Genomic DNA, 57,671 nt, shown 5'->3' on the forward strand with positions numbered 1-57,671 from the left:
CGTGTCCGAAGTCAGGATGCAGTTTGCAAATGCAAGTCCATCTGAAGGTTGCGAACCGAGTGCGTCAGCCGCATCCGCAATGCCCTTGCGAATCTGTGGCATGGGTAACTGCCGCCCGATGCGCCCGGTGGAGCAAACCAGAAAACTGTCTTCGGGGGTCTGCATCCGCTGTGCTGCCAACGCCGCCATCTCCTGTGTATTGGCCATGCCTTGCTCTCCGGTACAGGCATTTGCATTGCCACTGTTGGCCACCACTCCGTGCAGCAGCGTGCCCTTGGCCAATACGTCTTCATCAAAGCTCACCGGTGCCGCCCGTACCCGGTTGCGTGTGAAAACTCCAGCTACGGTGCAGGGAGTTGGCGAATACAGAATGCCCAGATCAAGCTGACCATTCTGCTTCAGTCGCACGTCTGCATGGATGCCGCTCGCCAGAAATCCGGGCACATCGGTCGGGCCGCTGCTGTTCTCACACTTTTCAACCTTCCACTCCTGCATATCAGTCCTTCTGTTGCTGATGGGATGGATTCCGCAACCCTTGATCAGGGCAGCAATCCATCGGTTTCTTCAAATCCGTACTTTAAATTCATAATCTGCACCGCCTGTCCACTTGCCCCCTTGAGCAAGTTGTCAATGCATGAGGTCAGGATCCACCGATTCGTGCGTGGATCCTCGCAGATCGAAAGATCCACTCGATTCGATCCCACTACTTCCGCCGTATCCGGGGTTTGACCCACCGGAAGAATCGATACAAAGGGTTTGCCGGCATAGGCCGATTCCCACACCTTCCGGGCCTGCTCCAGCGAAGCGGAGGCAACCGGGTCCACTACGATGGTCGAGGCAATGCCACGGTTCATCGGCACCAGATGAGGCGTGAACTGCACCACCGTTGCGCAGCCCAATGCGCGGCTGAGCTGCTCCTCAATTTCAGAAAGGTGCCGGTGCTTGGGGATGCCATAGGCTTTCACGCTTTCGTTGCGCTCACAAAACAGGTAGGTCTCCGCCAGTTTTTTCCCCGCTCCACTCACCCCGCTGACACTGTTCACGATGATGCTGTCCGGGTTGATCAAACCAGCCTTTGCCAATGGCAACAATGGCATCAGGATGCTCGTTGGATAACAGCCGGGAGAAGCAATCAGAGAACACTGAAAATCCGAAGCATCCGCCAGTTCGGGTAGAATGTAAACCGACTGGCTCAGCAGCTCTGGCGCCGGATGCTCGCCATAGAACTCACGATAGGTGTCTGCATTGTTCAGACGGAAATCGGCACTTAAGTCGATGATGGATTTCCCTCCGGCCAACAGTGCCGGGGCATACTCCACAGCCACTCCATGCGGCAGCGCCAGAAAAAACAATTCGACATCGGGATGCTTTGCCAGTGCTTCCACATCCGATGCAGCGATGCGAAGCGCATCCCCACGTCCCCGCAATACCGGAAATATGCTCGACGCAGGCTGACCCGCCAACTGCCGGGACGTGAGCACTTCCAGATTCACCTTGGGGTGTCGCGACAGCAGTCGCACCAATTCAGCACCGGAATATCCCGAGGCTCCAATAATTCCAACTTTCATGTTCTGACTCATAAGACGAGACTCTCAGTGGACTTTTCCCCAAAGTGCTTTGATATAAACACAAAGACCCTCTCGGGCGAAAAGCCTTCGGAGGGTCTTTGAAATTCGTTCGCGGAATGCAGATCCAATTAACGCTTGGAGAATTGGAACCGCTTGCGTGCTCCTGGGCGACCCACCTTCTTGCGTTCCTTCGCTCTGGGGTCACGCTTGATAAAGCCCGCCTTTTTCAGCGGTGAACGCAGTTCCGCATTCATCTTCTGAAGAGCACGTGCAATGCCGTGTGAAATGGCAACGGCCTGACCTGCAGGACCTCCACCCTTCACCGATACCTTCACATCGATATCTTTGAGCATGTCTACTTCCTTCAGAGGATTCAGGGCAAGATTCGACAGTTCGTCGGTGTAGCAGTAAGTTTTCAGGTCCTTGCCGTTGACGGTATGTACTCCCGTTCCGCGGGTCAGACGAACGCGGGCTGAGGCTTCCTTGCGGCGTCCCACCGCAACATAAACCTCTTCAGTCTGTTTTGTTAAAGTCGACATCGTTGGTGGTTATCGTTTTGACTAAAAGTTGAATTCCTTGGGTTCCTGAGCTCCATGCGGGTGTTCGGCACCTGCATAAACCTTCAAGCGAGTCAGCATCTGGGAAGCAAGGCGATTCTTGGGCAACATTCCCTTGACCGCATGCTGGATGATGAACTCAGGGCGTTTTTCGCGGTAGTCAGACAGCGAGCGAACTTTCGCTCCACCCATCCATCCCGAGTAGGACATGTATTCCTTCTGGATTTCCTTTTTGCCAGTGACCCGGATCTTGTCAGCATTGATCACGATGACAAAATCTCCCGTATCCACATGCGGGGTGTAAATTGCGCGATGCCTGCCTCGCAAAACATTTGCAATGCGAACCGCCAAACGCCCGAGCACCTGATCTGCTGCATCCACAACATACCATTCGCGGGTAACCGTTTCTTTCTTTGCGAGTGTTGTTTTCATTTCAGAAAAAAGGAAGATACAAAGTGTTTCCCAAAACCCTGTCAACGATTGAAAATGAATTCCTCAAAAAAAGAATCCCCTCACCCTCAGGTGAAGGGACCTTCAAAAAACAGGGTTCAGGTGAATCAGAATCCAGCCGTAAAGGAGACTCCCCACCATACACGGGTATCAGCCTCGACCAGTTCATCACCCGCATCAGGTGCGTCCGGGTCCAAGCGGGCGATGCGACCTCCAACAGCGAAACGAGCATAACGCGTGAAGCTGTAGGAGTAATCAATCATGAATCCCGCATAGTTGCTACCGACATGAAAATCCGTGGTTCCGACATAACCCGTGAACAGCAGTGCGGACTTTTGGTCGATAACGATGGCATGCCCGAGTGAACCCTCAAATGTCAGCATGTCACCATCTGTATCTGCATAAACATAGAGGGACGGATTGAGGGGACCCTTCCAAGTCAGTCCCAGAATACCTTCCGTGGCAGAGTCCTCACTGAACGGCAGGAACTGATAGTGGCTCACGCCAAGATCCACTGCAAATTTTTCGCCAAAATGAAATTCTCCCCCCGCATAGTATTCATGCATCTTCACGCGGTTGTCGTCCTTCTCCGTTGGCAGGGCGGTGCGGACACCGAAGTAGTAAGTGTCGAGGCCCGAATTGATGCGTCCTTCAGCAGAGGGTGTAAACGTATCACCCGCAATTTGAAATCCACGGAAATTGAACTCCGATTCAAATGCATAAGTGGCACTTGCCGAAAAGTCAGTATCCTGAGCGAAAGCACTGGATGCGGCGGTTAAAAGCAAAGCGGGCAAGAAGGCAATCTTCTTCATGTTCATATCGGTGGATAGGGTTCAGTGTTTCGGTCGTGATGCGAAGGACCCGAAACGAGCACTTCGATTGACTTAGATCGTTTGTTATTTTTGGTAGGTTTGTCCACTACAAAATCTGAAACTACCTGCGTTATCAATGAAATTTCCCCAGCAAATCAGCCTGATCATGGGCGCAGTCGGCGTTGCCATCGGAGCCTTTGGAGCACACGCACTTGGCCCGGCTCTCGAACAATATGGAAAAGTGGATATCTGGAATACCGGCATACAGTATTTTTGGGTCCATACCCTCGCCTCACTGGCGATATCGTTCGCACGTCCCCATACTCCCAGGGTTGCTTGCACGGTCATCATCTGGCTTGCATCGATCCTGCTCTTCTCCGGCTCCCTGTTTGCCCTGTCGCTTGGTGCCCCAAGCTGGGTGGGCGCCATCACGCCAGTTGGGGGCATTGGCTTCATCATCGGTTGGTTGCAACTGCTGTGGATGCGTGAACAAACCTGATTTCACACCCAGCGGAAAAGCTTTGCGCATACCGCTGCAAGCCTGTCTACACCTCACTCCGGATATCGTTTCAAAATCAGTGCAACCCAAAAGACCCCGAATCCTATCCGGGAGCACTGGCGTTGAATCCTTGCCATCCGACACGATTCTGTCCTACTACTTACCTACCACCTATGAGCAATACACTCGAATCTCTCAAGAAACTGACCACCGTGGTCGCTGACACTGGCGACTTCGAAACCATCCGTGAGTTCACTCCGCAGGACGCGACGACCAACCCGTCCCTGATTCTTAAAGCGATTCAGCAGGACCAGTATCGTCCCCTGTTTACGGAGACCGTCAAACGCGTCGCACACGATACTTCCGCCACAGGCGAAACGGTCATCGACCTGGCCATTGATGATGTTTTGGTGGCATTTGGCATGGAGATCCTCAAGATCGTGCCTGGACGCGTATCGACCGAGGTCGATGCACGCCTTTCGTTCGACGCAGCCGCATCCGTTCAGAAGGCCCGTGACCTCATCGCACTCTACGAAGCCAAAGGCATCGACCGCGACCGGATTCTCATCAAACTCGCCACCACATGGGAAGGCGTTGTTGCCGCCCAACAGCTGCAATCCGAAGGCATCAACTGCAACATGACCCTGTTGTTCTGCCTCGCCCAGGCAGTAGCCTGTGCCCAGGTCAATGCAAAGCTGATCTCGCCCTTTGTGGGCCGCATTCTGGATTGGCACAAAGCCAAAACCGGTGAGTCCTACACTTCAGACAAGGATCCCGGAGTGATTTCTGTGCGAGAAATTTACCACTACTACAAAAAGTTCGGGCACCCGACCGAGGTCATGGGGGCCAGCTTCCGCAATACCGGAGAAATTTTGGAACTCGCAGGCTGCGACCTGCTGACCATCAGCCCGAGCCTGCTTGAGGAACTCGCAGCATCCAATGCTCCCGTCGAAGCCAAACTCACTCGTGAGGCCGCCGAAGCCAGTGATATCGAGCGTATTTCACTCAATGAGGCCGGTTTCCGCTGGGCGTTAAATGAAGACGCCATGGCAACTGAAAAACTGGCGGAGGGCATCCGGACCTTCGGCAAGGACATGCTCAAGGTGAGAAGCATGGTTCAGGAAGTTCTGGCAGACCTTTGATCTCCACGATGCGGAACCACTCCATCGCCAAGTTTGAATGGACAAAAATAGCAATCGGGGGCGGCATGCAGGTTCATGACGCCAGTCTGCCCGCAAAAGGGTGGACAGGATCCTTTGCTTGCCCTGAGATGCACATCCGATGAAAGACTTCAAGCAGCACATTCGCACGGTTCGGGGCTGGCCCCTTCCCGAGGTCAACTTTCGCGACATCTCCACGCTCTTTGAGAATGGAGACAGTTTCGCCCAGGTCATTGAAGTCTTTGAAGCCAAGATCCGGGAGTTTCGCATCAATCGAATCGCTGGCGTGGATGCCCGTGGGTTCATTCTCGCAGGCGGACTCTCCGCCAAAACGGGGCTTCCCATGGTCATGGTGCGAAAAAAAGGGAAACTCCCCCCTACAACCATCGAAGCCTCCTACGAACTCGAATATGGCGAGGCTGCCGTGGAAATCCGAACAGATTCCTGCAAACCCGGAGACCGGGTGATGATCCTCGATGACCTGATCGCTACTGGAGGTACCCTTTCCGCTGCTTCACAACTGATCCAACAGCTCGGAGGTACGGCAGCACTGATCGCAGCCGTGATCGATCTGCCAGAACTCGGAGGTTCCGCAAAACTCAGGTCCCAGGGACTTGAGGTATTCTCGCTCTGCAGCTTTACGGAAGACGAGTGAGCTATACCCGGAGACGGCAGCTGCCGGAACCCCGGAAAATGCACCTTTGCCACCCATTGTGCAGGCAGACTGTGCAGCATTGTGAATCGTTTCAATAAGACGAACAAGTCGCGCTCGACATTCCAGGATTCGGGCAAAAAAATTGCCTGAATCAGGTAAAATCCAACAGGTGAACTCCGCTATGTTCCCTTTAACCGGATTTAGCCCGATTCAGGCATCCTTATCATTCCAACAAGATCCAAAATTTGGGTTGATGTATGTGCCGTAAGCGTCCGCAAAAAAGTGGTATTTGTCAACACCAAAACACAAGATATTGGGGTAAGATTTGAAAAATTTCCCATATATTGGGATATTGACAACCGATTGCAGTCATTTTGCGACCCAATGCAGTTGTGTCCGGATTGCACGTTGCACAACATTCTGCCCGTGCATGCATTTCCTCAAACTTTCCACCACCCACCCGATTGACGATGCTCACAAGGAATCGCTTGTATCCCGGTTCGCATTGGGGTAGGCATTGGGCAACGACACCAGCCTGTTCTTGAATCACCTGCTGCCTGACATCATGCGTATGCTTTGCATCATCGGCCTGGGATTTGCGGTTGCCGGGGGCCTCAGCCACCACCTGCCCCTTCATCCCATCGAGATTTTTGCCCATTTCCAACCCTGGGTAATGACCTTGACGCTTGCGCTTGCCCTGGTAGCAGTGCTTCGGCAATTTGCCTGGCTGGCATTGGCCTTGACCACAGCTGGCATCTATCACCTGCTGTTCATGCTGCCCTACCTGAGCTTCGATGCTCTTCAGCGGCAGCAACCCGACTCTGGGAGCTTGCCCACGCTGCGTGTGCTTCAGTTCAACATCAATGCGGACAATGCTCACTATGATGCAGTAGCAGCTGCAATTGAAGCCGCCGATGCCGATGTGATGATCATCTGTGAAGCCACTGTGCATGTGCTTGACCGGTTGGAACACCTGCATGAGCAATACCCCCATCGCATCGAAGCGGCCAGGTGGCCCCGGCAGTCCATATTGGGGGTCAGTGGTACGGTATTGTGGTCGCGCTTCCCCTTCAGCGATTCGGAAACTCTGGAACTGGCACAGGGCAACATCCAGATCTGTCGCGCCACCGCCATGGTGCATGGAACGTCCCTGCGCGTCTACGCAGCCCATTTGCTGGCTCCCCGAAGCGATACTCAGATCCTTCAACGCAATCAGGGCATGCACGAACTCGCACAACTCATCGCAAGTGATCCCGTTCCCAATACCCTTCTCATTGGAGACCTCAATCAGAGCGTCTGGGCACCGCCCACGCGCAAGCTCCTCCAATCCACCCAAATGTCATCAATCCTTCAGGGTCACATGTTTCTGACGACCTGGCCCAGCTCGACCTATCCCTTCGGTATTGCGATTGACCACATGTTCTACCGTGGTGTTCTCTCCCATCGGGCCGTCAACAGCTTGCCCGGACGTGGTTCCGACCACCGCATGCTCGTCGCCGAATTTTCCATCAACACAGCACTTCCTCATCCATCACCATGACAGCATCCCTCCCCTATCGCATCGCTACCCTGATTTTTATGGAACACGCTGACGGTCGGCAGCTGCTGTTGCAGCGCCGCAAGGCACCCAATCAGGGCCTGTGGACCCCCATCGGGGGAAAACTGGAGACGAGCGTGGGCGAGTCGCCTGTGCAATGTGCCGTGCGTGAAGTTCGCGAAGAAGCGGGAGTTCACATCCAAGAATCCGAACTGCACCTCTTTGGTTACCTCGCCGAAAAAGCGTACGAGCATGAGTGTCACTGGCTGATTTTCCTGTTCCACTGTCACCAGAAACTTCATTCCCTGCCAGAAGCAATGGATGAAGGGAGTTTTGCCTTTCATGCCAGGCAAGAGCTACACCATTTGCCCATGGCACAGCCCGACCGTGAAATCCTCTGGCCGACCTACTGGAAACACCGTGACGGCTTTACAGGCATCCGCGTGGAATACCACGATCTCAATCACAACCCTCAACCCTTTACGATCACCATCGAGTCGGGATCCCAGGCAAACCTGGCTGCTCCAGGAACTAAGCCCAGAAAAGGCCCGCAAGACAACCGGTCATGAGGCAGGCGAGGGTTCCCCCCACCAAGGCTCGGGGAGCAAGCCAGCTGAGATCAGCTCGCCGATCAGGTGCCAGCGTCGATATGCCCGCAATCTGGATACCGATCGATGCAAAGTTTGCAAAACCACACAAGGCATAGGTCATGATGACCAGACTCTTGGGATCCTGCATGACACCTTCACGCATCGCCTGTCCCATGTTCAGATAGGCGACAAATTCATTCAGCACGAGCTTTTCTCCCAACAGGCGACCCGCGTTCAGCAGCTCACTGGGATGAACCCCCATCAACCACGCAACAGGCGAAAAAACCCACGCAAACCCCCATTCCAGCGATAGCGATGCATGCGCACCCTTGCTTGTTTGTTCAATCCAGGCATCCAGTCCTGTCCATCCCCCAATACTCCAACTGAGCATGGCATTGATCATGGGAATGAATGAGGTGAACACGATCAGGATCGCTGCAATGATGAGGGCAAGCTGCAACCCCTGTGCCGTACCACGCGTGGCGGCGTCAAAAACGTTGCTGCCCAGCTCTTCCTTGCTGACGTTAAACTCCCGGGTATAGGCATCCTGCTCCGGAACCATCAGCTTGGAAAAGACGATCGCCGCGGGGGCCGAGAGAATGGAGGCCGTGATCAGATGACGGGCAAACAACACATTCTGCGTTCCATCATCACCGCCGAGAAAGGTGATGTAGGCAACCATGACTCCTCCAGCAATGGTCGCCATGCCGCCCGTCATCATCGCACACAATTCACTGCGCGTCATGTTGCTGATGTAGGGACGAACCATGAGCGGAGCCTCGGTTTGCCCCACAAACACATTAGCGGCAACGGCAAAACTCTCTGCTCCCGAGAGGCGCATCACTTTGTTCATCAACCAGGCAAAACCCCGAATCACCAGCGGCAAAATCCCGAGATAGAACAACACCGTCGAAATGGCGGAAAAGAAGATAATCGAAGGCAGCACTCGAAATGCAAAGACCGCTCCGGTGCTTTCCGCATTGTCCACAAAACTCCCAAAAATGAAACGTCCACCCTCCTGGGAAAACGCAAGCAGCTGCACCACTCCTTTTGCGATCCACTCGATCACCGCTGCAGGACCCGAAACCTTGAGAAACAGAACTGCAAGCACCAACTGCAGCAGCACTCCCCCTGCCACCAGCTTCCAATCGATGCGTCGCCGATCACTGCTCATCATCCAGGCGATCACCAGAAAAACCAATACCCCCAATACCGCCCGCAAAACATCCATCATGGGTCGCATTCCATAATGAACCTCAATGCAATTGACCAGCACTTTGTTCGCACAGAGCGAGTTTCAGCCCCTTCATCTGTTGAAGATCACCTCGCAGAAATTTTGAAGGGTTTTACCTCAGTCCGGTTTAACACGATGCATGAGCCACTTCCTTCGCACCATTCCCATCCTCTGCATCCTTTCAGCCCTTGTGATGCTGAGTGCATGCACGACAGCTCCTGCACCCACACCTGGCTCCGATCTTTCCTCCACCCCTGCTTCAACGCCTTTCAATCGAATTGATGCCTCCCAGCTGCAAAAGGGTATGGCCGTTGATAGCGTCACTGCAGTCCTGGGATCACCCACAAAAATCGAATCCTTTGAACGCGAGGGGAAAACCTTTGAAATACGGGAATACCGTCGCCGCTTCAGCCAATTTCAAGGCACCGAGGCAACCGGACTGGAACGCATTCCCTACATCGATCCCGTTACAGGAGAAGAGCGCGAGGAGTTGGCACCTGTCATGCAAAATGCAACAGTCAATCTGGTAGAGGTCACGGAACTGCTGTTGCATGAAGGAGTCTTGCTCGAGTGGAAACAAAATCTCTTCAAACTCGGAACTTCCTACCAATAACACCGCAGACGACTCGCTCCACCCAAGTATCGGACTCAAGGCAATTTCACTTGAACCTGACAGGCCAGTTCGTTAGGCAAACCCCTAACCCTCAACGCTCATGGCCTTCAAACTCACTCCAACCGAAGCGCGCGCACTCAGCCTGCTGCTACTCATCCTCCTGCTCGCGCTGATCGGCAGTATCGTGTTCTGAACCGACCCGCTCCTTCGGCTTCACTCTCCGTCGAGCTTTCCTTTCATGTCATCCCAAGGAATATCGTTGCCCGTGCGGCAGATAAGAACCGGTTCCTTTGTTTTGACCCACACCTTGTGCTCCTTGTGAAACTTGGCAGACACCACCTCGCACGACTCTGCAATGGTTTTGACAGGATAGCGACGCCCTTTCGGAGTGACATTAAAATCGTAGGCACTGCGGGTCAGACGTTCCTCCGTCACATACGGACTGTCTTCTTCCGGTATCTGCAATACCCAACCCGTAAAGTCCTTTCCTTCGAGTTCGCCAGCGGGATCCGATATCAGCACGACAAACTGTTTCTTGACCGGAGGTGGTTTTTCTTCGGTCTCCTTCTGGATGCGCACTTCCTCCTCCAGTTCGTTGATAATGGAAGCCACCTGACGCGTATCAAATTCCCGCCGCTGAAGGATCATTTTCACCAGATCGATGTCTACTTTTGCCATGGTCGCTACTATGGCACGGAATTTCCGGCATTGCCAAGTCCTTCCTTTGTCCTGGAGTGATCACTTTAGTCACGCCAGCTTCACCAGCATCAAACGCACAGGTTTCCCATCAACACAAATCTTCTATAAACGCCTCTGTCCCATTCGGCAGGAGCACTGATTCACCCACCATGCGCCCAACCAGCTGCCGCGCGATCGGACTCTGTGCGGTGATGACCGTTACCACCTTGCCGTCCACCTCAACACTCAATCCTCCGGAAGCAGTTGATAGGAAATACCAGTTCGCCGCGTCGGCCAGTTTCAAGGAAAAAAGGGCACCTGATTCAATGCGTCGACACTGTGCCATCGCATCCCGATGGGTCGTCCAAACCTGGATTGCGTTACCGACCTCAAGCACTTGCGCCCCTTGACCAGCCGCGAGATAGGAGGCTTCAAGCCCCTGAGTGTCCCATTTGGAGTCAGCTCGTGATTCTTCGTGGGTGGCGTACTCCGCTGCCTCACGTGAAGCTCCGCGAACCAGATCGAGTTGATTCATCAATTCGGCAAGCACTGCCTCAATCACTGCATGTTTATTCATTGCTGTTCCAGCCAGAGAGAATCGAAAATCCAGTGCTTACAACTTTTCCACCTGTGTGACCACAATTTTCAGTGATCCGAATCGAAAGGATTCTCTGCCAGGCTTCGCAGCTTCATGCACGACTGTCGAGCTTCCCCCCGATTCCTTGCGGCAATACATTACCATCGGGTGAATACAGTCCGGCAACATCGGCAGTCGCCTCAATCAACTCGAGCAGCCCCTGCTTCGAAAGCTCATTCTGTTTCACCATCTTTGCAGTGACATCAAGTCGTTGAACGGCTGCCTGATGTTGCACCAGATTGATCGCGACTGCAGTAGCATCCATGCCTTGAGCATCGGCACTGCAGTGCGAAACTTAAGCGAATGTTGATTCGCCATGCCTCCAACCTGCGCAAACGCAAATCCATCAAACCGCGTCGCGCGAAAGCGGATTCAACTCAGGCAAGCTCGATCAATACTTGATGGCGCAGCCGTAGGCTGCCGTTGTGTGTGGGTCTACCGTTTTTCCGGACTGATGCGCTTTCCACGCATTCCAGACGTAGCTCTCCGCTTTCTCAATGTCGGAATGCCGCACAGAACTGATGCTGTCGATAGCACCCTGATAGATGAGAGTGCCCTGCGGGTCGATCACATACATGTGGGGAGTTGTTCGGGCCGCGTAGGCCTTGCCAATCTCACCTGACGCATCCAGCACAATGTGGGTGGCGTTCGATCCCACCGATTTCGCCTTCTCATTTGCATCTTCGGGTGACTGATATCCCTGCTTGCCCTTCGCAGAAGAAACCACGGACAGCCAGACCACACCTTCTGCCGTCATTTTCTTCTGAAGGCTTGGCATGTTGCCTGAGTCGTAGTGCTTTTTGACAAACGGACATCCATGGTTAAGCCATTCGAGCACAACATATTTGCCCTTCAAATCCGAGAGCGATACAGTTTCACCGTTTGACGTTTTTCCGGTAAAATCAGGAGCAGACTCGCCGGAAACCGGAGCCGCAACCGCAGTTGTGATCATCAATGCAATCGAAGTAAAAAGTAGGATCGTTTTTTTCATGGTATTGCTGGGTGGTTAAGCATTCGTGTCAGACAGAACGAAAAAGCTTTGAAATAGATTTCAAATTCTCCAACCATCCTTTGTTCCGATTTCCACTACCGCACTGCTGCCAAAGCGCAAAATCGCCACCAACCCACGACATGAGCCAATCCATCAACGATCTTTGGAATACGCTGCAAGGCGAAGCAAAGGCCACAGTAAAACAGGAGCCTGCACTCGCGCCGTGGCTGAACTCCCGACTACTCCGTTACACGTCCCTCTCCGAAGCCATTGCAAGTAATCTCTCTGAAAAGCTGAATTTCCTGCGCGACGAGCAAAACTATCTCTACCACGTCTTTCGCCACGCGCTCGATGAAAACGAACACATTCTCGAAAGCATCTGCGAGGATATTGTGGCAAACTTTGAGCGCGACCCCGCCTGCAAGAATCACTTCAACCCTCTGCTCAACTACAAGGGATTCAAGGCGATCACCGGATACCGCATCGCCCACTCCGTGTGGAATTCCGGCCAGCGTGAACTTGCCCTGCACCTGCAAAGCCTGATCTCCGAATTCTACGGAGTCGACATTCACCCGGCAGCCAAAATCGGAAAGGGCATCCTGCTCGATCACGCAACCGGATTTGTGGCAGGAGAAACCGCCGAAATCGGTGACAACGTCTCCATCTTCCAGGGCGTGACCCTCGGAGGGACCGGAAAGGAAGAGGGTGACCGTCACCCCAAGGTAGAGTATGGTGTGCTGATTGGAGCTGGCGCCAAAATCCTGGGCAATATCCGCATCGGTCACTGCTCCAAAATCGGTGCCAACAGTGTGGTGCTGAACGATGTTCCGCCACGATCCACGGTTGTTGGAGTTCCCGGCAAAATCATCGGCACCAGCGAGGAGATCATGCCTTCCCGCAACGTGGACCACCGCATCTGCTGAGCCATTCGCTTTTCATTCCATTCTTGTTGACAATCCAACCGAACACCCAATCTACCTGTGCATATGCCTGAACCCAGCTCAGAAATCCAAGACGTCATCATTCTCGGCAGTGGATGCGCCGGCCTGACCGCTGCCATCTACACTGGCCGCGCCAACCTGCGCCCGCTGATCATCGAAGGCAGCCAACCCGGCGGACAATTGACCACCACTTCCGAAGTGGAGAATTTTCCCGGCTTTCCCGAGGGGGTCGATGGATACCTTCTCATGGACAACCTGCGCAAGCAGGCAACGCGCTTTGACGCAACCTTCACCAACGATGTTGTGGAAAAGGTGGAACTGGACGGCGATCTCAAGGTCTTAACCTCCGCCACCAAATCTTATCGCACCCGCAGTCTGATCATTGCCACTGGAGCTTCACCCCGCCTGCTCAGCATTCCCGGAGAGAAAGAAATGTATGGGGGCAAGGGTGTCACAACCTGCGCAACCTGCGATGGCGCATTTTATCGAAACATGGATGTGGCCGTCATTGGCGGGGGTGACTCCGCCTGCGAAGAGGCCCTCTTTCTGACGCGCTTTTGCTCCAAGGTTTACCTCGTTCACCGACGTGATGAGCTGCGCGCCTCCAAGATCATGGCCGACCGGGCCACCCAGCATCCCAAGATCGAAATGGTCTGGAACACCGTGCCAACAGAGGTAATTCCCGACGACGCAGGCCTGGTCTGCGGCATCCGCACCCGGGATACCGTTTCCGGAAAAACCGGAGAGATCGCGATCAAGGGTCTGTTCATCGCCATCGGACACATTCCCAACACTGCTGCGGTAGCGACGTTGTTACCGACCGACGACCTGGGTTATCTGATTCCCGAATCGGGAAGTCAGGTTCGGACCCAAATCCCGGGAGTCTACGTCGCCGGTGACTGCGCAGATCATGTGTACCGGCAGGCAATCACTGCAGCCGGAATGGGTTGTCAAGCCGCTATCGAAGCCGAGCGCTGGCTGGCCGAACAGGAATAATTCCAACCCGACGGCGAGCACCTGACATTCCATCCCACTTCTCATCATGGCTGTCCATCGCGAAACCCTCAACCCATCGACCCGTGGGCAGGGCACGTATGAACTGACACAGGAGCTGCAGCGCATCGTCGCCAGTTCTGGCATTCAGGAAGGTCTCGTGAACATTCACTGCCATCACACCAGCTGCAGTCTTGTGCTGATGGAGAATGCCGACCCCTCGGCGCGGGATGACCTGCACGCCTTCATGCATCGGCTTGTGCCTGCAGACCTGCCTTATTTCACTCACACTTACGAAGGTCCCGATGACATGCCGAGCCACATCAAGATGGCACTGACTCGCAGCAACGAAACGCTTCCAGTTGCCGGAGGACGCGTGATGCTGGGCACATGGCAGGGCCTCTTTCTCTGGGAGCACCGGGACGCCCCACAACGTCGACAGCTCACGGTTACGGTTCTGGGAGAATCTGATCGTTGAATCCCGGTCGGCATCCCAACAATCCCGGTACCCGATGAATCATCCACCCGGCAACTCACCTGCATGTCTGGCACCCGGACAGCTCAAGGAACAGGAGAAACGTCGTGTCCGCCAACAGGAACTGCGCGAACGCTACAAGGATGTGCTGCCAGAGCTGTGCGGTGGACTGCTGGAGATTGGATGCGGACATGGACACTGGCTCACGGCCTACGCCGAGCAACATCCGGAACAGTTTTGCGTCGGGGTTGACCTGATCAACCGACGCATTCAGAAATCAACCACCAAGGCCGACAAGCGAGCGCTCCATAATATCCGTTTCATCAAGGCGGAGGCCATCGAGTGGCTCGAGGTGGTTCCCGACGGCATTGGAATTGACCGGGTGATGGTGCTTTTCCCAGATCCCTGGCCCAAAAAACGTCACCACAGACGACGCCTCATTCAAGCAGAATTCCTTGAGTTGCTGGCCGGAAAAATGGCTCCGGCTGGACAACTCTTCTTTCGCACGGATCACGAACCCTACTTTGACTGGGCACGCGAGGTCATCCACGAACACCCGCAATGGAAGCTCGACAGTGAATTCCACTGGCCACTCGAACAGAGCACCTATTTTCAGGAAATCATGGGTGCACACCAGTCCCTGTGCGCTACCGTCGTTCCACTCGCATAATTGCCTCAAACCTCAATCCTCAGCACCCATTCGTCCCTGCAAGTTCCAGAAGCCGTCCCACAGATTTTCGTGCTGCAGGATTGATTCCGCAGCCCTTCGTGCTCAGGATGAAGGTTTCCGTCGCACGCACGATATCAGACAGTCCTGACACTCTCGAACCGAATTCATTCATGAGCCTGACAAACTTCGACCAACTACTCGATGCCTACGCCAATCTCGCAATCAAGGTGGGCGTCAACATCCAACCCGGACAGCGCTTGTTGATCCGGGCGCCGATCGAATCCGCCAATTTTGTTCGAAAGATGACCGAATGCGCCTATCGCGCAGGTTCACCTCTCGTTTCCGTGCTCTACAGCGACGATCAGCTCACCCTGAAGCGTTTTGAGAATGCGCCAACTGGCAGTTTTGAAACTTTCCCAGAGTGGGAGGCCGACGCGATGGTTGCCTGTGCAAAGCGCGGTGATGCCTTTATCAAGGTCGCTGCCACCGACCCCGACCTGCTCAAGGATCAAAATCAGGATGATGTGGCCAGTGCAATCCGCTCCGCTCAGCGCCACATGGCTGAATACATGCAGTATCCGATGAGCGATGCCGTACCGTGGTTGGTGATTTCAGTCCCGGTCGCGCCGTGGGCAACCAAGGTGTTTCCCGAACTGGACGAAGCATCCGCCATCGACCGTCTCTGGGAGGCGATGTTCAAAGCCTGCCGCGTCGATCAGCCCAATCCTGTCGATGCGTGGCGGCGCCACATCGCCGAACTCAAGGTGCGCTCGGATTACCTGAATGCAAAGGCCTATGACCGCCTGCACTATCGCGGAAACGGCACGGATATCGTGCTCGGACTACCCAGAGGACACATTTGGAAATCGGGTCAGAGCGTGGCCAAATCAGGAGTCACATTTGTCGCCAACCTTCCAACTGAAGAGGTGTTCACGATGGGGGACCGCAATCGTGCGGATGGGGTGGTGAAATCCTCCAAACCCCTCAGCTACAGCGGGAACATCATCGACGACTTCACGCTCCGCTTCGAGAAGGGACGCGTTGTCGAGGCCACCGCCAAAAAGGGACAGGATACGTTGCGCAAGTTGGTTGAAACCGACGAAGGTTCCGCCCGGCTTGGTGAAATTGCCCTCGTGCCGCACCGCTCACCCATTTCGGATTCGGGCATTCTGTACTACAATACGCTCTTTGATGAAAACGCTGCCAGCCACTTGGCACTGGGTCGCGCGTACCGCTTCAATCTCAAGGGCGGCAAGGAAATGTCGGATGCCGCATTTACCGAGGCAGGTGGCAACGACAGTCTGGTGCATGTCGATTTCATGATTGGGAATGAGACGCTGGATATCGACGGCATCCTGATGGATGGTGCGGTGGAACCCGTGATGCGTGCAGGCGCCTGGGCATTCTGAATTTTTTCTAATAACGCCCAGAAGCATTTGAAATCAGAACGCTCTTGCGTTCGTTTGCGTAACTGAAACATCACATCGCCGGGTCACGGCATTTGTTAACTCGAAATCCACTACCATATGAAACTTACCCTTATCAAACCCTCTGCCCTCTTGATCGCAGTTGCTGCATTTGCGATTTCCGCTGCCACTGCAAGTGCTTGCGAAGCCAGTAAGGTCGCCAAGGCTGAAGGTTGCTCGGCAGCCAAGGTAACCGAAGTTGCCAAAGCTGAAAAATGCGCCTCAACTAAAGTAGCAAAAGCCGGTGACTGCGCGTCAACTGATGTTGCCAAGGCAAGTGCTTGCGCAAAGACTGAGGTAGCCAAGGCTGGAGATTGTGCAAAAGCGTGCGCAAAGACCGAAGTAGCGAAGGCTGAAGACTGCGCAAAAGCCTGTGCATCCACTGAAGTTGCGAAGGCCAGTGATTGTGCAAAGTCCGAAGTTGCCAAGGCTGAAAAAGCAAAGCCGGCATGCTGCGGAGCCGCAGTGACTGAAGTCGCTGAAGCAGACGCAAAGAGCGCCAAGAAAGCAGGATGCTGCAGCTCGAAGAGCAAGCAGGCCAGTGATGCCTGAGTCCTGTGACGGACCACATTGATTTTTGGATCAATTCCCAAAACACCCTTCAATCCGAAGGGTGTTTTTTTGTGTTCACATCCTTCTGCTGCATCAAAGCCCCGGGAGACAGGGCAGTTCATGCCCGCGCAGACATCCATTCAACCCAGCAATAGTGGTCATCACGTGTCCGCGTATGCCCAAAGCCTGGGCAGCAGCAATATTCTCGGACTTGTCATCGATGAACAGCACACTGCTCGCTTCGTCGACCTTCAAGGTCTGCAAACAACGCTCGTAGATACGGTGCTCCGGTTTCACCATTCCCCAGTCACAGGAAAAACAGTACGTGTCAAAACAGGTGTAGCCGCGATCCATCAGCATCGCAACAGAGGGCTTTTCCGTGTTCGACAGGACAGCGGTACGAATGCCGTTCTGTTGCAGAATCTGTGCGATGTGAAGCACTTCCGGTCGTTCCTCATAGCTGTGCTCAAAGGCCTGCCGCCAGAGACTTCCTCCAAAAGACTCCAGACTCATCGACGTTGGTGCACCAGCCCGGTGCCAGAATTCCAATTCCTCAAGCTCTCCCTTCTGAAAGGCCACCATCGCATTCCCCTCAAATGCATCCGGTGCAATGCCCGGGATGTGCTGACGGACATGGTTCAAAATGCCTTCGACCGGATTTTCAATAATGACTCCACCCCAATCAAACAATACCGTCTGGACAGGAGTGGATGAGGATGTGCGGGCTTGATGCATGACAACAAATCCCGATCAGATTCAAAACAGACTGGAAGCACAAGGTCATATTCGCTAGAGTTCCCACAATCCGTGAATCGCGATGCAAGCTCGCCCTGACAGTGATGAAAAACTGTCCATCCGGGAGAACGATTTCAACCTACACCATCATGTTGCTTCAACTCAGCGGCGTCACCCTGAAGCGGGGGATCACTATTCTCAACAACATCCACTGGGCTATGGAGTCCGGTCAAAACTGGGTGGTACTCGGCAGTAATGGATCTGGGAAAACTTCTTTGCTCAATGTGCTGCTGGGCTTTGAGCAACCCACATCCGGACGCTTCATGCTGTTGGGTAAACCCTTCGGAACCACTCCCTGGCACGACATTCGCAAACAGGTTGGTGTCGTCAGCATGACACTCAGCCAGCGGATTCAGGCCGATCAGCTCGCCCAGAATGTGGTCATCGCCGGAAAACAGGCACAACTGAACACGTGGACTTCGGTTTTGGAAAAGGAACTCGATGAGGCGAGGCGTTGGCTCTATCTGGTGGGCATCGAACACCTGGCCGAACGGCCATGGGGTGTGCTCTCCCAGGGAGAACGTCAGCGCCTGATGATCGCGCGTGCACTGATCGCACAACCCAAACTGCTCATCCTCGATGAACCCTGTGCTGGTCTGGATCCCGTCGCCCGCGAAACTTTTCTCGATTTCATGCAGGATACGCTGACAGCCGAATTTCGCATTCCCACGGTTCTGATCACGCACCATGTCGAGGAGATCATGCCGATGTTTACTCACGTGCTGCTGATGAAATCCGGGCAGGTCCTCGACCGCGGATCCAAAACACAGGTTCTGACAAGCCAAAAACTGTCCAATACCTTTGGTGCCAATGTCACATTGCGAAACCATCACCATCGCTACACGCTGGAATTTCCATTCACGCGCAGTGACTCCTCCACCAGTTCAACCCATTCTCCATCGAGCGATCCAGGATCCGGCAGACCACTCAATGCCTGAACGGAGTCAGTCCGCCGCTTCAATGAGCGTAAAAGACTGGCAGCCTTCAGATTTGCCATTGACCAGAATCTCCAGCAAATGCTCTCCGCTGTAGTAGGTGCGCGTCGTCACCGGAGCAAAGGAGTGACTGCGCTGAAAGGAAACCACTCCGCCAGGTTCAAGCTCGCAGGTTGTTCCTTTGAACACCTTGGCACGTCGCTCACCATTGGCCTTCACATAGTGAATGGCATAGTCGATCACGAGTCTCTGGGAAACCGCTGCAATCGACTGTATCGTGGTCTCAAAGCGTAGCTTCTGCCCCATGGACACCGGATTCGGTTCCACCCGAATCGCAGTCATTTCGATTTTCGCGGGGTGAAAACCGAGTACCGCGAGCGCCCGTGCATTTCCCTTTTTTACCAGCGTGCGAAGGGCATGCCGGATCAATCGCTGACGCTGGATATCCGCATCCACCCACCAACGCTCCGCAATTCGACAGACCAGCTCAGGGTGATCCTTTGCGATGTCATTGAGATGATTGGCCACAGATCGTCGCACGTATTCACTCGGGTCATCCTTGAGGGATTCCAGAAAGGGAAGCATCGGTGATGGGTCGGCAATGAAGCGCTTGAGCTGCAACCCCCACGGCAGACGGGGGCGCGCGCCTTCGCTGACCAATCGCCGCACATGAGGGGATGGATCCTTCACCCAGCGTTGCAGGATGCGAAGGGTCTGCAACGGGAAAGCATCCAGGAAGGGGCGGATGCCAAACTCCGAGGTCAGACGTGAGGTCATTGCTTTGAGCAGATCCAAGGACACTTCCAGGTGGTCGAGTCCGTTGCGGCCCACATATTCCTGAAGTGCCATCACTGCCCAGCCCGTGATTCCCTCCACTTCGCCCCCGTTGACTTCCGCATCAAGCGGTGGTCCCAAACTTGCACCTATTCCCCGGGCAGCCACTTCAAAGTCCTCGGGCAGGGTGGCTTCCATTGCAACGACAATTTGCATGCAGCGATCCTTCAGTTCACGCTGTTCGATCTGATCACAGGCAATGCTGACAAATCGCTCCCTTTCAAATCCAGGAAAGTGACGCGCAAATTGCACGGACATTGATTCAATCAGCTCAGGGTGGATGTTGTTCTTGAAAGGTTCGGCCATGGTTTTCCGTCGATACAAACGCTATTTATAGTGAAATAATGTTCATGCACAACTGAATTTTTGATGCCCCATGACAACTGTGCCGACAGAGACAAGATCGCAGCTCCATCCCATCAGAGTCCGCTCGGATCAATGACAAGTTTCCACTCCGGTTCCTTTAGGGTTCCCGTGAGTTGCATTTCAAACATATGGGCAAAGGGACGAAGTATCAGAGCCAATCCCGCCACCACAGGGAACTTGACCTCCCCCAACGGGTAAGCTTTCAGCCTGAAATCGAGGCTTCCGTCCTCCAGATCAACCACTCCCTTCGACCGCACCCGGCTTGAAGGACCCGTCAACTCCAGATCCTCAAAAATGATGCGCTTGCCTTCCACCCGCAGCGGTGAGCTTGCTTCTTTCAACGAAAACGAACCCACGCTCAACTCCGCATTGGAAAAGGCTTTGGAAATCCCTCCAAAAAGGTGAACCCGATGGATCAACGGATCATTCAGGTCAAACTCCCCCCATGCCTGAAGTCCATCGAGTGAATCCGCTGGAGAACTTCCGGCCAGGCGAACATTCATGAAACTTCGCCCTTCCGGCACATTGCCGATCATGGTGGACCCCACACTGGATTGCGAGCTTTCAGCAGGTTCGCCATTCACCGCTGCAATCCCTTGGGCAGCAATTTCTTCAGATCCATTCTGTTCCAGCTCAGCCTCTTCCTGCAGGCCTTCCACCTTACTTAGGGCAGCCCGAAAATCGAAGTCCCGCAAATCCACGGCAAAATCAACTTGCCGAACCCCTCCTTCTTCATATCCGACAAAGAATGCATTGCCCCGCCCTCCCGCAAAGCGAAGGTCCACCGGATGGATTTCCACCCGATCCTGCTGCTTGTGGACAAATGCATCTGCACCATCAATCTCAAATCCGTAAAACCATGTCGGACGCCGAACCTGCACCCGAAGCTTCAGGGAATCCAGATGCCGATATTCCGGGAATGCCTCTTTGACCAACACTCCGTGCAGCCACACATCGGCAACGGTATCGGGGCGGGTATTTTCCACCAGTGGCTGCAGATCATCTCCCACCAGCGGAGCCACTCGATGCAGGGGCAGATTGGTGTAGAGGTCGAGATGCTCGGAAAGCATATTGCTATCGAGCGGATCATAAACGATGCTCACATCGCCCGAGGCAACTCCATCCGGAGTCTTGACCACGAGATCCAGCAACTGAAGATAGCGAGCAACGGAGTTGAGTCGTACCTGGCCCCGCTCAATATCCAGTCCTTTGTAGTCTAGGTGTTCGAACCCCAACATGCCATGGACAAAGCGTTGGCCAGGATCGGACTCCAGTCCCCAGATATCCAAATCCACCTGAACCGGATGCTCGCGAAAGTCAAAGTCCTCCCAGGCCGCACTCCACCAGGATCGGAACATCGGATTCAGATCCGTCGGAATGCCCTGTCCAAAAATGCGATAACGGTAGGGTCCGTAACCCAGCGTTTTGTCCAGGCTGCCGCTCAGGGTGTATCCTGAGCGCTGACCGACAAACTGATCGAGTACGATGCGTTGCTGCGTCCCGTCCCATCTCCCCCAGGTTCGGCCATATTCGAAGTTAACTCCCTTGGCCAGAATGGATGTACCAACCGCACGAAACTCAATCGGACTGAGGTGCTGCCACTCGCGAATTTCAAAACTGGCCCGCAGATGGGGAATATCCTCAAATCCAAATAGCGAAAATCCCTGCATGGCCTCCGTCCATGTAGCCGCCATGTGCAGGGCGTCAAAATCGCCGGATACCTGAACGCCCATCCATTCCTGTGGGATATCGTAAGCTGCCTCGATCGCTGTCGATTCTCCTGCAAACCCCATTGTTGCGGCAATCTCGCCCTGCCCCGTGCGTTCCGGCCAAATTGTAGCCTCCAGAAAATCCAACTCCTGCCCTCGGAAGGAGAGTTTTGCAGCCTGAAGACCCACTTCGTCGGGTAGTAGTGAAAAAAACCCATCCCGCAAATAGGTAAACGCGAGGGTCAATTCATCCATCTGAAGCTCCTGTTCGTAGCGCACCGACTGGATTTCTCCCCTCAATTTGTCTTCCACGACAATCGCATCCTCCCAGACGATGCGTCCTTCCAGAAATACTCCTTGAGTGTTGACACGATCCAGAATGCGGGCTGACGCCGCATATAGGCTAAGGGCAGCTGAAGGTGTTACCTGCGGATCCGGGTCAGAATCAAATGAAAGGGTCAGCAGTGCCTTTTCTGCATGTTCAAATGCATCGTACAGATAACGCAGTTCCCGCAGTTTCTGAAACACCACTTCAGTTGGAAATTCAACTGCTCCGGGTTTGGTTCGTTGATCCTGGAACCACGCAAACCGAAGGCGCAAAACATTACGAGACGCAAGCGTCAACCGTGAGAGCTTCGCCTTGAGTGATTCCAGCTCAATGCCTTCCCCGTCCACGTGAAAGCGAAGCGTGAGATCCTTGATCAACTGAAGATTTTCGGAAGCGGGTAGAAAAGGGTCGGGATAATACACCACTGCGTTCGAAAGCAAGCCCACCGCCGACTCACTCTTGCCCATTTCAAGCGTTGGCTCAGATGGAACCACAAGCAGGTTGCCAACCGTCATTAGTGGACACCTGCACTCCTCAGAATGCAGCTCAAGGTCAAGGATTTCCAAGCCTTTTCCAGGATAGTAGCGTACGCTGCCCAACTCCACGGATAGTGAAGATGGTATTTTCCGATCCAGCATATACTCCACAAACCAGCTGGGAATTTCCCAATATCCACGGTAAGTCAGCGCGAGCAACAGCAGCGTCTGCCCCCCCAGCAGCAACAGCAGCATACTTTCCAGCAGACATTTGAACCCTCTTGCACACATAACTTCAGCACACGCTTCGAGTAGAAACCAACGTTGGCTTGTCGTGACACTGGTCCCCCTCCGCCGTCTGCTCTGACTTCATTGCTGGCCAATCATTCAATTTCCCCAACTTCTTCGGGCATCGGATTTGCCGATTCCCTGGCCTGCTCCGGATTCACTTCCATCTCTGCAGGCTCCTCCGATACCGAATCTTCATCGCTCGGAGTTACAGGGGGTGCCCACTCTTCTGGCAACTCCGTGACGAACAACAGCGGATGCAATACATCCACAAGCGACTGAGGAAGTTTCACAACCAGATCCTGCTCAGCAATCCAGGCGTATTGTTCGCTTCCACTCAGGCGACGGGTGAGCCATATACTCGACGCAGGATCAGCACTCACATCACTCCAAAGTTTCATTTCAAACGCCAGTTTCATCTCAACGCCCCCATAGTGCAGTATGCCGTCTGACACGCTCGCATCGAGAAATCCATCCGCTCTAAAATGCCTTAACATCACCTGCAGTGCTGCGATCACACCCTCTGCATCTTCACCGGACAGGGGCTGAATCGCAGTTTCCTGCAAAGCCTGCACCGAGCGCAAATCCGTGACGTGACCAGTCTGGCGATTCAGAATCTCCGCAGCAGCCAGCGATTCGCCTCCGGGAAGCAGCTCAATGGAACGGTTGCGGTAGTGGAGCGGATCCAGACGCAGCCGCGACAACACCTCGTTTGCAACCAAATATACACTGTTGCTTGCGGCTAGTTTCGCATAGCTCCTCTGGGGTTGTTCTGCAGCTGCACCGATCAGCAGACGCTGGGTCTGATCCCCTTCCAGCGATACCGTCAATGAGGGTTCCGCTAAGCCATAGGTATCGAGGTCGCTGGTACTCGGATCGTCGTTCACAAACTCCAGTGCGATCAGATCGTTCAGTTCTGTAAGGATCTCAACCACCGTCGGCCCATCGGCGAGAAAGTCCACCAGATCTACTGTCGACGGACCCGCGTAGATGCGCCACTGGTCATTCTCGAGACGCAGCAAGCGCAGCGTCCTCGGTTCCTGCGATCCAGAAACAAGCTCCACCTTGGAAATGGCAGCGGGTTTCAGATTCAGAAAGTGCCGCTCTCTCAAGCTCGACTGGGAAGTGCGCCACCAGTCAATCTCAGCACGCGGGAGCAAAAAGGTGGTAGCGGCACCTTCAAAACGTGCGAGGTAAAGGGCTGGGTGAGCCTCTCCATTGACCAGATAACGACTGACCAACAGTGTCGAGTTGCGCCGGTTTCCAATGACTTCGAAACGCGCAATCGCATTGAAATGCGTGACTTCCTGCTGTTGCACACCTTCACCAGGCACCAGCGTTGAAGCATCGACCTCATGATTCACCAGGCGGTGAATGGCTCCCTGTACACGCTCCGTATTTGCCTCGGCAAAAAAGGGAGTATCCATGACCCACCCGGATTCATCCCTTGTGAAACGCCGCCGGCTGCCGTCGTCCGTGAATTCAACCAACAGGGAGCGCACTTCAAACACAGGAATCGAAAAGAGACTGCTCGAGCGCAGATCTGATAACTCTATCAGAAAGGGCTGGACCAGACTGGAACGCACGACCCAGATCTCCTGCCGATCCGGCCCCAGCAGGTAGAGCTGGTCATTGATCTCGACCGGAGCCCCAAAGGAAAAAGTGCGAACCTCGTCGCCATAGTCCAGATGCACAACTAAATGGGGGTCTTCCAGTCCAAAATCCGCAAGACTCTGCTGTCGGCTCTGAATATCACTGACCGGGAATCGCACACTCACTTCCGCCGCTTCCATCTGACTGATCATGCTGCGTACTGCAAATGCATTGGCATCCCATTGCACGGGTTCCTGGATGCGCCACCGCCCCTGTTCGAGGATGAGATGATAGGGTCGCTCCAGCGTCTGTCCGTCAACCCGGATCCCCACGACTTCTGACATTGGCCGATTCAGTATGCCCGCTTCTGCCGACCCCATCCGTGTACGCAGATCAAATGGAGATTCCTGTCGAAGCAGGAAAAAAAAGACGACGGCATTCAATACGACCAGAAGTAACGTAGTTCTCAATTTCATAACAGGACAGCACTCATCGGCGGATGACTCTCACCAACAACCCAACCAGTGCAAATGCAACTGGAAACCCGAAGAGGGCAAACAGAAGCGTCTGCAAATCCGCCTCGCTCAATGTCAGTCGATAGTTGGCGATGCGCTGAGGGGGAATGCTCAGCAGGTGATTTCGCTGGAGACACCAATTGAGAGAATTGGACATGACGACCCGATTGCCATACAGGCGAAACAGGTTGTTCGACAGCATGCTTGCATCTCCAAAGACCAGCAGTTTGCCACCTTTCAGTTTCAAGCCCAGGCTCTCACCTCCACTGCGTTCGGCCACAACACCAACCGGAACAGGTCCACGCACGTCCCGTTCATTCGAAAAGACGGGCACGCTCTCCGTGCGGAAGTCCATCTCGATCCAGCTGGTCTCCGAGGTCCCGATCAATGCAGTTCGCCGGACTCCGGCAATGCGTGGACCTGCGGGATCCATGCGCACCGGTCGGGGGCGGCTGCTGTAAACATAGAGTTGATTGTCAATCAGGGGTTGGGTGATCGCATGCTCCGCAAAGCGCCGGAGAATCAGGTTACCCGAGGAGGTCTGATAGTCGGGTCCCGGATCCATGATCACCCCATCCTCCAGCATCACTCCCCAATCGTGAAACAGCTCGTCGAGGTTGTGTTTGCGAAAGGGTTCCAGAAAAACCATCAGACTGCCGTTGGTCTTTTCAAGATACAGTCGCAACTTTTCAACGTCCACTGGGTCAAATTCTGCCTGCGGAGCGGCAATCACCAACACATCCACCCACTCGGGGATGCGATCATAACGACTCAGGTCAAGTGTCCCGATCTCGATACGGCGTTGCCTTGCATAGGTTGCCAGTTCCGACAGTCCCCGGGCGGGATCAACATCGCGGATCGCCATCTCTCCATGGCCGACCGTGAAAAAAACTCGTTTTTCGACCGGATCGCTCACATCCAGTAACGCGCCCGTGAGCATCTGCTCCCCTTGAAATAACAACTGTCCTGACCCACCGTCAGTCTGGTAGAGATCCCGGATCGGAAGCACCCTGCGGTGATCCCCCGATTCAATCAGAATCAGGTTACCTTCCTCAAATTCGAACCGCTGTTTGAGCTGTAGCAATCGCTCCCGGTCGCGGTAGAGGTCCACCACTTGCAAGGTCAAGAGATCTTTTCCAAGGCGCTTGGAGGTGTGCACGTAGGATTCAAGCAGTGCCGTCACGTCATCTTCCGCAATGGCTCCATTGGGCAATTGCAGTGCGTCGTCCATCAACAGATAGATCCCGATGGAGGCATCCATTTTTTCCAGGTGGGCAATGGATTCGGGAGACAGGGAATTGCTCAGTTTGGGCGTGATGTCCCAGCGCACACTGAACTTCAGCGCAAACAGATTGACTCCGATGATGAAGGTGATCAGCAGGAAGGAATGAATCAGGCGGTTGAGGAAGTCCAGTTTTCGGGACAACCGAAATTCGTCAAATTGATGATGTGCGGGCATGATGACGTCTCTCAGATTCTCCGCTCCACCACAAACGACGCAAGCGTCAGCAAGCCGATCATGGAACTGAAATAATACACAAATGGCCGAAGATCCAGCAGTCCCCGGGCAAACAACTCATAGTGTTCAAACGTCTGCATGTAGTCCACAAGTGACATCAGGTTCACCAGAGCGAGATTGGTGCTCCAGGGGATTTCCGCAAAGAGTCGGCCACTGATCATCACGATAAAGACACCCGTGAAAGTCAGCATTCCTGCTACCAGCTGACTGCGGGTCAGGCTGCTGCAAAGGATGCCAATCGATACAAAACAGGCCCCACTGAGCAGGATGAACAGCATGCATCCCATCGTCGAGGAACGATCCCATAGCGGGGAACCCATGCTTTCCGGCGAAAGCAGACGTTCCGCAATCCACGGAAAGGCCAGGGTAACACACCACAGCACCACATAGATGGAGTATGAAGCAATGAATTTGCTCAAGACCATCTGCATCGCCGTGATCGGAGTGGTCATCAGGGATTCCAGTGTGCCCAACCGACGCTCTTCGGCGATGCTGCGCATCGTCAGCAGTGGAATCACAAACAAATTGGGAATCCAGAACACCCGATAAAAGGAGACAATGGGAATTTCGTGTTTCACTGCCTCAGCATAATCCTTGAGAATGACCCAGAAGAACAGAATCATGGGGATCAGAAAAACCACTCCCGCAACGTAGGTGGATGACGATAACCACTGTTGCTTGATATCGTTTTTGACTAGGACCAGGGTTTTACTCACTTATGGGTGGGTGTTCGAAATGAAAGGAATCACAGTAACCCGCGCGCGGCGCGCATGTCACGGTGCCGACTATACGCGACCCATTAAACCACGATCAAATCTTTTCTTGTGCGCAGGCCGCCCCGCTGGTCGCACGGTCTTGCCATGAGTACAGCCCTCCACTTTCGCATCCTGGGTTCGAGCAGTGCAGGTAACTGCGGCCTGCTGACCACGCCTCATACCCGGATTCTCATCGATGCCGGATTTTCCGGCAGGAGAATCTGTGAAATGCTGTCCCAGCAGGGTCTCTCCATTATGGATATCGATGCAATCTTCCTTACCCATGAGCACTCGGACCACAGTCAGGGGTTTCGGGGCCTGTGCAAACAGTCCCACCTCACCTGGATCTGCAACCGTGATACGCACGGTGCGATCTCCCATCCCACCAAGGAGCGCGCACGCTGGTCGCATTTTGAAACCGGCAGTCGCTTCCTGTTCAAAGATCTCGAAGTCGAGGCCTTTTCGATTCCCCACGACGCATCAGATCCCGTCGGTTACCTGTTTTCCTGGGGAGGGCATGACTTGTTTTCACCCTACCGCTCCATTGCCTGGGTTCTGGACCTCGGCTACGTCACTACACTGGTCAGGGAAAAGATTCAGGGCGCGGATACCCTCGTCATCGAGGCAAACTACGACAACGAACTGCTGGAACTCGACTCCAAGCGCCCCTGGTCGGTCAAGCAACGCATTCAAAGCCGCCATGGACACCTGTCAAATCAGGCCGTGCTCGAGCTGCTCGCCTCCCTGCAGTCATCCCGGGTCAGAGAGGTGCACCTCGCCCACGTCAGTCGCGACTGCAATACCATTGAAGCGATCCGACGCACGCTCGCACCCCTTTTTGCCGATGCCTCACTCCCCTTCTCTCTTCAGGTATTCAACCCGAGCACGCATCAGAGTGAACCCCTGACAATGCCACATTCCCTTCTGTAGTCCGTGCGGAAATCGTGCACTGGGATGATCGGATATTTGACAGCACGGTTTCCACTCGCTAGGAGCAAATTCAGGGTGAGGGGGTTCGCCGGAAATCGATGCAGCTTTCCAAGGGTTGCGAACCGCGCCTGACAACGATTCCACACAACCGAATGCCACAAAACTACCAACACACAAAGATCGTCTTCACGCTCGGACCCGCAACCGACGATGAAGCAGTCCTCCAGAAGCTGATTTCCGAAGGAGTCAATGTCTGCCGATTCAACATGGCCCACGCCACCCATGAGGGAATCCGGGAGTCGATCAAGCGGATTCGCCGAGCCTCCCAGCACAGCGGGCGACAAATCGCCCTGCTCATGGATGTGAAGGGGCCGGAGATCCGCACTGGAGAACTCGAGTCACCGATTGATCTCAAGGAGGGAGATTCCCTCGATATTGTTCTCAACGCGGAACGCAGCTCAAAGAGCAAGATCCCACAGGTCAGTGTCAACTACCCACGGTTGATCACGGACCTGAAGGTCGGTGATGAGGTGATCGTTGACAGCGGACTGATTCGCCTGCAGGTCACGGAAAAGGAGTCCACCCACATCCGCTGCAAGGTTCTCATCCCCGGTGTGCTGGGCAATCGCCGCCACATCAATCTTCCGGGAGTGCATGTGGACCTGCCCAGTCTCACGCACAAGGACAAACGCGACATCCTCTTCGGCATCGAACAGGGTTTTGACTTCTTTGCACTTTCCTTTGTGAGGGAAGCTGAGGATATTGAGCTGCTGCGACGCTTTCTCACCGACAACGGCTCCCGCGCGCGCATCATCGCCAAAATTGAGGACCAAAGCGCGATCCGGAACCTCGAGGCCATTGTCAAGGCCAGTGATGGACTCATGGTCGCCCGCGGTGATCTCGGGGTGGAGTGTCCGTTTGAGGAATTACCAGTCATTCAGAAACGCGCGATCAAGCTCTGCATCGCAAATTTCAAACCGGCTATCGTGGCCACGCACATGCTGGAATCCATGATTTCCGCACCGATCCCCACACGCGCAGAGGTCACCGATGTCTCGAATGCTGTGCTCGAGCGGGCGGACTGCGTGATGCTCTCAGGAGAAACCACCGTCGGAAAGTATCCGGTCGAATGCATTCGGGTGCTCAACCGCATCGTGCGGCGCGCTGAACAGGAAATCCGTAGCAAGCCTGCCGACTCTGTCGTGCTGGACACTCCAGCGGAAAAGATGCTGCGTTCCGCAGCAAGTCTCGCCCAGGAAATCGAAAACAGTGGTCTCGTGGTCTTCACGCGTGGTATGCGCTACCCGCTGTTGCTCTCGGCCCTGCGCTCAAGCAAAATTCCAATCTATGCGTTCACCGATGACGAGGCACTCTACCGGCAAATGCAGTTGGTCTGGGGCATCAATCCCTTCTTTACAACGTACACCCAGGACCGGGAGGAGAGCATCCAGAATGCGCTGCATTCTCTCAAAACCAAGGGTTGGGTGAAATCAGGTGACCGCGTGGTCGTGATCACCAATGTGCTTGCCAGAACCAAAGTGGTGGAGAGCATTCAACTCCGTCGTCTCGAATAACCATGAATTTTTCCCCAGATCTTCCGACTTTCCTGCAGCTGAGCAAGCAGTGCAACCTCATCCCCGTGCACTGTGATTTCTACGGTGATACCGAAACTCCGGTCACCTGCTACGCCAAGTTGCGAGGCAATGGACCTTCCTTCATGCTGGAGTCTGTGGTCGGTGGAGAATCCATCGGCCGCTATACCTTTCTGGGTACCCAGCCCCGCATGGAAATCCGCACCTATCCGGATCACACGGAAGTGCGTCATGATGGCGGTATGACGGAATCCCACGCCCACACGGGAGATCCGCTCGCCTATCTGGAACACTATCTGGCCGGGATTCGAACCCCGTCACACCCCGCAGACGCCCCGCTGTTCACTGGTGGTGCCGTAGGCTATGTGGGCTACGAATACATTCACTTTGTGGAACCCACGGTGCCCATGCCCGAGCATCGTGAGATCGATACGCCACTGGCCTACTTTCTGATCACCGATACGGTCGTCTGCTTTGACCACGCTCGCCAGAAGCTGAGCATTTATTCCAATGCTCTGATTGACGGGGATGCCGAGGCCGCCTACCAGCGAGCCTGTGATGCGATCATGCGCGTGCACGAGCGTTTGAGCGCACCGCTGGAAAGTCCGCTCACTCCGATTCAGGCCATCTCTGGTGAAACGCTCGAACCCCAGAGCAATTTCACTCCGGAGCGCTATCGCGATGCGGTGGGCAGGATCAAGCAATACATCACTGAAGGGGATGCCTTCCAAACCGTGCTGTCCCAACGCTTCGAAGCCGAATACCCGCTCACTGCGCTCGATCTCTACCGCTCCCTTCGCAATGTCAACCCGTCACCCTACATGACGCTGCTCGAGTGTGAGGACTTTGGCATCGTCAGCGCCTCTCCCGAGGTGCATGTGAAGGTGCAGGATGGCAAGGTGGAGATTCGTCCCATCGCTGGCACCCGACCGCGCGGTGCCACCGTGAAGGAGGATTTGGCGCTCGAATCCGAGCTGCTCGCCGATACCAAGGAGAAGGCCGAACACCTCATGCTCGTGGATCTCGCGCGCAATGATATCGGCAGGGTCTGCAAAGTCGGCAGCATTGAGATTCCCCACTTCATGATCATTGAGCGCTACTCACATGTCATGCACATTGTTTCTCAGGTAGTGGGTGAACTCGACAGTGGCAAAAATGCCTTTGACCTGCTCCGGGCCACCTTTCCCGCCGGAACCATCAGCGGCGCACCCAAGGTACGCGCCATGCAGATTATCTCCGAACTGGAGCAGACTCAGCGCGGTGTGTACTCCGGCGCGCTCGGCTATTTTTCCTTTGACGGCACCCACGACTCGGCCATTGCGATTCGCACTGCCCTCCTCAAAGACAGTAAGGTCTATTTCCAGGCAGGGGCAGGCATTGTTGCGGATTCTGATCCACAGAAGGAATACGAGGAAACGGTCAACAAAGCAATGGGAATGCTCAGAGCGGTGCAACAATCCCTTGCCCTCGTTCGTTAAAACCCAACACCCACCACGTTAGGGCTTGCCCCTGGCTAGAAAACCATCTAGGTCAATAGTCGGAGTCATTGCCCGTCTTTATCATTCCTTCCGAAAACCAAATCGCAGCTGGGCAACTCATTATGTCAAGGAAACAGGAATCCTCACCCACTTTCGGTGATCCCACCAACGGCTCCTCCAAGTTGAAGGGTTCTGCATTTTCCAAAGTATCCGACCAGGAGGCCAACAAGCTTTCCAAGCGCATCCGCGTCAATCGCTCCGTCACTTCCGATGATGAAGCTGCAGATCTGCGGGACATTCCCTACTCCGAAAAGAGTTCGATCAAGCTCTACCTACAGGAAATCGGAAAGACACCACTGCTCACGCACAAGCAGGAAATTGAACTCGCCGAGCGCATTCGCAAGGGCGACAAGGAGGCACGCGACCAAATGATCGCCGCCAACCTGCGTCTGGTCGTAAAAATCGCCTACGACTACAATAACTTTGGCCTTCCGCTGCTCGACCTCATCAGCGAGGGCAACATCGGGCTGATCAAGGCAGTCGAGCGCTTTGACCCCGCCAAGGGTGGCAAGCTCAGTACGTATGCAGCCTGGTGGATCAAGCAGTCGATCAAACGCGCCCTGGCCAACCAGGGAAAGACGATCCGTCTACCAGTGCACCTTGTCGACAAGATCGCAAACATGCGAAAGATCACGATGCGCCTCTCCGAAGAATTGGGCCGCGACCCCAGCGACGACGAGATCGCCATGGAGATGGGCATTCCAGTCAACAAGGTCGCTCACCTCAAAAGCGTGAGCGTGCGCCCGGCCTCGCTCGATGCCCCCATCGGAGATGGAGACGATACCGAGTTTGGTGACATTGTCGGTGACGAAAACGCGATCAATCCCTTTGACAACCTGCGCAGCAAGTCCCTGCTCAACGACATGGCCAACATGCTGGATTCGCTCGAACCGCGCGAGGCCGAAATCATTCGCCTGCGCTACGGTCTCGACGGCGACAAACCCCGCACCCTTGAGGAGGTGGGCCAGGAGTTTAACATCACTCGTGAGCGGGTACGCCAACTGCAAAACATGGCTATCAGCCGCATGCGCAAGATCATGACGTCCAATGAGAGACAGCGCAGTGCCGAAGAGGTCAAACAGGAAGAACTTGAGCGCAAGCGCATGGAGGTGATCAAGGAGTTCTACGAAGCCAAACAGGGAGCATCGGACCAACCGATTTCCGGCTCGGACTGATCCACCACCCCACAACCGCAAATTTTTTATCACAGCTCAGGTTTCCCAACCTGGGCTGTTTTTGTTTTTGCCCACTGCGTCCAGCATTTGGTTGCGGAACCCGAGTCAAATCACTAAACCGACACACAGACGATATGAATCCAACGATCGCACAACAACTGCGGGAAGACCCCGCCCTGCAACAGTGCATGCAGCAAATGCTCAATGCCCTTGCCGCTCATCAGGAGCGCATCACGGGCATCCGACAGGCAGATCCCGAGCGCAGGCAGAGCTACGCACAGGCGTTGCAGCGCTTCCAGGATCAGCGCGGGGGCGCTCTGATTTATCCCTACATCGGTTCCGGTATCGGCAAGGGGGCACTGGTGGAACTCGAGGATGGCAGTGTGAAATACGACTTCATCTGCGGTATTGGGGTATACCAGTTTGGGCACAACCACCCCGACTTGGTCAGGGCCGCACTTTATGGAGCACTTCAGGACACGCTGATCCAGGGCAATGTGCAGCAAAACGTCAACTCACTTGAACTCACGGATCTCATGCTCGCCATGGCCAATCAGGATCAGCCCGTGTTCGACCACTGCTTCCTGAGCAGCTCCGGTGTGATGGCAGGGGAAAATGCGCTTAAGATCACCTTTCAAAAGAAATTTCCCGCCAATCGCATCTTCGCGTTCAAGCGCTGCTTCGCGGGCCGCACGCTCGCCTTTTCTCAGATCAACGACAAGGCTGTTGGTCGCGCCGGGCTGCCGGATGCGTTTCCGGTCGATCACCTGCCATACTACGATCCCGCCGATCCCGAGGGCAGCACCACCGCCACGCTCAAGGCCATGCAGACCCTCATTGAGGCCTATCCGGGCAAGCACGCAGCGCTCATGATCGAACTCGTGCAGGGTGAGGGCGGATTCTATCCCGGTGACCGTGAATTCTTTCGCAGGGTGATGGAGCTGTGCCGGCAGCACGGCATCGCCGTGCTCGTCGATGAGATCCAGACTTTTGCGCGCCTGTCCCGTCCGTTTGCATTCCAGTACTACGGCTTGCACGATCTGGTCGATGTGGTCTGGATCGGCAAGGCCTCCCAGGTGTGCGCCACCCTCTTCAAGAAGGAGTTCGCCCCCAAGCCCGGACTGCTCGGGCAAACCTACACCGCCGCCGCTTCCTGTATCGAGGGGTCCATCCAGATTCTCAAATCGCTGCGCGATGGGGGCTACTTTGGAGATGAGGGCAAGATTGAGCGGCTGTCGAACTACATTCAGAAACGTCTGGCCGACTTTGCTGCGGAAACGGGTCTGATCGAAGGTCCCTTTGGCATCGGCTCCATGATCTGTTTTACACCTCTCGGTGGAGACCAGGCCAAGGTGAACGCCTTCACGCAAACCCTGTTTGAGCGTGGCGTCATCAGTCTGACCGCAGGCAGCCACCCGACCAAGTGCCGCTTCCTGCTGCCCTATCCGGTCATCGATACCGCCGAGATCGACGCGGTCTTGGAGATCGTGTTCGCGACCCTGCAAGAGCTACAGCGAGAGACTTGAACGATACAAGATCCTTCATCACGTAGCTCCTCGTAGGGCTGGTGCGTGTCGCCAGCCGCGACGACGACGGTTCCCCCACACGAAGCCCCTTCCCTTCGATTATTCCAGCACCTCGAAAAAATCGACACCCGTCGGGTTGATGCTCAGCTCCACATCCCCCAATACGATTACCGGTAGCTTCATGTCTGAAACTGAGTCCAGCAGGGCCTCGAGTCGTTGGGTGCGAAATCCGTTCTCATCAAAGAACTGATCCGCAAACATGAAGTAAAACCAGCGTGTGGGTTCGGTTTCCAGTGCTGCCATTTTGGAGAGGTGAAAGGTGTGGAATTCCGTCGAGTTCCGCGATTCCATGAGTCCGAATCCCTCACTGTAAAGCCGAGTGATGTTGAGCCGAAAACACGGGAAAGGTTGTCCCTCGATCTCATACCCTTTTTGGATCGGGGATCTGCTCGCTGATTCATCCCCAGCGACAAATGCGTCGTGAAGTTCGGTTAGGTACTGATCATACTGCGCACGACTCACATTCGCGATGATCGCCAGATCATACGACTGCAAACGCTGTTCCACCTCGGAGAGCGACTCATCCGGCGCCAGCACGTAGGGTTCTTTTTTGATGCGAAGTTCCTGTCCGCCAGCAAGGGTAGCGGCAGATAGAATTGCGAGGAGGAGGGCAAATGTGAATCTCATGGGTTCTGATGATCGTCGGATTCGGGAGCATTCTCTTCGGGAAGATCAAAAAAATCCTGTCGTAGTCTCTTTTCTTCCTTTTCACCCGAGATAGGAAGTTGACCAACAGGATAATAACTCAACCATACCCCCCATTCCAACTGCCTCGACATCGTCTGACCGCTGTGAGCAATCGAAGAAGATGAAGCAAGGCTTTGCGTACGCGTTGTATCCGGTGGAACGATCTCGGATATCGTTTGCACAACAGTTCCTTTAAATCTTATGGTCGTCTCCAGTCGATAGGGCTGGTTGGATGTATTGGCAAACCGAACTTGGACCGAAACAGTCCCTGTCGCTGACCCACCCCAAGGAATTTCACCCGAAGATTGGGATCCGGATACCTCAAACTGCTCCGGTTTTGGCTGACTTTGTGCACTACCGTAGAACGCCAGAAGTAGCCATACAGGAAGAAGGAGGAAAGGATTGAGAGGTGTTCCGTTCATTGCTGTTTTGGTGAAGTCAAGATGAGAACACCCTGTCACTATCACGATAGTAATCAGAGGTGCTATCCATCATCAAGACGAGGAGATACCACAAATTCGGTAACCAAACCCCTCAACACTTCGGCTCCGAAACGTTGAGGGGTTGAAAGGACAAAGAGATCCAGACGTCGAACGCCAGCTACTTCACTTCGCTGACCGTATGGTCCTGGCGGAAAGTGAGGCAGTCGCCGGACTCGGCAAGCTCGACCATGATGGGTTCGCCAGCCTTGATGTCACCGGAGAGGATGGACTCTGCCAGGGCGTCTTCGACGTAGCGTTCCACGGCACGTCGCAGGGGACGTGCGCCATACTTCTCATCCCAACCCTTGTCCACGAGGAACTCGCGTGCAGCTTCGGTGATGTCGAGCTTGATGTCGCGCTGGTGCAGTCGATCCGAGACCACCTTGAGTTCGAGCGATACGATCTTGCTGATGCTCTCGCGCTCCAGCGAACGAAAGATCACGATGTCACTCAGACGATTCAGGAATTCCGGCTTAAACACTTTTTTCGTCTCGTCGAGGATCTTGTCTTTCACCTTCTCATAGCTGAAATCGAGATCATCTGCCGGGGCAAACCCCATGAAGCTGTTCTTCTGGATCAGGTGCGCCCCCACATTCGAGGTCATGATCAGGATGGTATTGCGGAAGTCCACACGACGGCCGAGGCTGTCGGTGAGGCGTCCGTCTTCGAGCACCTGCAACAACAACTGCACCACGTCGGGGTGGGCCTTTTCGATCTCGTCAAGCAGCACCACCGAGTAGGCCTTGCGGCGCACGGCTTCGGTCAGCTGACCGCCTTCCTCGTGTCCCACATAACCCGGAGGTGAACCGATCAGGCGACTGACCGAAAACTTCTCCATGTACTCCGACATGTCGATCTGGATGATCGAGTCGCGATCTCCAAACATGTATTCGGCCAAAATCTTCGCCAGATGCGTCTTGCCCACACCCGTGGGTCCCAGGAACAGGAAGGAACCAATCGGGCGGCGTGGATCCTTGAGGTCGGCACGCGAACGGCGCAGTGCCTTCGCAATCACTTGCGTTGCGGCATCCTGACCAATGATGCTCTTTTGCAGCTCAGACTCGAGTTGCAGCAGCTTTTCGCTCTCCTTCTGCCCCATACGCTTGAGCGGAATGCCCGTCCAGTCGGAAACCACGTGCAGGATGTCGTCTTCATCCACCACAATGCGTGTCTCTTCGCGGGATTTCTTCCACTCCTCGAGCTTCTGCTCGCGCTGCTGCACAAGTTTTTTCTCCTCGTCGCGGTGCTTTGCAGCCTCCTCAAACTTCTGGTGACTGATCGCCTCTTCCTTGAGCGCACAGACCTTTTCAATCTCAGCGGCCATGGCCTCCAACTCCGGTGGGCGTTTCAGTGACTCAATGCGGGAGCGTGCTCCGCTCTCGTCAAGAACGTCAATCGCCTTGTCCGGCAGGTGGCGCCCGGTGATGTAGCGATCTGACAGCTTTGCGGCAAGATAGAGCGCAGTATCGGTGAATTCCACCTTGTGGTGGTCTTCATACTTGCGCCGGATGCCTTTGAGAATTTCAAGAGTATCGGCAACATTGGGGGCTTCCACCTTCACCGGTTGGAAACGGCGGTCGAGTGCGCTGTCCTTTTCAATGTGTTTGCGGTATTCGGCAAGTGTCGTCGCACCGATGGTCTGCAATTCTCCACGACTGAGCGCGGGTTTGAAGATGTTGGAAGCATCCATGGCACCTTCTGCCGCACCTGCACCCACAATGGTGTGCAGCTCATCAATGAAGAGGATGACATTTTTGGAGCGACGGATCTCATCCATCACGGCCTTGATGCGCTCTTCAAATTGCCCGCGGTACTTCGTGCCCGCCACCATCAAGGCGAGGTCGAGTGTGATCACGCGCTTGTCGATCAGAATTTCTGGAACCACGCCATTCGCAATTTCCTGGGCGAGTCCTTCAACGATTGCGGTTTTGCCCACACCCGCCTCTCCGATCAGGATCGGGTTATTCTTTGTGCGACGGCAAAGGATCTGTATCACACGCCGAATCTCCTGCTGGCGCCCTACGACGGGATCCAGCTCATTGCGGCGTGCCATTTCGGTGAGGTCGCGACCAAAGGCCTTCAGAGCAGGTGTCTTGACTTCCTTTTTGTCCTCAGCAGGACCTCCGACAGGAGCGGACTCACCTCCCTGCGCTTCGGATTCGCCCGAAAAATTGGGATCGAGTTCGGAAAGCACTTCATTCCGGCAACGCTCAATGTCAACATCGAGGGACTTGAGCACTCGCGCGGCAACGCCTTCTCCCTCCCGCAACAGACCGAGCAGAATGTGTTCGGTACCCACATAACTGTGAGAGAGTGCTTTGGCCTCCTTGCCCGCCAGCGCAAGCACCTTCTTCACACGTGGGGTGTAGGGGATGTTGCCCGTCGGCTTGGTATCGGGACCTTTGGGGACCTGGGTTTCGACTGCGTCGCGCACGGATTCAAGTCCGAGGCCCATGCGTTGCAGGACATTCACCGCAACACCTTGTCCGAGGTTGATCAATCCCAGGAGCAAGTGCTCCGTTCCCACGTAGTTGTGGTGAAAACGATCTGCCTCCTTGCGCGCGAGCGCCAGCACCTGCTGCGCCCGGGGCGTGAAATTGTTCATTGGCTCCATAATTTAAAGTCTTATGTCGGTTCTTCGATTATTCAAGGTTGTCGGGCTTAACTCGATCCGACGACTGGGAAGATTCGCCATCCTTCGGATTCCAACCCTTGGAAAAATCAATGTTGGCAGGATCTGGCTCTGGCAGGGACTGCAGCACTGCACGCAGTTTTTCCGCGCGCATCACATCCCGCTGATCCGAGTCCAGCCGGTCACCACAGCAAAACTGAAGGTGGGCGGGCTGCACGTCCATGAACATCTGATCGATCTGCGGGCGAGAAACCTCTGGCAGCATGCCGATGTCGCTGGCAAAGCGCAGCATGGAAAGCAGGTTCATCGCCTCACCCGAGCTGAGCAGGTTGCAGTATTTCAGGATGCCATAGGCCCGGAAGATGCGGTCGATCACGAGGTTGCCCTCCTGTTCAAACAGACGGATGCGCGCCTTGTGCTCCTGCTCGACCATCGTGGTGATCACGTTGTTGAGTCGGTGAATGATTTCCAACTCCGACTCACCCAGGGTCTGTTGATTCGAAATCTGAAAAATACTTCCCGATGGGTCGGATGATTCTCCAAAACTGCCACGTGCTACGATTCCGAGTTGGTTCACCGCCCGGATCACCCGCTCCATCTGCTTGGTCATGACCAGCGCGGGCAGGTGCATCATCGCTGAGGCCCGCATCCCCGTTCCCAGGTTCGTCGGACAGGCAGTGAGATATCCAAAATGATCGCGAAAGGCATAGTCCATCCTCTTCTCCAGTTCATTGTCGATCGCGTCACTGAGTGTCCACAGCGCATCAAAGCCCTGCTTGGGTGACATCACCTGAATGCGCAGATGGTCTTCCTCATTGATCATGATGGCAGCGTCCTGATTGTCATTAATCGTGACGCCCGATCCGGTCATTCCCTCGCACAGCTCGCGGCTGATCAGGTGGCGCTCCACCAGAAACTGGCGCTCGGTTTCGTCGAGTGAACCAATGCTGAAGTGCACCGAAGGATTGAATTGCGGCGCGTCTGCAATGGCATCCCGACAGATCTCGTACACCTGCTTGCGCTGCCTTGCATCTGACCAACCCGGGAATGCAAAGCCTTCCAGGTTGCGCGCCAAGCGAATGCGCGACATCAGCAAGATGGGCCGATGCGGAATCTTGCGGCTCGCAATGACCGCCGGATCCTGGTTGAATAGTTGTTGGATGGTCATTCCTGCGTCAATACGGTCAGCTGCGCTTCCAGCTCGATGATCTGATCCCGCAGTATGGCGGCTTGTTCAAAATCTTCCTCAGCCACCGCAGTGTTGAGGCGCTGTTTCAAGAGTTCGACCTGCTGACTGAGATCGATGCGTTTGAGCGCAATCTTCGGTCGTTTTCCTCGATGTGTGGTGCCGTAGTGCATGTCTTTCACCATGGACAATACCGCCGGGGCAAAATGCGTGTAGCAGTCCGGGCATCCGAACCGGCCACGTTTTTCAAACTCCACCTGAGTCATGCCGCAGGTGGAACAGACATAATCGCCCTGTTGCTGGGGTTGGCCCGATTCCATGCCCGCCGGATTAAAAATATCGGTCAGGGAAAAGTTCCCGGGATCGATGACCTCCTTCTTCAATGGACAGTCTTCGCACATGTCGAGCTTGTACACCTTACCGTTGATGATCTGGGTAAAGTGGATCGTCGTCTTTTTGGTGCAATCTGAACATTGTTCGGGTCTGGCCATAATCAATAATACACAACGATTGTGTGATTTTGCAAATTGCAGGAATCCTGCCAATCTGCGGAAACTATAACTGCGTTCCGTCTTCGGTGACGTGTTTGCGGAAAACCTCAAGAATGCGTCCGGTGATTGGACCCGGGGTTCCATCACCAATCTTGCGACCGTCCACCTCAACCACAGGGATCACTTCCGCCGCAGTTCCCGTCAGGAACAGTTCGTCGGCGATCCAGACATCGTAGCGTGTGAGATTTTGTTCCACCACCTCGATGCCCAACTCCTGCGCGATATCCATGGCTGCCGCCCGTGTGATGCCCTTGAGCGCACCAGCCGAGGGCGGTGGAGTGAACAGTTTTCCCTTGTGGATCACAAACACATTGTCCCCGGTACACTCCGCAACGTAGCCCGCATCATCGAGCATGATGGCTTCTTCATACCCAGAGTGCTGGGCCTCAATTTTTGCGAGAATGTTGTTCACGTAGTTCAGGGACTTGACCATCGGCGGTAACATGGCCGGACTCGAACGGCGCGTGGGAACGGTGATGATCTTCAGTCCCTGCTGATAATATACCTCCGGATACAGCTGAATCTTGTCCGCAATGATGATCAGGGACGGACTCGAACAACTCTTGGGAGACAAGCCCAGCGAACCGACGCCGCGCGTGATCAGCAGCCGGATGTAGCCGTCCCGAATCCCGTTACGTCGACAGGTCTCGCACACGGCGTCGCTGATCTGTTCGCGGGTCCATGGCAGGTTCAGTAGCAGTGCCTTTGCGCTGTATTCCAAACGCTCCAGATGGGCGTCGAGTCGAAACACACAGCCCGAGTACACTCGAATCCCTTCAAAAACCCCGTCCCCATATAGGAGTCCGTGATCAAAAACGGAGATTTTCGCTTCGGATTTGGGAACAAATTTCCCATCAAGATAGATTTGAAGTTCTGCAGTCATTTCGGTGCTAAACGGTTGAAGGGAAACGTTCCCATCCAAAAGTTGCGATGCGCCTTCCCCACTGTCAAGATCGGATGTTTTAGGGGTATCCACCCCAGTAGCCATGTTCGGGAGATCATGGACCTCATGGAGGCTCACCATGCCTTGCCACTCCAATGCTTCCGAATTCTCACGAATCCGGCTACATGCCATTCCAACGCATCGCGACTGCGAGCGAAGAGCCTCAGATGCAGGGTGGAGAACTCCACACCCCCGTAGCCATGTTCGGCAGAACATGGATCTCGTGGAGGCTCAACATGCCTTGCCACTCCAACGCCTCCGAATTCTCACGAATCCGGCTACATGCCACTCCGACGCAACTGGACTGCAAGCGAAGAGCCTCAGATGCAAGGTGGAGAACTTCACACCCCCCGTAGCCATGTTCGGGAGATCATGGATCTCGTGGAGGCTCAACATGCCTTACCACTCCAATGCTTCCGAATTCTCACGAATCCGGCTACATGCCATTCCGACGCAACTGGACTGCGAGCGAAGAGAATTTTTTCCAAAACTCTCGAACTGTAACTCCCAGACGTCATTCCATTTCTGCGACAGGATGACGCAGGCATCAGCCAACGGTCCCAATATGGCACAGGTTCTGGCTCAATCTCTGCAAACTCCCGAACCTAAAAAAAAGGAACTGCGGTCGTGCAGTTCCTTTTTTCTGAAATCTCAGCGGATTCTCCATTCACCCCACACAGGAATACTGTGTCGGGTGGATTTTAAATCGATGCCCTGAATCAAGATCTGTGAAGATGTGATAATGGTCACTTCGTGTATCGAATTCAGCCACCTCTAGGATCACGCCCTTGTTGTAATGATAACTCTCGGAACTCAGGCTGTGATTTTCATGCTGGATGGCTTCTCCGATCTCGCCGACGACATCCTCCTCGATTTTGATCTTGTAGGTCATGATAGCTACCTTCCTTTCAGGTTGTGTTGGTTTTTGGTGTAACATGCGCCCGGCTTGTGAGCGCACTAAGAAGTGTATAGCGCAGTCATTGGGGGGTCAATCGGGAAATGCAGTCACGCGAGCGATTTCCCGAACCCAATCAACCTTCCCCAAATAACTGATGATGAACTACTTTTGCACTTCAATCTCCACCAGCGTTGCCCCCCATCCTGCCGCGCTGCGCGAATCCAATCCGTAGCGCACGACCCAGGGGCATTGCTTGAGCCAGGCATGCACCCGATCACGCTGTACCCCAATGCCTTTCCCGTGAATGATGCGCACTTCGCGCAGGCCTTTTTCGCGACAGGCTTCGAGGTAGGATTCCACCACGTCGATCATCTCCCTGGGCTGAAAAGGATGCAGATCGAGGATCCCGTTGATCTCAAGTTCCACGGGTTCATCTGAAAAAAACTCATCTGCCTCCGTCATGCCTCATCCCGGGTTGGCTGGCTCTCGGATTCCTCTTCTTCTTCTCCATCATCACTGTCCGCATCGTCCAGCTCAGGCAGTTCCACCATCTGCAGGGGTGTTTCGATGCGCTCCAGTGTCGGAATCGGTTTTTCCGTCCCCGCATTGAGTTTCTTGAATTTGCGAATGCGCGGCAGCAGGCGACGGTCGGTCGAGGCCAGCGTCTTGTTGAAGGCGTCGACGGTCTGGTTGAGGTGGCGACGCACTGCAACCAGATGCTCCAGCATCTTGACCACGCTCTCGTAGAGATCCCTTCCAATCTTGCTGATCTCTCCCGCCTTCTCCGCGATTTCCTGGTTTTTCCAACCATAGGCAATGGCCTTGAGCAGCGCGATCAGCGTCGTTGGCGTGGCGATGAGCACCTTGTGGTCGACACCGTATTCGATCAACGCCGGATCCTGCTCCAGCGCCGCCGAGTAGAAAACTTCGCCCGGCAGGAACAAGACCACAAACTCGGGACTCTCCTCCAAATGATCATGATAGGCTTTCTGGCCCAATCGCTTGAGGTGCTCGCGCAGCTGCTTGGCATGCAACTTCAATTTCAACTCACGCGTCGGTGCATCGGTGGTTTCGCAAGCCTCAAGGTAGGCGTTCAAAGGAGCTTTCGAATCGATCACCACCTGACGCCGGTTGGGCAGATTGATCACAACATCCGGGCGCAAGTTCACATCCTCATCCCCGATTTTCTTCTGTTCGACAAAGTCACAGTATCGCACCATGCCCGAGATTTCGATCGTGCGCCGCAGCTGCATCTCCCCCCACTGTCCCCGGATATTCGGTGCACGCAGGGCAGAGACGAGGTTGCTGGTTTCCACCCGCATCTGTTCATTGGCTTTGGTGAGGTTCATCACCAACTCCGAAACGGTGGAGATTTGCGCCACACGCCCCTTTTCCATTTCCTGAATTCGGGAATCAAACTGCTTCAGCCCATCCTGAATCGGACGCACCATCTCCGAAATCGCCTTTTCCTTGAGTTCCAGATCCCCCTTCGCTGCAACCTTCAGCTTTTCAAAGGTCGCATTGGCGAGTTCCAAAAATGCAGAATTATTGGACTGTAGGGCCTGGGAAGACAGACTCTGGAAAGTGTGCTTGAGCTTCTCTTCGGCCTTTTCCAGCAACTCAATTCGCTCCTGAAACGCCTCGCGTTCCTTGGCAAGCACCGTGTTGCGCTCGACCATCTCCTTTTCCAGCACATGCCGACCTGCCTCCGATTCCTGCAGCTGCTGGCGAAGCTGTTGGAGATCCGTCTCCATTTTTTCACACTGTAGCTCACGATCCTGCGCCCGCTGTCGTTCCAGTGCCAACTGATTCTCAAGTTCGGAGCATTGCTGGCGGGCACGCATCCAGGTGCGTGCCAATGCAATCAGAACGCCAAGCAGCCCCACCAACGCTATGCTCAGCGCAGTGGCAATGCCCAGCAAAAGATTCGTGTCCGTCAAATCAGCTCCCTTTCTTTGAATGGTTTTGGCTTTCCTTCATCTGATAGAATATGACACTAGCTACCGGGATCGCACATGCGACTCAATTCGAAATCGACCACCCATGACACTGCGCTACACGATTCCAGACTCTGCCATGAGCCTTTCCTACGCCTTCACCTGTTGCATGCGCAGCATACTGGGGTTCGCCTGCCTGGTGTTGCTCAACCCCCTGTTCGCCAAGTCGGATCAGGTTCCCGCCGAATACCGCGAGCTGCATGCCATCGTCGAAATGGAACAGACCCTCATGAAACGCATGCAGGCCGATCTGCCGGGAAACAAGCTCGATAAGGAGATTCAGCTCAGGCTGAACGAAATCGATGAGGCATACCGTTCCTACCTCGACACCTATCCCCGCAGCACATTTGGCCAAATCCTCTACGGAAAATTCCTACGCAAGGCCGACCGCTCTGAAGCCGCCTATGCCATTTTTCTCGACGTGCAGGAGGACAATCCGGATATCGCCGTCGTCAACCAACATCTCGCTCTCTTCGCGAGCGAGATCGGCGACTTCAAGGATGCTTTCCGCTACTTTGAACGCGCCATCGAACTCGAACCCAACGAGGCGCTCTACCACTACCAGTTTGGTGAATTTCTGCACAGTTTCCGACAGGCCCTGATGGTGGAGCAGGTGCTTCCGCTCTCCGAACTCGAAAACCGCATGGCCCAGAGCTTTCGTCGTGCACACGAACTCGCACCTGAAAACCGCGACTTTCACGCCCGCTGGGCAGAGTCGTTTTTTGATGTGTTCAATCCTGACTGGGAAAGCGTGCTCCCCATTTGGGATGAACTGCTCCGCACCTCCAACAATCAGTTCGAGCGCGACGTGCTGCGGCTGCAAAAAGCACGTGTCCTGCTCAAGCTGCAGCGCTACTTCGAAGCCTCGCAGCTCATCGAACCCATCGCCGACCCCGCCCTCCAGGACTCCAAGCGCGAATTGCTCGATACCATTCCCTGAACTCCACGCCTACGGCATCGGAGCCTCTTGCTCCGTCGCCGGATTCACTTCATTCCGCAGTCGGATTCTCTCACCTCCGCAGCCGGACTCTCTCACCTCCGTAGCCAGATTCTCTCACCTCCGTAGCCGGATTCTCAACTCCGTAGCCGGATTCTCTCAACTCCGTAGCCGGATTCTCTCACCTCCGTAGCCGGATTCGGGAGAATTCGGAAGCGTCAGCGTGGAAGGCGTTTTCGAACACCCACGCTGTCCATGTTCTCCCGAACATGGCTACAAGGCGAAATGGCATTGACGGTTTGATTTCCAATCAGCCGCGCTGCACTCGTGTTGCACTTGCCTGCGCCGTAGGCAACACCACCAGATCCGCAATCACCACGTGCTCCGGTTGCTCGATCACCCATTGCACCGTTCGCGCGATGTCATCTGCGGTCAGGGGCTGCAGTCCACGGTAGACTGCATCCGCCCGATCACCGTCACCTTTGAAGCGAACCAGGGAAAATTCGGTTTCCACCATGCCCGGGTGGATGGCTCCCACTCGGATGCCAAAGGCGTGCAGATCCATGCGCATGCCCTGGGTGATCGCATCCACCGCAGCCTTGGAACCACAATAGACTGCTCCATTGGGATAACTCTCCTTGGCCGCAATCGAACCGATGTTGAGAATCTGTCCCGATTTCCGCTCCACCATTCCCGGACTCACCAGGCGCGTGATCGCAAGCAAGGCCTTCACGTTGATGTCCAACATGGCATCCCAATCCTGAAGCGATCCTTCGTGAATCGGCTCAAGTCCATGCGCATTGCCAGCATTGTTGATCAGCACATCCACCGCCGCAAATTCATCCGGCAACGTCTCCAGTGCGGTCACCATCGCTTCACGGTCGCGCATGTCAAACCCACAGGTCACCACTGGGCATTTTGATGCCAACTCCGTCTCGAGCGCGCGCAGTCGATCCGACCGGCGCCCGCAAAGGATCAACCGATAACGGCCCGCATCCGCCAGACGAAGCGAGGTAGCATGCCCGATGCCAGAGGTGGCACCGGTGATCAGCACGGTCTTCATTGCGTTGGGAACCAAGGTTCGCCTCACTCAGCGCGAAGCACCAATATCCGCTCCTGAACGATCACTGGTATCATTCCAGAGGTTGCCTGGGATCCCCGCACCCTTGGCAGGGCTGCGCACAGACAAAATGTAGTCCTCTCCGACAAAAAGCGGATCCTCTTCACGGTTGTTCGACGCGACATAATTGCTGTCCACGGCACTCGCTTTGTTTTCCCAGAACAGGTTGCGGATGATCACACTGTTATAGAGCAGATTCTGAATTCCCGCCACCGGACTGTGGGCAACGATGTTGTTGATCATGCGATAATTCCCGCCCCGCAATACACCAACCGGATTGCCCACGATGGTGTTGTTTACCAGGTAGACCGAACTTCGGGTGCGCGGACCTGTCGGGATCAGGTTCTTGGGGTCGGGTTGTTTGAGATCCACTTCCACTCCCGCAACCGTGTTTTCAATGATAAAATTGTTTTCAATGCGGAACTCGCGCTGGGTCATGATGGGTTCATCCTTGAAATAGAGTCCCGATCCTCCATTTGAACGAAGCGTATTGCGGCGAATGACGGTGCGATAGAGCACACCGTCATAAGGAGTGATGTGGACGGCAATGCCATGTCCACCGTTTTCAGAGACATTGCACCGCTCCAGCAGGGTAGCGGTTGCTTCAACATAGCGCACTCCATCCTCTGAGTTGCCCGTGATCTCACAGTCCGCGATCGTCGCCATGCCTCCTGTGAACTGCAGCCCAACTCCGTTTCCGGTGATCTCACAGTGCTCGACCGAGAGTTGCCCCGCAGATTGAATCGCAGTCTGGGCACCGGTGAAGTGCAGCCCCGCCACATAGAGTTGGCTGCCTTCATCTCCACTGAGCATCAAGCCCACCTCTCCCTGCGGCTGGATGCGTGTGTGCTCAGTAAAATAGAGGTCCCTTGAGAACTGAAAATAAGAAACCATCTGCACTGCCTTTCCAGTCACGTTAAGGGATTCCGTGTAAATCCCTGGGGAGAGCAGGATCCAGTCCTCGTTTGTCGCAACATCCAATGCTTCCGCAATCGTCGCAAACTCTCCAGGCACGTGATGCACTTTCGCCTCGTTCGGGCGCTGCCAATTCAGCAAGCCCAGTGCAGATGCTGTTGCCGCAAAGTGGATCGGTTCCGACACTCCCAGTTCATCAGTCTGAACGATTTCACAGACATCTTTCACGCTCAGAGTATGTGGAATGGAGCGCAACAGGCGGCCTTCACGCGTATGCAAGTCTGCAGATTGATCCGTCAGCACAACCCAGTGCTTCGATACCGGATCCACAAACACGGTGTTCGGTGTGTTGTTGACGTGCAGTGCGACAGCTTCACCACGGGTCAAAACCTGTCCTGCTTCGGCGCGGATCTGAGCGACCACCCAGTTGCCGTCTTCAGACTCACCCAGCAACAGGAGCATGTCGATGGTCGGATCAAACGAAAGGTCCACGAAACGCTCCATGCCAAGCTCACTGAGGTCATAGGACTGCAGGGCGTTTCCAAATTTGTGCCGCTTCATGACAACTTCAGGTTCCTCGTAGGTTTCCTCAACCCACTTGGTTTGCACGACGATGGGTTCTTCCACTTCCTCAAGGATGGCGGGAACTTCCAACGGGGCTACACCGGGATCTTCAGCCAAACCTTCGGTCAGAGCAGGTGCGGGGTCGGTGGATTCGGCTTCATCAGTGGATTCCTCTTTCTGCTCAGCCTCTGCTGTAGGTTCAGCTGTGTCTGGCTCACTCGCCTGTTCTGCGGGTAATTCCTCTACTGTCGCTTCCTCTTCAGCAGGAACCGCTGCCTCATCCGCAGCGGCCGGGGTGGATTCTGCATCGACATCCTGCGCTGTGGCGGCTTCGTCAGCACTTTCGGATTCTGCATCGGCGTCCTGCGTTGCTTCCTCGTCGGACAGCAAGGGTTCAGGTGGAACCACGACTTCGACCATGCGGGTGCGCTCCACCATGATCGTGACTGGTTCATCCGGACCATATTCAAACGCATACAAACGCTGATTCTCGGTATCGAGTCCAAAATAGATCCCCGTTGCACGGTTGTACACCAGATCATCAAGCGCCAATGCCTCGCTCTGTTCTTCGCCCGCCGGAGTCAATACTGCAAACGCATCCACCACCTTGCCCGTGCTCGGATCGTATTCCATCACGGATGCCTCAACCGCACTCACGTCTCCTTCAGCGTCCGCCCGCGTCCAGGGAACTGGTTGATCCAGCAACAACATCAAGTTGCCGTGGGCGGACCCGCTAAGCTTCCCGGCAAAGGAGACATCCAGTCCGGTCAATTGACGGATGGATTGCGTGGTTTCGGCTGTGAGGGATTCTCCTAGGTCCAGGGTACGGGAGGGTCCGGCACCGAAGCTGCTCAGGACCCAGAGTGGAAGCATGATGCTGCTGAGCAAGGATTTAGTTTTCATGATGGGAGTCTCGAGACGAATGCAGTTGAAACGATCCCGGGGGAATTCCCGGGGAATTCGATGCGAGAGCCAACATCATGACGCATGCACCGCTGCAATGCAATGCTGCCATCGTGCAAAATGAGGGATTTTCTACAAAAAGCACCATGCGTTTGCGCTGATTTCATGTGATGACTTGCATTTGCCAGGCTACCCGAAGAGGATGCGAACCCATGGCAGCATCACCCTGTTTGTTTCTTTGGGACATTGACGGCACCCTGATTTCAGTCGGAGGGGCTGGCGAGCGAGCGCTGGTGCACGCGATTCGCGACACTTTTGGATTTGAAGGCGATCTGAGCGGCATTGACTACGCAGGTCGCACTGACCGCACCATCTCACGCATGCTGCACGAGTTCTACGGGGTCCAACACACAACGGAGAGTCAGGATCGCTTCATGCAGGCCTACCTCGACCACCTCGAGATCGAAATGCAGCACACGCGCATGCACCTGCTGCCCCAGGTTCCCGAAATTCTAAATGCCATCGACCAGCACCCTCACTGCTATCAGGGGCTGCTCACGGGAAACCTGCGTCGCGGGGGCAAGATCAAGCTCGATCACTACGGCATCTGGCATCACTTTCCATTTGGCGGGTTTTCAGATGCCAGTCACCTTCGCAATGAGTTGGCCGAGGCCGCACTGGTGGAGGCGCAGCGCCACACGGGCATCTCATTCGAACCACAGCGTGTTGTGGTCATTGGTGACACGCCGCACGACATCACTTGCGGTCAACACATTGGAGCACGCACCTATGCCGTCTGCACGGGACGTTTTCGCCCGGAGGATCTTGCCCCGCTTCAGCCTGATTTCCTCAAATCCGAATTGCCCGGGCCTTCTCAATTCCTGAGCGAGGTGTTTGCGGTGCTCGACAATTCCTAGTTCGACTTGCGCGGGTGTTCCGTGTCCGGAGTTTCCTGCTCAAATCCGTGCAGCTTGGGGGATGGGTTTTCCTCCGCCGTCAACACCTTGTACACGCACCATGCAAACAGCAGGGTTACCACGGATACCGATGTGATCATGATGAAGATGCCGCCGGGAGTCATGAGTCTGCCTTGGGTTTTTGCTGGTGGTAATCGCGATATTTCTGCACGCCCGAAATCATGAGTGCAAAGAAAATCCCAATCATCACGATCAGGGAAACCGACATCCATGCCACTTTGTTCGGGGTTTCCCCAAACAGATCCGTGATGTAGTTGCTCAGGGTGCCTCCTCCCAGTCCCAGCACATTATACGCGATGAACATGACAAACACCACCAGCAGGAACAGGGGTGTGATCCACTTCATCACAAAACCAAAAAAGCGGGGAATCTGGATCGTCGCACCATCCGCCGCTTCTTCCAGGCCGTCCTTCACGCCCCACACCCAACCAAACAAGATGATCTGGAAGGTTGCCAGCACGAAGATCATGAAGGTTCCCACCCAGAAATCGAGCGTATCCAGTGCCTTGAGCGACTCACTGAAATACACCACGAACAGGGTGCCCATGGAGGTGATGGCTCCCAGAATTGCCACTGACTGACGCCGGTTGAGCGTCAGCGCTTCTTCCAGAAAGGCAATGCCCGGCTGCAGCATCGAAAGCGAACTGGTCACAGCCGCAAGAAAAAGCAGAAAAAAGAACAGAAACCCAAAAATTGCACCACCCGGCATCTGGGAAAACACCAGTGGCAATACATTGAAGCCGAGGGAGAAGGTTCCGGTGCCCACCCCGGCCAATCCTGCAACTCCGAGGAACGCCACCGCAGCTGGCAGGGTGATGAGTCCACCCAGTCCCACTTCGCAAAACTCGTTTGTGCTCGTCGCCGTCAAACCGCTCAGCACCACATCACTGCCACGCTTGAGATAGCTGGCATAGGTCAGAATAATGCCAAACCCGACTGAGAGCGAAAAAAAGATCTGCCCGGCTGCGGCCAGCCACAGTTGCGGGTTCATCAACTGCTCGATGACGCCGATTTCGGTGACCTGGAAATTGGCATCGGCGGCAGCTTGTTCCTTCCCTGCCCGGATCGCGCGTGGACCCACCAGCTCCTCTACCGTAACCCATTGGCTGCTTCCGTCGGTCTCATTTACCTGTGCCTCCTGTAAAAAGGTCTTGGTCGGATTCCACATGAAGCCCAGTCCATTGCCCACGTTGTTCTCGGGCACACTCGGATCGGGTGTGCCAAGCGTGAGCACCCGCACCAGTAGAATCACCGCAATACCGACCAGGGTTGGCATCGCAAATTTGCAAAAGAGTTCAATGCCCCGCGACAGCCCGCGATAGATCAGGATGAAATTCAGCGCAAACACGAGCAACAGGTAAAAGCCCACGTGATCCAGACTGAACTCCAGGGCACTGCCGTCCTTGGCAATGCCGGTGAAATTTGCAAAAAAAGAACCTGCCTGCTCTGGATTCGAAAACGCAATATTGCCCAGCAGATAGTTCACGGCATATCCCAGACACCAGGCTTCGATGTACACGTAGTACATGTAAATGATGATCGGAATCACCAGGGCCACGGTTCCAAAATACCGGGGAAAGCGGGAGCGGGAAAACAGATTGAAAATGCCCGGAGCCGTATTAAATCCCTTTTTGCCGCCATGCCGTCCCATCGCCCACTCTGACCAGCAAATCGGCAACCCGATGAACAGGAAGGCGATGATGTAGGCAATCATGAAGGCTCCTCCACCATAGGTGGCAGCCTGACCAGGGAAGCGAAGGAAATTACCAATACCAACCGCACTTCCGGCGACGGCAAGGATCACGCCCACGCGGCTATTCCATCCATCTTTGCTGGGTCCAGGGGTAGTCATGAAAACGCTTGATCACTCTGCGTTCCAGGCAGCAAGTGTCAAACCAAACTTCGGAAAGTATCAGAATTGATGGAATGGATCGTGGATATCGTGGATATTCGCCACGTTTTTCCACGCCAACGCTTCCGAATTCTTCCGAATTCGGCTACATGCTTTCGAATGCTTCTTCGACGCATTAGGACTACCTTTGCCAATGCTTTCAGATCTATTCCCTCCGTAGCCACGTCTCTCCTACGCAGCCGCGTTCCTTCTTCCGTAACCGCGTTCCATCTTTCCTCCGTAGTCCCGATGCGTCGGGAGAGAACGTGGACCTCATGCACGTTCGCAGCACCTTGCCACTCCGACGCTTCCGAATTCTCCCGAATTCGGCTACGCCCACTCCGACACACCCCAATCCGGGTACACCAATGCTCCAGATGTGTTCCCGACGCATTGGAACTAGCACCGCTCTCCTCGTAACCGCGTTCTATCTTCCGTAGTCCCGATGCGTCGGGAGAGAACGTGGACCTCGTGCACGTTCGCAGCACCTTGCCACGCCAACGCTCCGAATTCTGCCGAATTCGGCTACGCCGACGCTTCCAAAATTCCCTAGACCTGCTCGCTCAGGGCTTCGGCCTTGCGAATGGCGCGAAGGGTGACGAGCAGGCTGGAGGCAATCATGATGAGCGCGGATGCAACCGGGTGGAGTAAACCTGCAACGGCGAAGCTGATGCCCACAACGTTGTAACTGACCGCGATACGCATGTTGCTAAGCAGGGTTTGATCGATGCGGCGCGCGAGCCGGATTGCGCGTCCGATGGGTTCGAGTCGATCCCCGGTCAGGATGGCACTCGCATTGGACTGCGTGAGCGACGCTCCCCCGTCGTGAATCGCGATGGACGCCTCAGCGGCGAGCATGGCGTTGAGGTCGTTGATGCCATCCCCCACAAAAAGGGGAACTTCACCTTGATCCCGGGAGTGCTTTACAAGTGCCGCTTTGTCATCGGGACTGAGATTCTCCCGCACCGTGGCACCAGCAATGCGCGACCACTGCGGTAGCGGATCTCCGGTCAGCACGGTGCTGCGAATACCAAGGGTCTGCAGGCGCAGGATGAGCGGACTTACTCCGGGTCGCAGGGACTCCACCAGCTCCACCTCGGCGAGCACTTCGTTGTCCCGCGCCAGGCAGATGCGCTTGCGCGCGTCCGTTCCCACCGCAAGGCGTTGCGATTCATTCACTGCCCACTGGGGGGTGCCCAGGCGCAGGGTGCTGGTGTTGCCATTCCACCGGACCTGCGCTTCGACACCACTGCCCGGAATCCATCGGCTGTGCAGCAGGTGCAGGTCGTCAGGCAGGGATTCGGATGAACCGGTTAGCTCCTCCTGAGCGAAGGCGCGGGCAACCGGATGCTCGATATCGGATTCCAGCAAGGCACCAAGCGCGAGCACCTGTTCCTGTGTCCAGGGGCAGGTCTCACTCAGGCGCACTTCCCCAATGGTGAGCCGGGCTAGCGTGAGGGTTCCCGTCTTGTCAAAAAACACATGGCGGGTATGGGCAAGTGCATCCATGAGCGGTGCGGTGCGACTGACCAGTCCCATGGAGCTGAGCTGCCAGAGTCCCGTCCACACGGCAAGCGGGGTCGCAAGTCCCAGTGCACAGGGACAGGCGATGAGCAGCACCGACATGGCATTGAGCCAGCCAGTGGAGAGTCCCTCGCGCCAGGTCCAGAAGAGTCCGGTGCTCACCGCCACCGCTGCAACCACGAGCACAAAATGCCGAATCCAGCGCTCGGCCTGCAGCTGGCGGCGCGATTGCGTCGAGGCGATGGAATCCTCAACCTTGCGCAGGATGTTGTCGATCAGTCGCCCACCAGTGTCAATCACCGCCTCACAGCGCAGGGTGGCGTCCACCGACCAGGTGCCCGCACGCACACGGTCACCAGGTTGTTTCACCAGCGGATGCGGCTCGCCCGTCAGCGCGGTTTCCCGAACAAATCCCGCTCCACTGACGATGTGCCCGTCGGCACAGATCGGCAGGCCGGGTCCCACTTCAAAGACATCCCCCTCCACCAGGCAGGCATAGGGAATGGACTCGCGCACTCCCTCCGCACTGATTCGCACAACGGTGTCAAATTGCTCCCGGTAGCGATGGGCCTCCGCAAGTGCGCGCTCCTTCGAAACTTGCCCCATTCGGCGACCCAGACTGAAGATCACCAGCACCACGATGATGACTTCGTAATACACATCCCCCACGCCCCGTAGCGTTGCAAACAGCGATCCGCCCAATGCTCCGAGCAGGCTGAGCATGAAGAGGCTTTCGATGCCCAGGCGCAGGTGACGCACACTGCCAACAAACTCGCGCAGCAATCCACCACCCAGCATCAACACCACCGCCAGCGCAGAGAGTGCCAAAATGCCATGCAAGCCCCAGTAAACCGGCGAAAACGCGGGGATTTCCGATAAATTGACCGCAAGCCCCCAGACCATGGACTGACCCGCAAGGATGATGGCGATGCCAAGGCGAATCCACATCCCGTCCCGAAGAGAGACAAAACTGCCCAGGTAGTCGCGCGCATCACTGCGTTCCGGCAACACGCAGCACTCGGGTCGCTGAATGTGCGACGCGGAGCCGGATTCGGGAAAGGTGGATGCGGTGGGCATGGTTGTTCAAGCACTCTGGCATAGCATGCTTATGCCAACACCATCCGGAATCAACCTTCAGATCGCGATTTGGGAATTTCGGGTGACGTATTGCGAATACGGAAAGCATTTTCCAAAGCCGGCATGGAGGGTTGTTTCCTTCCGTAACCGCATTTCTCCTTCGTAAACGGATTTCTTTTTCTGTAGCCGAATTCCTTCTTTCCTCCGTAGTCCCGATGCGTCGGGAGAGAATTCGGACCTCGTGCACGTTCGCAGCACCCTGCCACTCCGACGCTTCCGAATTCGGCCGAATTCGGCTACGCCTATGCTGCCGAATGCGACTACTCCCACATTACGGATACTGGATTACTCCGATCAATGGGTGCCATCCTGCAACCAGCTTGAACTCCGATGAAACAGTGACCACGCCTGAGCAAGGGAGTCTGGGGGATTCGGGTAACCTGGGAGGATGCTTCCCGCATAGGGCCATTCTGTGGCTTGGGAGACCAACCCCTTGCGCACCGGGTTCTCAAAAATATAGTGCGCGGTGGATCGGCACATGTCCCTCGATTTCCTTGCCCGCAGCACGTGGTCGTGTGGTTGTGTCTGCCAGCAAAACCCCAACCCTCGAAGGGTGGCATTGCTCTCTTTGCGAAAAAAACGGATGGCTCGAATCTGATCCGCCCGTTCATCCAATCCGCCCACCAAAAAATGGGAATGATCCGGCATCAGGCAATAGGCAACCACCGCAACGTGATAGCGCCAGGCTGCATGCAACCAGAGTTCCCGCCACTGCAAGTGAAGCGATGCATCCAGCCAACCCGTCTGACGATCCTGCACGCACAGCGTCCATAAAACAAACTGTCGCCCAAGGTAATATTGAGGAGGAAGTCGGTGCAAGGAGGAGTGGTGCACAGTGATTGAAGTCAAAAGAATGACCTCAGCTGTGACAAGGGTAATGTAGCGTTCCGATGCATGCAGACGACATTTGCCAATGCTTTCGAACGCGTTCCCTCTGCAGTCCTCCTGTAGCCCGATTCCTTCTTACGTAGCCGGATTCTCCTTCCTCCGTAGTCCCGATGCGTCGGGAGAGAACGTGGACCTCATGCACGTTCGCAGCACCTTGCCACTCCGACGCTTCCGAATTCTATCCCGACTTGTCGGGACTACGCCCACTCCGACGCTCCCGAATCCGGGTACACCAATGCTCCAGATGTGTTCCCGACGCGTCGGAACTAGCAACGCTCTCCTCGTACCGGGTTCCATCTTCCGTAGTCCCGATGCGTCGGGAGAGAACGTGGACCTCATGCACGTTCGCAGCACGTTGCCACTCCGACGCTTCCGAATTCTATCCCGACTTGTCGGGACTACGCCCACGCCAACACTCCCGAATTCGGCTACACCCACGCCAACGCTCCCGAATTCGGCTACAACCATGTTTCCGAATGCGTTCCCAATGCATGGGGGCCACATCCGGACAAAACGCGATCAGCCGTCTCCTTGCCTAGAACCGGGGATCCGCGAGCACCGCTTCGATCTGCTGGATCTGGGTCAGGGGCAACAAGGCCTCGACTTCATCCACACTGGGGCGCACGTGCAGCAGGTGGCCGAAGAGGGACGCGACGAAGGCGCGATCCTCCAGGAGGGAATTGGGTGGATTGGGAATGCCGAGCAGGGTGGAGATGGTGCCCGATCCAAAAATCATGGCATCCACGTCGCGCACAAATTCGGCGACAAAATCCTCAAGGAAGAAAACTTTCATCTGCATCACCGCGCGGTCGGTCTGCGCTTTGGTGGGTTCCACACCATGTTTGTTCAGCCACAGGGCGCGGAAAAAGTTGCGGAAATCCCGGTCGCTGGAAAACCCGTCCGGCAGGCGCTGATTGTCCCAGTAGCGCGTCTGAAAAGTGGGCAGGTGCTGGTTGACAAAGGCGGGCAGCGAAACATTCACCGCACGGATGTCGCTGTTCAGCATGTTGCGGTCGGGCCATTCTCCGGTGAGCAGGTAGCGCGCCATGAGTGCGAGCAGTGTGGGTTGATAAATCTCACTGGTCATGAGGTCATACACATACTGGGCGCGGGTGATCTGTCCGTTGTTGAGCGCAAAGACAGCCGCATCGAGCACGGAGCGCGAGGGTGCCACACCGAGGATACTGAGGTACACGCGCTCTACAAAGCCGCGGTCATCCGAGGGTGGATTCACGCGGATGCCGACGGGGTCCGAGATCATCCAATTGTCCGTGGTCAGGCCGAGCGGATCGATTTCGATCGCGCGCGCACTGATCAGGTGAGTGCCCGGTGCATTCACCGTGAAGGTCGCGGTAAAGACATCTTCATTGCCCTCATCGGTTTCGTCCTGGGAGTCCACCAGCACACCGTTGAGGTAATAGTTGACCTGATTCACATCCACCAGGCCGCCATCGACTTCGACGGAGACGGTGATCTCACTGCCAGCGTCGAGGTTCTGGTAGCGGTCGGGCAGCGGCAGGATTTTGACACGCGGCAGCTGGGCCTCGAGCGGATACACATTGAGTCTCAGGGGCGGCGAGTGCATGCGGTTGCCACTGTTGTCCACTGCTTCGGCAAACATCACGTAATTTCCCGCCGTCGTCGGTGCAAAAAACATGGCAAAGGTGTCGTTGTAGGAGGCACTGCTCGAGCCGATCAGCTGGCTGTTGATGTAAAAGTTCACACGCTCGATGCGGCCATCCCCATCGGTGGCGATGGCGTTGAGATACATCGACGAACCCACCGATACGTCATTCACGGTGTCACCACCGCCGACGGGCAGCGGATGGCTCATGACCACACGCGGCAGGCGCGAATCGAGGTCGCGCACGACCACCTGCACCACTTCGGACTGGGCGATAAGGCCGCCTTCGTCCGTCGCCTGCACATAAATGCGATAGTTGCCTGCAAAGGGAAAGTTGTAGTCAAACGTGATGGGATCGGGGTCGAAGGTGCCATCATCCTTCCGCGCCATGGTCTGCACGAGCGTATCGTTGATGTAGTATTTCAGCTCATCGATCAGGCTGTTGGGATCCCACGCGCTGGCGAGGATGGGCAGCGTGGTGCCGGGAAGGAACTGCATGCCCGGTGCGGGCGAAATGAGGTACACAAACGGCTCGCGCCCCTGCTTGATATCGTATTCCAGAATGTTGGAAATGGCCTTGTTACCGTTGGAGAAGGTGGCAATCGCCCAGATGTCGTAGGGTCCGCTGGACGGGAACTTGAAGTCAAAAGTCCACGGACTGTTCGCATAGGCCTCCGTGATCGGGTCGCCCGTCAGTCGCCCATTCACAAAAAACTCAATCGTTTCCACCAGCGCACCACTGTCGCTCGCCTGCACCGTGAACTGCGCATCCGACCCGACAGTCCAGTCGTCCCCCGGAGCGGCGGAGATTGTGACGATGGGATCACTGCCGATGCCAACGATGTTGACCTGCACTGGCTCAGAGAAATCAAAACTCCCATTCGACATTTGTGCATAGGCCGTGATGTAAAGCGGGTTATCTCCGGTGATGTAAGGGGTTTCCCAAACAAACTCAAAAAATTCACCTCCTTCGCCAAAAGTAATGGGAGCGTTAGTAATTTTGTAGCCCGCATATTTCTGGGGATTCGAGACTACCCGGGAGTCGTGCGTGATGAAATAATCCACGCTGACATATTCACGCATGATTGATGGATACACATAGGCTGACAGCGTGATAGGCTGGGTGACATTCAATGTGTTTCCATCCACCAATCCCCTTAACACAACATCCGAGATTTCTCCAATCTCAGAATCCACTACCTTGACCGTGATGAAATTGCGGCCATAAAACTTAACAAGGTTGTTATTTCCGTCCCTGATCTCGAAATGATAATCCCCTTCTTCGACAGGTACAAATGTTCCTGCATCAAATTCCTGAGGATCAGGTGAAGTGCCAAACGACAGAGTAGCCTGCGCGAGATCGTAATAATCAAGATCAGGATCAAACTGCGATGTATTGATCCATCGGAAGTAGAAAGTTCCAGTCACATTATCCACGGAAGACGTCACCCTCGTCTTGAAACTCACTGTCTCTCCCAGAACACCTGACAGCGTGATCACTACTGGCTTTGACCCTCCAGGGTCAAAGGAGAGATCAAACTCAGTGTTCCCCGCATGTGTGATTTCGACGCCAGTCCATGAAAACTGTGCATATCCCAATGATGAACTTGCCATCAACGCGGCCACGATCCACATCCAAAACTTCAAATTCTTCCTTTGCATACTCATCATCTGTTGAGGGTTTCTGCTCACGAGGCGGCATCGAGACCCAGCAGGGCATCAATCTCCTGATTCTTGGACTGCAGGGCCTCGCGGAATTCATAAAAACGGTCGCGGTGCGCGGGCAGGTTTTCGACCAGTCGC

At 55.1% G+C, this 57,671-nt stretch carries 53 protein-coding genes (2 of these 53 cut by a window edge); 19 read left to right on the forward strand and 34 right to left on the reverse strand.

Features of this window, described 5'->3' with window-relative positions; genetic code table 11:
- The 5 genes from argJ to ABQ298_12370 form a co-directional block, all read right to left on the reverse strand.
- Nucleotides 1-495 carry the start of a bifunctional glutamate N-acetyltransferase/amino-acid acetyltransferase ArgJ gene (argJ, locus tag ABQ298_12350; protein ID MEQ9825165.1) on the reverse strand. The gene continues 738 nt to the left of window position 1, outside the view, so the window shows 495 of its 1,233 coding nt (coding positions 1-495); its start codon is at nucleotides 493-495; its stop codon lies beyond the left edge, outside the window.
- 44 nt (nucleotides 496-539) lie between these two features.
- Nucleotides 540-1,568, reverse strand: coding sequence for an N-acetyl-gamma-glutamyl-phosphate reductase (gene argC / locus ABQ298_12355; GenBank protein MEQ9825166.1), 1,029 nt, complete (start codon nucleotides 1,566-1,568; stop codon nucleotides 540-542).
- 128 nt (nucleotides 1,569-1,696) lie between these two features.
- Nucleotides 1,697-2,107, reverse strand: a complete 411-nt coding sequence (gene rpsI / locus ABQ298_12360) for a 30S ribosomal protein S9 (GenBank protein ID MEQ9825167.1) — start codon at nucleotides 2,105-2,107, stop codon at nucleotides 1,697-1,699.
- Nucleotides 2,108-2,128: 21 nt separating this feature from the next.
- Nucleotides 2,129-2,557, reverse strand: coding sequence for a 50S ribosomal protein L13 (gene rplM / locus ABQ298_12365; GenBank protein MEQ9825168.1), 429 nt, complete (start codon nucleotides 2,555-2,557; stop codon nucleotides 2,129-2,131).
- A 125-nt stretch (nucleotides 2,558-2,682) separates the two neighbouring features.
- Entirely contained in the window at nucleotides 2,683-3,387 is a 705-nt protein-coding gene (locus tag ABQ298_12370) for a hypothetical protein (protein ID MEQ9825169.1), read from the reverse strand.
- 136 nt (nucleotides 3,388-3,523) lie between these two features.
- Between ABQ298_12370 and ABQ298_12375 the strand changes: the two genes are divergently transcribed.
- From ABQ298_12375 to ABQ298_12395, 5 genes are all read left to right on the forward strand, one after another.
- The gene (locus ABQ298_12375; protein ID MEQ9825170.1) at nucleotides 3,524-3,886 is read left to right on the forward strand and encodes a DUF423 domain-containing protein; all 363 of its coding nucleotides are present in this window, start codon (nucleotides 3,524-3,526) and stop codon (nucleotides 3,884-3,886) included.
- Between the two features lie 173 nt (nucleotides 3,887-4,059).
- Nucleotides 4,060-5,028 carry a transaldolase gene (gene tal, locus ABQ298_12380; protein MEQ9825171.1) on the forward strand — a complete coding sequence of 323 codons (969 nt, stop codon included), beginning with the start codon at nucleotides 4,060-4,062 and terminating at the stop codon, nucleotides 5,026-5,028.
- 139 nt (nucleotides 5,029-5,167) lie between these two features.
- Entirely contained in the window at nucleotides 5,168-5,701 is a 534-nt protein-coding gene (locus ABQ298_12385; protein ID MEQ9825172.1) for an adenine phosphoribosyltransferase, read from the forward strand.
- Between the two features lie 541 nt (nucleotides 5,702-6,242).
- Nucleotides 6,243-7,241 carry an endonuclease/exonuclease/phosphatase family protein gene (locus tag ABQ298_12390; protein MEQ9825173.1) on the forward strand — a complete coding sequence of 333 codons (999 nt, stop codon included), beginning with the start codon at nucleotides 6,243-6,245 and terminating at the stop codon, nucleotides 7,239-7,241.
- Nucleotides 7,238-7,807, forward strand: coding sequence for an NUDIX domain-containing protein (locus ABQ298_12395; protein MEQ9825174.1), 570 nt, complete (start codon nucleotides 7,238-7,240; stop codon nucleotides 7,805-7,807). The genes ABQ298_12390 and ABQ298_12395 overlap by 4 nt, the downstream gene beginning before the upstream one ends.
- Here the strand turns inward: ABQ298_12395 and ABQ298_12400 are convergent.
- Nucleotides 7,770-9,062, reverse strand: a complete 1,293-nt coding sequence (locus ABQ298_12400; GenBank protein MEQ9825175.1) for a nucleoside transporter C-terminal domain-containing protein — start codon at nucleotides 9,060-9,062, stop codon at nucleotides 7,770-7,772. The genes ABQ298_12395 and ABQ298_12400 overlap by 38 nt on opposite strands.
- A 139-nt stretch (nucleotides 9,063-9,201) precedes the next feature.
- On the opposite strand from ABQ298_12400, the gene ABQ298_12405 reads away from it, so the two are divergent.
- The gene (locus tag ABQ298_12405; GenBank protein MEQ9825176.1) at nucleotides 9,202-9,675 is read left to right on the forward strand and encodes a hypothetical protein; all 474 of its coding nucleotides are present in this window, start codon (nucleotides 9,202-9,204) and stop codon (nucleotides 9,673-9,675) included.
- A gap of 213 nt (nucleotides 9,676-9,888) precedes the next feature.
- Here the strand turns inward: ABQ298_12405 and ABQ298_12410 are convergent, their stop codons facing one another.
- The 4 genes from ABQ298_12410 to ABQ298_12425 form a co-directional block, all read right to left on the reverse strand.
- Nucleotides 9,889-10,353 (reverse strand): hypothetical protein, encoded by a 465-nt coding sequence (locus tag ABQ298_12410; protein ID MEQ9825177.1) that lies wholly within the window; start codon nucleotides 10,351-10,353, stop codon nucleotides 9,889-9,891.
- A 109-nt stretch (nucleotides 10,354-10,462) separates the two neighbouring features.
- Complete coding sequence (locus tag ABQ298_12415) at nucleotides 10,463-10,930, reverse strand: transcription elongation factor GreAB (GenBank protein MEQ9825178.1); 468 nt, start codon at nucleotides 10,928-10,930, stop codon at nucleotides 10,463-10,465.
- 112 nt (nucleotides 10,931-11,042) lie between these two features.
- Nucleotides 11,043-11,255: a hypothetical protein gene (locus tag ABQ298_12420; GenBank protein ID MEQ9825179.1), complete on the reverse strand. Its 213-nt coding sequence runs from the start codon at nucleotides 11,253-11,255 to the stop codon at nucleotides 11,043-11,045.
- A 126-nt stretch (nucleotides 11,256-11,381) separates the two neighbouring features.
- On the reverse strand, nucleotides 11,382-11,981 hold the full coding sequence (locus tag ABQ298_12425; GenBank protein MEQ9825180.1) for a redoxin domain-containing protein: 600 nt from the start codon (nucleotides 11,979-11,981) through the stop codon (nucleotides 11,382-11,384).
- 140 nt (nucleotides 11,982-12,121) lie between these two features.
- Here ABQ298_12425 and cysE point away from each other — a divergent pair, with 140 nt between their 5' ends.
- The 5 genes from cysE to ABQ298_12450 all read left to right on the forward strand — a co-directional run bounded on the left by cysE (nucleotide 12,122) and on the right by ABQ298_12450 (nucleotide 16,469).
- Nucleotides 12,122-12,904: a serine O-acetyltransferase gene (gene cysE, locus ABQ298_12430; GenBank protein MEQ9825181.1), complete on the forward strand. Its 783-nt coding sequence runs from the start codon at nucleotides 12,122-12,124 to the stop codon at nucleotides 12,902-12,904.
- 63 nt (nucleotides 12,905-12,967) lie between these two features.
- A complete protein-coding gene (gene trxB / locus ABQ298_12435) occupies nucleotides 12,968-13,918 on the forward strand; it encodes a thioredoxin-disulfide reductase (protein MEQ9825182.1) in 951 nt (316 codons plus the stop codon).
- Between the two features lie 46 nt (nucleotides 13,919-13,964).
- Complete coding sequence (locus ABQ298_12440; GenBank protein MEQ9825183.1) at nucleotides 13,965-14,393, forward strand: secondary thiamine-phosphate synthase enzyme YjbQ; 429 nt, start codon at nucleotides 13,965-13,967, stop codon at nucleotides 14,391-14,393.
- Between the two features lie 34 nt (nucleotides 14,394-14,427).
- Nucleotides 14,428-15,060: a tRNA (guanosine(46)-N7)-methyltransferase TrmB gene (gene trmB, locus ABQ298_12445; GenBank protein ID MEQ9825184.1), complete on the forward strand. Its 633-nt coding sequence runs from the start codon at nucleotides 14,428-14,430 to the stop codon at nucleotides 15,058-15,060.
- A gap of 170 nt (nucleotides 15,061-15,230) precedes the next feature.
- On the forward strand, nucleotides 15,231-16,469 hold the full coding sequence (locus tag ABQ298_12450; protein MEQ9825185.1) for an aminopeptidase: 1,239 nt from the start codon (nucleotides 15,231-15,233) through the stop codon (nucleotides 16,467-16,469).
- A 110-nt stretch (nucleotides 16,470-16,579) separates the two neighbouring features.
- Here the strand turns inward: ABQ298_12450 and ABQ298_12455 are convergent, their stop codons facing one another.
- Complete coding sequence (locus ABQ298_12455) at nucleotides 16,580-17,200, reverse strand: hypothetical protein (protein ID MEQ9825186.1); 621 nt, start codon at nucleotides 17,198-17,200, stop codon at nucleotides 16,580-16,582.
- Nucleotides 17,172-17,813, reverse strand: coding sequence for an HAD family phosphatase (locus ABQ298_12460; GenBank protein MEQ9825187.1), 642 nt, complete (start codon nucleotides 17,811-17,813; stop codon nucleotides 17,172-17,174). The genes ABQ298_12455 and ABQ298_12460 overlap by 29 nt, the downstream gene beginning before the upstream one ends.
- Before the next feature lie 104 nt (nucleotides 17,814-17,917).
- On the opposite strand from ABQ298_12460, the gene ABQ298_12465 reads away from it, so the two are divergent.
- Nucleotides 17,918-18,811 (forward strand): ATP-binding cassette domain-containing protein, encoded by an 894-nt coding sequence (locus ABQ298_12465; GenBank protein MEQ9825188.1) that lies wholly within the window; start codon nucleotides 17,918-17,920, stop codon nucleotides 18,809-18,811.
- Between the two features lie 6 nt (nucleotides 18,812-18,817).
- On the opposite strand, the gene ABQ298_12470 is transcribed toward ABQ298_12465, so the two are convergent.
- From ABQ298_12470 to ABQ298_12490, 5 genes are all read right to left on the reverse strand, one after another.
- Nucleotides 18,818-19,948: a DNA alkylation repair protein gene (locus ABQ298_12470; GenBank protein ID MEQ9825189.1), complete on the reverse strand. Its 1,131-nt coding sequence runs from the start codon at nucleotides 19,946-19,948 to the stop codon at nucleotides 18,818-18,820.
- Nucleotides 19,949-20,061: 113 nt separating this feature from the next.
- On the reverse strand, nucleotides 20,062-22,776 hold the full coding sequence (locus ABQ298_12475; protein MEQ9825190.1) for an AsmA-like C-terminal region-containing protein: 2,715 nt from the start codon (nucleotides 22,774-22,776) through the stop codon (nucleotides 20,062-20,064).
- Between the two features lie 128 nt (nucleotides 22,777-22,904).
- Nucleotides 22,905-24,878, reverse strand: a complete 1,974-nt coding sequence (locus tag ABQ298_12480; GenBank protein MEQ9825191.1) for a DUF4340 domain-containing protein — start codon at nucleotides 24,876-24,878, stop codon at nucleotides 22,905-22,907.
- 13 nt (nucleotides 24,879-24,891) lie between these two features.
- Entirely contained in the window at nucleotides 24,892-26,376 is a 1,485-nt protein-coding gene (locus ABQ298_12485) for a GldG family protein (protein ID MEQ9825192.1), read from the reverse strand.
- 11 nt (nucleotides 26,377-26,387) lie between these two features.
- Nucleotides 26,388-27,152, reverse strand: coding sequence for an ABC transporter permease subunit (locus ABQ298_12490; protein ID MEQ9825193.1), 765 nt, complete (start codon nucleotides 27,150-27,152; stop codon nucleotides 26,388-26,390).
- A gap of 144 nt (nucleotides 27,153-27,296) precedes the next feature.
- On the opposite strand from ABQ298_12490, the gene ABQ298_12495 reads away from it, so the two are divergent.
- From ABQ298_12495 to ABQ298_12515, 5 genes are all read left to right on the forward strand, one after another.
- On the forward strand, nucleotides 27,297-28,121 hold the full coding sequence (locus ABQ298_12495; GenBank protein MEQ9825194.1) for an MBL fold metallo-hydrolase: 825 nt from the start codon (nucleotides 27,297-27,299) through the stop codon (nucleotides 28,119-28,121).
- Nucleotides 28,122-28,273: 152 nt separating this feature from the next.
- Nucleotides 28,274-29,695 carry a pyruvate kinase gene (gene pyk, locus ABQ298_12500; GenBank protein ID MEQ9825195.1) on the forward strand — a complete coding sequence of 474 codons (1,422 nt, stop codon included), beginning with the start codon at nucleotides 28,274-28,276 and terminating at the stop codon, nucleotides 29,693-29,695.
- A gap of 2 nt (nucleotides 29,696-29,697) precedes the next feature.
- Complete coding sequence (trpE, locus tag ABQ298_12505) at nucleotides 29,698-31,191, forward strand: anthranilate synthase component I (protein ID MEQ9825196.1); 1,494 nt, start codon at nucleotides 29,698-29,700, stop codon at nucleotides 31,189-31,191.
- A 122-nt stretch (nucleotides 31,192-31,313) separates the two neighbouring features.
- Nucleotides 31,314-32,426 carry a sigma-70 family RNA polymerase sigma factor gene (locus ABQ298_12510; protein ID MEQ9825197.1) on the forward strand — a complete coding sequence of 371 codons (1,113 nt, stop codon included), beginning with the start codon at nucleotides 31,314-31,316 and terminating at the stop codon, nucleotides 32,424-32,426.
- Between the two features lie 134 nt (nucleotides 32,427-32,560).
- Entirely contained in the window at nucleotides 32,561-33,952 is a 1,392-nt protein-coding gene (locus ABQ298_12515; protein ID MEQ9825198.1) for an aminotransferase class III-fold pyridoxal phosphate-dependent enzyme, read from the forward strand.
- A 99-nt stretch (nucleotides 33,953-34,051) separates the two neighbouring features.
- Here ABQ298_12515 and ABQ298_12520 read toward each other — a convergent pair whose 3' ends face one another.
- The 9 genes from ABQ298_12520 to rmuC all read right to left on the reverse strand — a co-directional run bounded on the left by ABQ298_12520 (nucleotide 34,052) and on the right by rmuC (nucleotide 43,331).
- Nucleotides 34,052-34,639: a hypothetical protein gene (locus ABQ298_12520; protein MEQ9825199.1), complete on the reverse strand. Its 588-nt coding sequence runs from the start codon at nucleotides 34,637-34,639 to the stop codon at nucleotides 34,052-34,054.
- Nucleotides 34,636-35,121 (reverse strand): hypothetical protein, encoded by a 486-nt coding sequence (locus ABQ298_12525; protein MEQ9825200.1) that lies wholly within the window; start codon nucleotides 35,119-35,121, stop codon nucleotides 34,636-34,638. Before ABQ298_12525 ends, ABQ298_12520 begins: the two co-directional genes overlap by 4 nt.
- A 178-nt stretch (nucleotides 35,122-35,299) precedes the next feature.
- The gene (locus ABQ298_12530; GenBank protein MEQ9825201.1) at nucleotides 35,300-37,795 is read right to left on the reverse strand and encodes an ATP-dependent Clp protease ATP-binding subunit; all 2,496 of its coding nucleotides are present in this window, start codon (nucleotides 37,793-37,795) and stop codon (nucleotides 35,300-35,302) included.
- A 28-nt stretch (nucleotides 37,796-37,823) separates the two neighbouring features.
- A complete protein-coding gene (locus tag ABQ298_12535) occupies nucleotides 37,824-38,981 on the reverse strand; it encodes a protein arginine kinase (GenBank protein MEQ9825202.1) in 1,158 nt (385 codons plus the stop codon).
- Nucleotides 38,978-39,400, reverse strand: a complete 423-nt coding sequence (locus ABQ298_12540; protein MEQ9825203.1) for a UvrB/UvrC motif-containing protein — start codon at nucleotides 39,398-39,400, stop codon at nucleotides 38,978-38,980. Before ABQ298_12540 ends, ABQ298_12535 begins: the two co-directional genes overlap by 4 nt.
- Nucleotides 39,401-39,554: 154 nt before the next feature.
- A complete protein-coding gene (gene ilvE / locus ABQ298_12545) occupies nucleotides 39,555-40,433 on the reverse strand; it encodes a branched-chain-amino-acid transaminase (GenBank protein MEQ9825204.1) in 879 nt (292 codons plus the stop codon).
- A 727-nt stretch (nucleotides 40,434-41,160) separates the two neighbouring features.
- Nucleotides 41,161-41,385 (reverse strand): hypothetical protein, encoded by a 225-nt coding sequence (locus tag ABQ298_12550; protein ID MEQ9825205.1) that lies wholly within the window; start codon nucleotides 41,383-41,385, stop codon nucleotides 41,161-41,163.
- A gap of 168 nt (nucleotides 41,386-41,553) precedes the next feature.
- Complete coding sequence (locus ABQ298_12555) at nucleotides 41,554-41,853, reverse strand: Smr/MutS family protein (GenBank protein MEQ9825206.1); 300 nt, start codon at nucleotides 41,851-41,853, stop codon at nucleotides 41,554-41,556.
- Nucleotides 41,850-43,331: a DNA recombination protein RmuC gene (rmuC, locus tag ABQ298_12560; protein MEQ9825207.1), complete on the reverse strand. Its 1,482-nt coding sequence runs from the start codon at nucleotides 43,329-43,331 to the stop codon at nucleotides 41,850-41,852. Before rmuC ends, ABQ298_12555 begins: the two co-directional genes overlap by 4 nt.
- 103 nt (nucleotides 43,332-43,434) lie before the next feature.
- Between rmuC and ABQ298_12565 the strand changes: the two genes are divergently transcribed.
- Nucleotides 43,435-44,328 (forward strand): hypothetical protein, encoded by an 894-nt coding sequence (locus ABQ298_12565; GenBank protein ID MEQ9825208.1) that lies wholly within the window; start codon nucleotides 43,435-43,437, stop codon nucleotides 44,326-44,328.
- Between the two features lie 307 nt (nucleotides 44,329-44,635).
- Here ABQ298_12565 and ABQ298_12570 read toward each other — a convergent pair whose 3' ends face one another.
- The gene (locus ABQ298_12570; protein MEQ9825209.1) at nucleotides 44,636-45,388 is read right to left on the reverse strand and encodes an SDR family NAD(P)-dependent oxidoreductase; all 753 of its coding nucleotides are present in this window, start codon (nucleotides 45,386-45,388) and stop codon (nucleotides 44,636-44,638) included.
- A gap of 27 nt (nucleotides 45,389-45,415) precedes the next feature.
- Nucleotides 45,416-47,827, reverse strand: coding sequence for a right-handed parallel beta-helix repeat-containing protein (locus tag ABQ298_12575; GenBank protein MEQ9825210.1), 2,412 nt, complete (start codon nucleotides 47,825-47,827; stop codon nucleotides 45,416-45,418).
- Nucleotides 47,828-48,039: 212 nt separating this feature from the next.
- On the opposite strand from ABQ298_12575, the gene ABQ298_12580 reads away from it, so the two are divergent.
- Nucleotides 48,040-48,744, forward strand: coding sequence for an HAD hydrolase-like protein (locus ABQ298_12580; GenBank protein ID MEQ9825211.1), 705 nt, complete (start codon nucleotides 48,040-48,042; stop codon nucleotides 48,742-48,744).
- On the opposite strand, the gene ABQ298_12585 is transcribed toward ABQ298_12580, so the two are convergent.
- From ABQ298_12585 to ABQ298_12610, 6 genes are all read right to left on the reverse strand, one after another.
- A complete protein-coding gene (locus ABQ298_12585; protein MEQ9825212.1) occupies nucleotides 48,741-48,908 on the reverse strand; it encodes a hypothetical protein in 168 nt (55 codons plus the stop codon). The two genes, ABQ298_12580 and ABQ298_12585, sit on opposite strands and share 4 nt — an antisense overlap.
- Nucleotides 48,905-50,656: a sodium:calcium symporter gene (locus ABQ298_12590; GenBank protein MEQ9825213.1), complete on the reverse strand. Its 1,752-nt coding sequence runs from the start codon at nucleotides 50,654-50,656 to the stop codon at nucleotides 48,905-48,907. Before ABQ298_12590 ends, ABQ298_12585 begins: the two co-directional genes overlap by 4 nt.
- 588 nt (nucleotides 50,657-51,244) lie before the next feature.
- Nucleotides 51,245-53,296 (reverse strand): HAD-IC family P-type ATPase, encoded by a 2,052-nt coding sequence (locus tag ABQ298_12595; GenBank protein MEQ9825214.1) that lies wholly within the window; start codon nucleotides 53,294-53,296, stop codon nucleotides 51,245-51,247.
- A 354-nt stretch (nucleotides 53,297-53,650) separates the two neighbouring features.
- A complete protein-coding gene (locus ABQ298_12600; GenBank protein MEQ9825215.1) occupies nucleotides 53,651-54,175 on the reverse strand; it encodes a hypothetical protein in 525 nt (174 codons plus the stop codon).
- 604 nt (nucleotides 54,176-54,779) lie between these two features.
- Nucleotides 54,780-57,482 (reverse strand): Ig-like domain-containing protein, encoded by a 2,703-nt coding sequence (locus ABQ298_12605; GenBank protein MEQ9825216.1) that lies wholly within the window; start codon nucleotides 57,480-57,482, stop codon nucleotides 54,780-54,782.
- A gap of 74 nt (nucleotides 57,483-57,556) precedes the next feature.
- A protein-coding gene (locus tag ABQ298_12610; protein MEQ9825217.1) for a hypothetical protein crosses the window boundary here: on the reverse strand, nucleotides 57,557-57,671 show its 3' portion. 587 nt of this gene lie beyond the right edge of the window; the window shows 115 of its 702 coding nt (coding positions 588-702); its start codon lies beyond the right edge, outside the window — the gene reads right to left on this strand; it ends in the stop codon at nucleotides 57,557-57,559.

The sequence above is a fragment of the Puniceicoccaceae bacterium genome, assembly GCA_040224245.1.
In the GTDB taxonomy this organism is placed as follows: Bacteria; Verrucomicrobiota; Verrucomicrobiia; order Opitutales; family JAFGAQ01; genus JAKSBQ01.

Excerpts from the sequence above, each read along its gene's own strand:
- ABQ298_12555 (MEQ9825206.1), bottom strand. The coding sequence starts at position 41,853 with ATGACGGAGGCAGATGAGTTTTTTTCAGATGAACCCGTGGAACTTGAG.
- ABQ298_12535 (MEQ9825202.1), bottom strand. The coding sequence starts at position 38,981 with ATGACCATCCAACAACTATTCAACCAGGATCCGGCGGTCATTGCGAGC.
- trmB (MEQ9825184.1), top strand. The coding sequence starts at position 14,428 with ATGAATCATCCACCCGGCAACTCACCTGCATGTCTGGCACCCGGACAG.
- ABQ298_12525 (MEQ9825200.1), bottom strand. The coding sequence starts at position 35,121 with ATGAACGGAACACCTCTCAATCCTTTCCTCCTTCTTCCTGTATGGCTA.
- ABQ298_12575 (MEQ9825210.1), bottom strand. The coding sequence starts at position 47,827 with ATGAAAACTAAATCCTTGCTCAGCAGCATCATGCTTCCACTCTGGGTC.
- trpE (MEQ9825196.1), top strand. The coding sequence starts at position 29,698 with ATGAATTTTTCCCCAGATCTTCCGACTTTCCTGCAGCTGAGCAAGCAG.
- ABQ298_12450 (MEQ9825185.1), top strand. The coding sequence starts at position 15,231 with ATGAGCCTGACAAACTTCGACCAACTACTCGATGCCTACGCCAATCTC.
- ABQ298_12425 (MEQ9825180.1), bottom strand. The coding sequence starts at position 11,981 with ATGAAAAAAACGATCCTACTTTTTACTTCGATTGCATTGATGATCACA.
- ABQ298_12385 (MEQ9825172.1), top strand. The coding sequence starts at position 5,168 with ATGAAAGACTTCAAGCAGCACATTCGCACGGTTCGGGGCTGGCCCCTT.
- pyk (MEQ9825195.1), top strand. The coding sequence starts at position 28,274 with ATGCCACAAAACTACCAACACACAAAGATCGTCTTCACGCTCGGACCC.
- ABQ298_12370 (MEQ9825169.1), bottom strand. The coding sequence starts at position 3,387 with ATGAAGAAGATTGCCTTCTTGCCCGCTTTGCTTTTAACCGCCGCATCC.
- ABQ298_12400 (MEQ9825175.1), bottom strand. The coding sequence starts at position 9,062 with ATGATGGATGTTTTGCGGGCGGTATTGGGGGTATTGGTTTTTCTGGTG.
- ilvE (MEQ9825204.1), bottom strand. The coding sequence starts at position 40,433 with ATGACTGCAGAACTTCAAATCTATCTTGATGGGAAATTTGTTCCCAAA.
- ABQ298_12475 (MEQ9825190.1), bottom strand. The coding sequence starts at position 22,776 with ATGCTGCTGTTGCTGCTGGGGGGGCAGACGCTGCTGTTGCTCGCGCTG.
- ABQ298_12510 (MEQ9825197.1), top strand. The coding sequence starts at position 31,314 with ATGTCAAGGAAACAGGAATCCTCACCCACTTTCGGTGATCCCACCAAC.
- ABQ298_12585 (MEQ9825212.1), bottom strand. The coding sequence starts at position 48,908 with ATGACTCCCGGCGGCATCTTCATCATGATCACATCGGTATCCGTGGTA.
- ABQ298_12520 (MEQ9825199.1), bottom strand. The coding sequence starts at position 34,639 with ATGAGATTCACATTTGCCCTCCTCCTCGCAATTCTATCTGCCGCTACC.
- ABQ298_12455 (MEQ9825186.1), bottom strand. The coding sequence starts at position 17,200 with ATGAACTGCCCTGTCTCCCGGGGCTTTGATGCAGCAGAAGGATGTGAA.
- ABQ298_12605 (MEQ9825216.1), bottom strand. The coding sequence starts at position 57,482 with ATGGCAAGTTCATCATTGGGATATGCACAGTTTTCATGGACTGGCGTC.
- cysE (MEQ9825181.1), top strand. The coding sequence starts at position 12,122 with ATGAGCCAATCCATCAACGATCTTTGGAATACGCTGCAAGGCGAAGCA.
- ABQ298_12495 (MEQ9825194.1), top strand. The coding sequence starts at position 27,297 with ATGAGTACAGCCCTCCACTTTCGCATCCTGGGTTCGAGCAGTGCAGGT.
- ABQ298_12530 (MEQ9825201.1), bottom strand. The coding sequence starts at position 37,795 with ATGGAGCCAATGAACAATTTCACGCCCCGGGCGCAGCAGGTGCTGGCG.
- ABQ298_12375 (MEQ9825170.1), top strand. The coding sequence starts at position 3,524 with ATGAAATTTCCCCAGCAAATCAGCCTGATCATGGGCGCAGTCGGCGTT.
- ABQ298_12515 (MEQ9825198.1), top strand. The coding sequence starts at position 32,561 with ATGAATCCAACGATCGCACAACAACTGCGGGAAGACCCCGCCCTGCAA.
- ABQ298_12550 (MEQ9825205.1), bottom strand. The coding sequence starts at position 41,385 with ATGACCTACAAGATCAAAATCGAGGAGGATGTCGTCGGCGAGATCGGA.
- ABQ298_12580 (MEQ9825211.1), top strand. The coding sequence starts at position 48,040 with ATGGCAGCATCACCCTGTTTGTTTCTTTGGGACATTGACGGCACCCTG.
- rpsI (MEQ9825167.1), bottom strand. The coding sequence starts at position 2,107 with ATGTCGACTTTAACAAAACAGACTGAAGAGGTTTATGTTGCGGTGGGA.
- ABQ298_12540 (MEQ9825203.1), bottom strand. The coding sequence starts at position 39,400 with ATGTGCGAAGACTGTCCATTGAAGAAGGAGGTCATCGATCCCGGGAAC.
- ABQ298_12595 (MEQ9825214.1), bottom strand. The coding sequence starts at position 53,296 with ATGCCCACCGCATCCACCTTTCCCGAATCCGGCTCCGCGTCGCACATT.
- ABQ298_12395 (MEQ9825174.1), top strand. The coding sequence starts at position 7,238 with ATGACAGCATCCCTCCCCTATCGCATCGCTACCCTGATTTTTATGGAA.
- ABQ298_12470 (MEQ9825189.1), bottom strand. The coding sequence starts at position 19,948 with ATGGCCGAACCTTTCAAGAACAACATCCACCCTGAGCTGATTGAATCA.
- ABQ298_12415 (MEQ9825178.1), bottom strand. The coding sequence starts at position 10,930 with ATGAATAAACATGCAGTGATTGAGGCAGTGCTTGCCGAATTGATGAAT.
- ABQ298_12465 (MEQ9825188.1), top strand. The coding sequence starts at position 17,918 with ATGAAAAACTGTCCATCCGGGAGAACGATTTCAACCTACACCATCATG.
- argC (MEQ9825166.1), bottom strand. The coding sequence starts at position 1,568 with ATGAAAGTTGGAATTATTGGAGCCTCGGGATATTCCGGTGCTGAATTG.
- ABQ298_12440 (MEQ9825183.1), top strand. The coding sequence starts at position 13,965 with ATGGCTGTCCATCGCGAAACCCTCAACCCATCGACCCGTGGGCAGGGC.
- trxB (MEQ9825182.1), top strand. The coding sequence starts at position 12,968 with ATGCCTGAACCCAGCTCAGAAATCCAAGACGTCATCATTCTCGGCAGT.
- ABQ298_12480 (MEQ9825191.1), bottom strand. The coding sequence starts at position 24,878 with ATGAAATTGAGAACTACGTTACTTCTGGTCGTATTGAATGCCGTCGTC.
- ABQ298_12410 (MEQ9825177.1), bottom strand. The coding sequence starts at position 10,353 with ATGGCAAAAGTAGACATCGATCTGGTGAAAATGATCCTTCAGCGGCGG.
- rplM (MEQ9825168.1), bottom strand. The coding sequence starts at position 2,557 with ATGAAAACAACACTCGCAAAGAAAGAAACGGTTACCCGCGAATGGTAT.
- ABQ298_12460 (MEQ9825187.1), bottom strand. The coding sequence starts at position 17,813 with ATGCATCAAGCCCGCACATCCTCATCCACTCCTGTCCAGACGGTATTG.
- tal (MEQ9825171.1), top strand. The coding sequence starts at position 4,060 with ATGAGCAATACACTCGAATCTCTCAAGAAACTGACCACCGTGGTCGCT.
- ABQ298_12485 (MEQ9825192.1), bottom strand. The coding sequence starts at position 26,376 with ATGCCCGCACATCATCAATTTGACGAATTTCGGTTGTCCCGAAAACTG.
- ABQ298_12590 (MEQ9825213.1), bottom strand. The coding sequence starts at position 50,656 with ATGACTACCCCTGGACCCAGCAAAGATGGATGGAATAGCCGCGTGGGC.
- ABQ298_12565 (MEQ9825208.1), top strand. The coding sequence starts at position 43,435 with ATGACACTGCGCTACACGATTCCAGACTCTGCCATGAGCCTTTCCTAC.
- ABQ298_12570 (MEQ9825209.1), bottom strand. The coding sequence starts at position 45,388 with ATGAAGACCGTGCTGATCACCGGTGCCACCTCTGGCATCGGGCATGCT.
- ABQ298_12405 (MEQ9825176.1), top strand. The coding sequence starts at position 9,202 with ATGAGCCACTTCCTTCGCACCATTCCCATCCTCTGCATCCTTTCAGCC.
- ABQ298_12420 (MEQ9825179.1), bottom strand. The coding sequence starts at position 11,255 with ATGGATGCTACTGCAGTCGCGATCAATCTGGTGCAACATCAGGCAGCC.